This window comes from Desulfotomaculum copahuensis (genome assembly GCF_001655685.1).
Lineage (GTDB): Bacteria > Bacillota > Desulfotomaculia > Desulfotomaculales > Desulfovirgulaceae > Desulfotomaculum_G > Desulfotomaculum_G copahuensis.
On record NZ_LYVF01000165.1, the window covers coordinates 57,672 to 113,513 of the forward strand.

56 protein-coding genes, 1 pseudogene and 2 riboswitches (1 of these 59 cut by a window edge) are annotated in these 55,842 nt (G+C 58.2%); of the genes and pseudogenes, 36 read left to right on the top strand and 21 right to left on the bottom strand.

What is annotated here, in order from left to right; all coding sequences use genetic code 11:
- From plsX to A6M21_RS11195, 10 genes are all read left to right on the top strand, one after another.
- Positions 1 to 270, top strand: partial view of a phosphate acyltransferase PlsX gene (plsX, locus tag A6M21_RS11150; protein WP_066668793.1) — the 3' portion only. Its footprint begins 744 nt before the window's first position; 270 of the gene's 1,014 nt are visible here — the last part of the coding sequence; the start codon falls outside the window, past its left edge; its stop codon occupies positions 268 to 270.
- Entirely contained in the window at positions 263 to 1,270 is a 1,008-nt protein-coding gene (locus tag A6M21_RS11155) for a beta-ketoacyl-ACP synthase III (protein ID WP_066668795.1), read from the top strand. Before plsX ends, A6M21_RS11155 begins: the two co-directional genes overlap by 8 nt.
- 22 nt (positions 1,271 to 1,292) lie before the next feature.
- Positions 1,293 to 2,243, top strand: coding sequence for an enoyl-[acyl-carrier-protein] reductase FabK (fabK, locus tag A6M21_RS11160; RefSeq protein ID WP_078060597.1), 951 nt, complete (start codon positions 1,293 to 1,295; stop codon positions 2,241 to 2,243).
- Complete coding sequence (gene fabD, locus A6M21_RS11165) at positions 2,240 to 3,181, top strand: ACP S-malonyltransferase (RefSeq protein WP_066668797.1); 942 nt, start codon at positions 2,240 to 2,242, stop codon at positions 3,179 to 3,181. Before fabK ends, fabD begins: the two co-directional genes overlap by 4 nt.
- A gap of 1 nt (position 3,182) precedes the next feature.
- A complete protein-coding gene (fabG, locus tag A6M21_RS11170; protein ID WP_066668799.1) occupies positions 3,183 to 3,926 on the top strand; it encodes a 3-oxoacyl-[acyl-carrier-protein] reductase in 744 nt (247 codons plus the stop codon).
- Between the two features lie 36 nt (positions 3,927 to 3,962).
- The gene (gene acpP / locus A6M21_RS11175; protein WP_066668801.1) at positions 3,963 to 4,193 is read left to right on the top strand and encodes an acyl carrier protein; all 231 of its coding nucleotides are present in this window, start codon (positions 3,963 to 3,965) and stop codon (positions 4,191 to 4,193) included.
- A 71-nt stretch (positions 4,194 to 4,264) separates the two neighbouring features.
- Positions 4,265 to 5,506 carry a beta-ketoacyl-ACP synthase II gene (fabF, locus tag A6M21_RS11180; protein ID WP_066668803.1) on the top strand — a complete coding sequence of 414 codons (1,242 nt, stop codon included), beginning with the start codon at positions 4,265 to 4,267 and terminating at the stop codon, positions 5,504 to 5,506.
- A 38-nt stretch (positions 5,507 to 5,544) separates the two neighbouring features.
- Positions 5,545 to 6,252: a ribonuclease III gene (rnc, locus tag A6M21_RS11185; RefSeq protein WP_066668805.1), complete on the top strand. Its 708-nt coding sequence runs from the start codon at positions 5,545 to 5,547 to the stop codon at positions 6,250 to 6,252.
- A 17-nt stretch (positions 6,253 to 6,269) separates the two neighbouring features.
- On the top strand, positions 6,270 to 7,199 hold the full coding sequence (gene ftsY, locus A6M21_RS11190) for a signal recognition particle-docking protein FtsY (RefSeq protein WP_066668806.1): 930 nt from the start codon (positions 6,270 to 6,272) through the stop codon (positions 7,197 to 7,199).
- A gap of 212 nt (positions 7,200 to 7,411) precedes the next feature.
- A complete protein-coding gene (locus A6M21_RS11195) occupies positions 7,412 to 8,539 on the top strand; it encodes a GerAB/ArcD/ProY family transporter (protein WP_066668808.1) in 1,128 nt (375 codons plus the stop codon).
- 101 nt (positions 8,540 to 8,640) lie between these two features.
- On the opposite strand, the gene A6M21_RS11200 is transcribed toward A6M21_RS11195, so the two are convergent.
- Positions 8,641 to 9,759 (bottom strand): NAD(P)/FAD-dependent oxidoreductase, encoded by a 1,119-nt coding sequence (locus A6M21_RS11200; protein WP_066668810.1) that lies wholly within the window; start codon positions 9,757 to 9,759, stop codon positions 8,641 to 8,643.
- Positions 9,756 to 11,267: an NAD(P)/FAD-dependent oxidoreductase gene (locus A6M21_RS19280; RefSeq protein WP_066668811.1), complete on the bottom strand. Its 1,512-nt coding sequence runs from the start codon at positions 11,265 to 11,267 to the stop codon at positions 9,756 to 9,758. Before A6M21_RS19280 ends, A6M21_RS11200 begins: the two co-directional genes overlap by 4 nt.
- Positions 11,268 to 11,411: 144 nt before the next feature.
- On the opposite strand from A6M21_RS19280, the gene A6M21_RS11210 reads away from it, so the two are divergent.
- The 3 genes from A6M21_RS11210 to A6M21_RS11220 all read left to right on the top strand — a co-directional run bounded on the left by A6M21_RS11210 (position 11,412) and on the right by A6M21_RS11220 (position 13,386).
- Positions 11,412 to 11,888, top strand: a complete 477-nt coding sequence (locus A6M21_RS11210) for a hypothetical protein (RefSeq protein ID WP_066668813.1) — start codon at positions 11,412 to 11,414, stop codon at positions 11,886 to 11,888.
- Between the two features lie 332 nt (positions 11,889 to 12,220).
- Positions 12,221 to 12,724, top strand: a complete 504-nt coding sequence (locus A6M21_RS11215) for a DUF3231 family protein (RefSeq protein ID WP_066668814.1) — start codon at positions 12,221 to 12,223, stop codon at positions 12,722 to 12,724.
- Positions 12,725 to 12,924: 200 nt separating this feature from the next.
- Positions 12,925 to 13,386, top strand: a complete 462-nt coding sequence (locus A6M21_RS11220) for a hypothetical protein (RefSeq protein WP_066668815.1) — start codon at positions 12,925 to 12,927, stop codon at positions 13,384 to 13,386.
- 223 nt (positions 13,387 to 13,609) lie between these two features.
- Here A6M21_RS11220 and A6M21_RS11225 read toward each other — a convergent pair whose 3' ends face one another.
- The 3 genes from A6M21_RS11225 to A6M21_RS11235 form a co-directional block, all read right to left on the bottom strand.
- Positions 13,610 to 13,852 (bottom strand): hypothetical protein, encoded by a 243-nt coding sequence (locus A6M21_RS11225; RefSeq protein WP_066668817.1) that lies wholly within the window; start codon positions 13,850 to 13,852, stop codon positions 13,610 to 13,612.
- Between the two features lie 35 nt (positions 13,853 to 13,887).
- The gene (locus A6M21_RS11230) at positions 13,888 to 14,094 is read right to left on the bottom strand and encodes a hypothetical protein (protein WP_066668820.1); all 207 of its coding nucleotides are present in this window, start codon (positions 14,092 to 14,094) and stop codon (positions 13,888 to 13,890) included.
- An 84-nt stretch (positions 14,095 to 14,178) separates the two neighbouring features.
- Positions 14,179 to 14,472 (bottom strand): ArsR/SmtB family transcription factor, encoded by a 294-nt coding sequence (locus tag A6M21_RS11235; RefSeq protein WP_066668910.1) that lies wholly within the window; start codon positions 14,470 to 14,472, stop codon positions 14,179 to 14,181.
- A gap of 188 nt (positions 14,473 to 14,660) precedes the next feature.
- Here A6M21_RS11235 and mtnP point away from each other — a divergent pair, with 188 nt between their 5' ends.
- From mtnP to A6M21_RS11265, 6 genes are all read left to right on the top strand, one after another.
- The gene (gene mtnP, locus A6M21_RS11240) at positions 14,661 to 15,446 is read left to right on the top strand and encodes an S-methyl-5'-thioadenosine phosphorylase (protein ID WP_066668821.1); all 786 of its coding nucleotides are present in this window, start codon (positions 14,661 to 14,663) and stop codon (positions 15,444 to 15,446) included.
- A 267-nt stretch (positions 15,447 to 15,713) separates the two neighbouring features.
- Positions 15,714 to 16,739 carry an S-methyl-5-thioribose-1-phosphate isomerase gene (gene mtnA / locus A6M21_RS11245; protein ID WP_066668825.1) on the top strand — a complete coding sequence of 342 codons (1,026 nt, stop codon included), beginning with the start codon at positions 15,714 to 15,716 and terminating at the stop codon, positions 16,737 to 16,739.
- A gap of 30 nt (positions 16,740 to 16,769) precedes the next feature.
- Complete coding sequence (locus A6M21_RS11250; protein WP_066668830.1) at positions 16,770 to 18,023, top strand: adenosylhomocysteinase; 1,254 nt, start codon at positions 16,770 to 16,772, stop codon at positions 18,021 to 18,023.
- A 330-nt stretch (positions 18,024 to 18,353) separates the two neighbouring features.
- Positions 18,354 to 19,049, top strand: a complete 696-nt coding sequence (locus tag A6M21_RS11255) for a class II aldolase/adducin family protein (RefSeq protein ID WP_066668831.1) — start codon at positions 18,354 to 18,356, stop codon at positions 19,047 to 19,049.
- A gap of 105 nt (positions 19,050 to 19,154) precedes the next feature.
- Positions 19,155 to 20,447, top strand: coding sequence for an amidohydrolase (locus A6M21_RS11260; RefSeq protein WP_066668832.1), 1,293 nt, complete (start codon positions 19,155 to 19,157; stop codon positions 20,445 to 20,447).
- 22 nt (positions 20,448 to 20,469) lie between these two features.
- Positions 20,470 to 21,645, top strand: coding sequence for a class I SAM-dependent rRNA methyltransferase (locus A6M21_RS11265; protein ID WP_066668833.1), 1,176 nt, complete (start codon positions 20,470 to 20,472; stop codon positions 21,643 to 21,645).
- Positions 21,646 to 21,792: 147 nt separating this feature from the next.
- Here the strand turns inward: A6M21_RS11265 and A6M21_RS11270 are convergent, their stop codons facing one another.
- Positions 21,793 to 22,461, bottom strand: coding sequence for a LysM peptidoglycan-binding domain-containing protein (locus A6M21_RS11270; protein ID WP_066668834.1), 669 nt, complete (start codon positions 22,459 to 22,461; stop codon positions 21,793 to 21,795).
- 457 nt (positions 22,462 to 22,918) lie between these two features.
- Here A6M21_RS11270 and pabB point away from each other — a divergent pair, with 457 nt between their 5' ends.
- The 4 genes from pabB (at position 22,919) to A6M21_RS11300 (ending at position 26,795) form a co-directional block, all read left to right on the top strand.
- Positions 22,919 to 24,364 carry an aminodeoxychorismate synthase component I gene (gene pabB, locus A6M21_RS11280; RefSeq protein ID WP_066668837.1) on the top strand — a complete coding sequence of 482 codons (1,446 nt, stop codon included), beginning with the start codon at positions 22,919 to 22,921 and terminating at the stop codon, positions 24,362 to 24,364.
- Positions 24,365 to 24,375: 11 nt separating this feature from the next.
- A complete protein-coding gene (locus A6M21_RS11285; protein ID WP_161486050.1) occupies positions 24,376 to 25,173 on the top strand; it encodes an aminotransferase class IV in 798 nt (265 codons plus the stop codon).
- A 282-nt stretch (positions 25,174 to 25,455) separates the two neighbouring features.
- Positions 25,456 to 25,809: a hypothetical protein gene (locus A6M21_RS11295; RefSeq protein ID WP_161486051.1), complete on the top strand. Its 354-nt coding sequence runs from the start codon at positions 25,456 to 25,458 to the stop codon at positions 25,807 to 25,809.
- Between the two features lie 275 nt (positions 25,810 to 26,084).
- On the top strand, positions 26,085 to 26,795 hold the full coding sequence (locus A6M21_RS11300; protein ID WP_066668842.1) for a type 1 glutamine amidotransferase: 711 nt from the start codon (positions 26,085 to 26,087) through the stop codon (positions 26,793 to 26,795).
- Between the two features lie 92 nt (positions 26,796 to 26,887).
- Here A6M21_RS11300 and A6M21_RS19285 read toward each other — a convergent pair whose 3' ends face one another.
- The 3 genes and pseudogenes from A6M21_RS19285 to A6M21_RS11310 form a co-directional block, all read right to left on the bottom strand.
- On the bottom strand, positions 26,888 to 27,547 hold the full coding sequence (locus A6M21_RS19285) for an ATP-binding protein (protein WP_345788099.1): 660 nt from the start codon (positions 27,545 to 27,547) through the stop codon (positions 26,888 to 26,890).
- Positions 27,548 to 27,559: 12 nt separating this feature from the next.
- A pseudogene (locus A6M21_RS19290) lies at positions 27,560 to 27,901 on the bottom strand (PAS domain S-box protein); the annotation flags it as partial.
- Positions 27,902 to 27,919: 18 nt separating this feature from the next.
- Positions 27,920 to 28,762: a PAS domain-containing protein gene (locus tag A6M21_RS11310; protein ID WP_066668844.1), complete on the bottom strand. Its 843-nt coding sequence runs from the start codon at positions 28,760 to 28,762 to the stop codon at positions 27,920 to 27,922.
- A gap of 181 nt (positions 28,763 to 28,943) precedes the next feature.
- Between A6M21_RS11310 and A6M21_RS11315 the strand changes: the two genes are divergently transcribed.
- Both A6M21_RS11315 and A6M21_RS11320 read left to right on the top strand, forming a co-directional pair.
- The gene (locus tag A6M21_RS11315; protein ID WP_066668846.1) at positions 28,944 to 29,501 is read left to right on the top strand and encodes an O-acetyl-ADP-ribose deacetylase; all 558 of its coding nucleotides are present in this window, start codon (positions 28,944 to 28,946) and stop codon (positions 29,499 to 29,501) included.
- A gap of 80 nt (positions 29,502 to 29,581) precedes the next feature.
- Complete coding sequence (locus A6M21_RS11320) at positions 29,582 to 29,791, top strand: hypothetical protein (RefSeq protein ID WP_151191909.1); 210 nt, start codon at positions 29,582 to 29,584, stop codon at positions 29,789 to 29,791.
- A 226-nt stretch (positions 29,792 to 30,017) separates the two neighbouring features.
- On the opposite strand, the gene A6M21_RS11325 is transcribed toward A6M21_RS11320, so the two are convergent.
- The 11 genes from A6M21_RS11325 to A6M21_RS11380 all read right to left on the bottom strand — a co-directional run bounded on the left by A6M21_RS11325 (position 30,018) and on the right by A6M21_RS11380 (position 41,784).
- Entirely contained in the window at positions 30,018 to 31,814 is a 1,797-nt protein-coding gene (locus A6M21_RS11325; RefSeq protein WP_066668850.1) for a carbon starvation CstA family protein, read from the bottom strand.
- Positions 31,815 to 32,109: 295 nt separating this feature from the next.
- The gene (locus A6M21_RS11330) at positions 32,110 to 32,877 is read right to left on the bottom strand and encodes a LytR/AlgR family response regulator transcription factor (protein ID WP_066668852.1); all 768 of its coding nucleotides are present in this window, start codon (positions 32,875 to 32,877) and stop codon (positions 32,110 to 32,112) included.
- Positions 32,852 to 34,579, bottom strand: coding sequence for a sensor histidine kinase (locus tag A6M21_RS11335; protein WP_066668855.1), 1,728 nt, complete (start codon positions 34,577 to 34,579; stop codon positions 32,852 to 32,854). The genes A6M21_RS11330 and A6M21_RS11335 overlap by 26 nt, the downstream gene beginning before the upstream one ends.
- A gap of 410 nt (positions 34,580 to 34,989) precedes the next feature.
- Positions 34,990 to 36,438 (bottom strand): 4-hydroxyphenylacetate 3-hydroxylase N-terminal domain-containing protein, encoded by a 1,449-nt coding sequence (locus A6M21_RS11345; protein ID WP_242868833.1) that lies wholly within the window; start codon positions 36,436 to 36,438, stop codon positions 34,990 to 34,992.
- Between the two features lie 410 nt (positions 36,439 to 36,848).
- Positions 36,849 to 37,457: a dephospho-CoA kinase gene (gene coaE, locus A6M21_RS11350; protein ID WP_066668859.1), complete on the bottom strand. Its 609-nt coding sequence runs from the start codon at positions 37,455 to 37,457 to the stop codon at positions 36,849 to 36,851.
- A gap of 28 nt (positions 37,458 to 37,485) precedes the next feature.
- Positions 37,486 to 38,310: a DUF169 domain-containing protein gene (locus A6M21_RS11355; protein WP_066668860.1), complete on the bottom strand. Its 825-nt coding sequence runs from the start codon at positions 38,308 to 38,310 to the stop codon at positions 37,486 to 37,488.
- A gap of 374 nt (positions 38,311 to 38,684) precedes the next feature.
- Positions 38,685 to 39,314 carry a PHP domain-containing protein gene (locus A6M21_RS11360; protein ID WP_066668861.1) on the bottom strand — a complete coding sequence of 210 codons (630 nt, stop codon included), beginning with the start codon at positions 39,312 to 39,314 and terminating at the stop codon, positions 38,685 to 38,687.
- A gap of 5 nt (positions 39,315 to 39,319) precedes the next feature.
- Positions 39,320 to 39,775, bottom strand: a complete 456-nt coding sequence (locus A6M21_RS11365) for a DUF2889 domain-containing protein (protein WP_066668863.1) — start codon at positions 39,773 to 39,775, stop codon at positions 39,320 to 39,322.
- Between the two features lie 157 nt (positions 39,776 to 39,932).
- Positions 39,933 to 40,430, bottom strand: a complete 498-nt coding sequence (locus tag A6M21_RS11370; protein WP_066668865.1) for a DUF2889 domain-containing protein — start codon at positions 40,428 to 40,430, stop codon at positions 39,933 to 39,935.
- A 90-nt stretch (positions 40,431 to 40,520) separates the two neighbouring features.
- Positions 40,521 to 41,117, bottom strand: coding sequence for a TetR/AcrR family transcriptional regulator (locus A6M21_RS11375; protein ID WP_066668870.1), 597 nt, complete (start codon positions 41,115 to 41,117; stop codon positions 40,521 to 40,523).
- A gap of 325 nt (positions 41,118 to 41,442) precedes the next feature.
- Positions 41,443 to 41,784: a CGGC domain-containing protein gene (locus tag A6M21_RS11380; protein WP_066668872.1), complete on the bottom strand. Its 342-nt coding sequence runs from the start codon at positions 41,782 to 41,784 to the stop codon at positions 41,443 to 41,445.
- A 245-nt stretch (positions 41,785 to 42,029) separates the two neighbouring features.
- A riboswitch (cobalamin riboswitch) is annotated at positions 42,030 to 42,216 on the top strand.
- 163 nt (positions 42,217 to 42,379) lie between these two features.
- A riboswitch (cobalamin riboswitch) is annotated at positions 42,380 to 42,570 on the top strand.
- A gap of 361 nt (positions 42,571 to 42,931) precedes the next feature.
- Between A6M21_RS11380 and A6M21_RS11385 the strand changes: the two genes are divergently transcribed.
- From A6M21_RS11385 to A6M21_RS11435, 11 genes are all read left to right on the top strand, one after another.
- Positions 42,932 to 45,808, top strand: coding sequence for an S-layer homology domain-containing protein (locus A6M21_RS11385; RefSeq protein ID WP_066668873.1), 2,877 nt, complete (start codon positions 42,932 to 42,934; stop codon positions 45,806 to 45,808).
- A 224-nt stretch (positions 45,809 to 46,032) separates the two neighbouring features.
- Complete coding sequence (locus A6M21_RS11390; RefSeq protein WP_066668874.1) at positions 46,033 to 46,755, top strand: DUF4430 domain-containing protein; 723 nt, start codon at positions 46,033 to 46,035, stop codon at positions 46,753 to 46,755.
- Between the two features lie 36 nt (positions 46,756 to 46,791).
- A complete protein-coding gene (locus A6M21_RS11395) occupies positions 46,792 to 47,721 on the top strand; it encodes an energy-coupling factor transporter transmembrane component T family protein (RefSeq protein WP_066668876.1) in 930 nt (309 codons plus the stop codon).
- Positions 47,694 to 49,496: an ABC transporter ATP-binding protein gene (locus A6M21_RS11400; protein WP_066668878.1), complete on the top strand. Its 1,803-nt coding sequence runs from the start codon at positions 47,694 to 47,696 to the stop codon at positions 49,494 to 49,496. Before A6M21_RS11395 ends, A6M21_RS11400 begins: the two co-directional genes overlap by 28 nt.
- The gene (locus A6M21_RS11405; protein WP_066668880.1) at positions 49,493 to 50,203 is read left to right on the top strand and encodes an ECF transporter S component; all 711 of its coding nucleotides are present in this window, start codon (positions 49,493 to 49,495) and stop codon (positions 50,201 to 50,203) included. Before A6M21_RS11400 ends, A6M21_RS11405 begins: the two co-directional genes overlap by 4 nt.
- Positions 50,204 to 50,742: 539 nt before the next feature.
- Positions 50,743 to 51,195, top strand: coding sequence for a DUF3842 family protein (locus A6M21_RS11410; protein WP_066668882.1), 453 nt, complete (start codon positions 50,743 to 50,745; stop codon positions 51,193 to 51,195).
- A 94-nt stretch (positions 51,196 to 51,289) separates the two neighbouring features.
- Complete coding sequence (locus A6M21_RS11415) at positions 51,290 to 51,553, top strand: ATP-binding protein (protein WP_151191910.1); 264 nt, start codon at positions 51,290 to 51,292, stop codon at positions 51,551 to 51,553.
- 47 nt (positions 51,554 to 51,600) lie between these two features.
- A complete protein-coding gene (tsaA, locus tag A6M21_RS11420; RefSeq protein WP_066668885.1) occupies positions 51,601 to 52,041 on the top strand; it encodes a tRNA (N6-threonylcarbamoyladenosine(37)-N6)-methyltransferase TrmO in 441 nt (146 codons plus the stop codon).
- An 84-nt stretch (positions 52,042 to 52,125) separates the two neighbouring features.
- Positions 52,126 to 53,244: an iron ABC transporter substrate-binding protein gene (locus tag A6M21_RS11425; RefSeq protein WP_242868831.1), complete on the top strand. Its 1,119-nt coding sequence runs from the start codon at positions 52,126 to 52,128 to the stop codon at positions 53,242 to 53,244.
- A gap of 22 nt (positions 53,245 to 53,266) precedes the next feature.
- Positions 53,267 to 54,340 (top strand): FecCD family ABC transporter permease, encoded by a 1,074-nt coding sequence (locus tag A6M21_RS11430; RefSeq protein WP_066668886.1) that lies wholly within the window; start codon positions 53,267 to 53,269, stop codon positions 54,338 to 54,340.
- Positions 54,337 to 55,095 carry an ABC transporter ATP-binding protein gene (locus tag A6M21_RS11435; protein ID WP_066668887.1) on the top strand — a complete coding sequence of 253 codons (759 nt, stop codon included), beginning with the start codon at positions 54,337 to 54,339 and terminating at the stop codon, positions 55,093 to 55,095. The genes A6M21_RS11430 and A6M21_RS11435 overlap by 4 nt, the downstream gene beginning before the upstream one ends.
- 185 nt (positions 55,096 to 55,280) lie before the next feature.
- On the opposite strand, the gene A6M21_RS11440 is transcribed toward A6M21_RS11435, so the two are convergent.
- The coding region (locus A6M21_RS11440; protein WP_151191911.1) for a DUF3231 family protein at positions 55,281 to 55,842 on the bottom strand (562 nt) is incomplete at its 5' end.

Consider the following 55,842-nt stretch of genomic DNA (forward strand, 5'->3'; position numbering starts at 1 on the left):
ACCAAAAGCTGGCTGGCCAAGATGGGTACGGCGATGACCATTCCGGCGCTGAAGGATTTCCGGCGCCGGCTGGATTATGCCGAATACGGCGGCGCCCCCCTGCTGGGGGTGAACGGCGTGGTGATCATCTGCCACGGCAGTTCCACCGCCCGGGCGATCAAGAACGCCGTCCGGCGCGCCCGGGAGTCCCTGGAAAACCGGCTGGTGGAAGCCATTCATTCCAATATCAAAGCCGGCGACGGCGGGGAGGCGGGGTGTGCCGATGCCTGAGCAGCGGGCGGCAATCACCGGTTTGGGCACTTATGTGCCGGAAAAGATTTTGACCAACGCGGAACTGGAAAAGATGGTCGATACCAGTGACGAGTGGATTACCACGCGCACCGGCATCCGGGAGCGGCGCATCGCCGCGCCGGGCGAGGCCACCTCCGATCTGGCCCGGGAGGCGGCGCGGCGGGCGCTGGCCGATGCCGGGGTGGAGGCGCGCGAAATCGATTTGATTATCGTGGCTACCAATACGCCGGATATGCTTTTCCCGGCCACGGCCTGCCTCCTGCAGGAAAGCCTGGGGGCGGAGCGTGCCGGCGCTTTCGACCTGCTCGCCGGGTGCACGGGATTTATTTACGCCCTGGTCACGGGCGGCCAGTTTATTGCCGCCGGAGGGGCGCAGACAGTGCTGGCGGTGGGGGCGGAAACACTGTCCCGTATTGTCAACTGGCGCGACCGCAACACCTGTGTTTTGTTCGGGGACGGCGCCGGGGCGGCGGTGCTGCGTGCGGCGCCGGCCGGCTACGGCCTGCTTGCTTCCCGCCTGGGCGCCCACGGCGCCGGCGGCCCGCTGTTATGCCTGCCGGCCGGTGGTTCCCGCCGGCCGGCCTGCCGGGAAACGGTGGAACAGGACCTGCACTTCGTACATATGAACGGGCGGGAAGTATTCAAGTTTGCCGTCAAGACCATGGAGGAAGGTACGCGCGGGGTGATGGAGGACGCCGGCCTGTCCGTTGCCGATATAGATTTTCTGATCCCGCACCAGGCCAATATCCGCATCATCGACGCCGCGGTCAAACGGTTGGGACTGGCGCCGGAGCGTGTACTGGTGAATGTAGACCGTTACGGCAACACTTCCACCGCCTCCATCCCCCTGGCCCTGCAGGAGGCACGGCAGGCCGGGCGGATCAAGGACGGGGACAATGTTGTGCTAGTCGGCTTCGGCGCCGGGTTGACCTGGGCGGCGGCCGCCGTCAGATGGTTTGACGCCCGCCGGCCGGAATAAAGCGGAAGGGAGACGGATCACCATTATCCGCACGAAACTTTGTGATTTGCTGGGCATTGCTTATCCGGTCATGCAGGGTGGGATGGCCTGGGTTTCCACGGCCGAACTGGCCGCCGCCGTCAGCGAAGGCGGCGGGCTGGGCATCATCGGCTCCGGCCAGGCGCCGGCGGACTGGGTGCGCGAGCAGGTGCGCCGGACCAGGGAGTTGACCGGCAAGCCCTTCGGGGTCAATGTAATGCTGCTCTCTCCTTTTGTGGATGCAGTGATGCAGGTGATTGTCGACGAGCGGGTGCCCGTGGTGACCACCGGTGCGGGTAACCCGGGCAAATATGTGCCGGCGCTGCAGGCGGCGGGCACCCGGGTGATTCCGGTGGTGGCCTCGGTGGCCCTGGCCAAACGCCTGGTACGCGGCGGGGTGGACGCGCTGATTGCCGAAGGGATGGAAAGCGGTGGCCATGTGGGTGAACTGGGCACCATGGCCCTGGTGCCGCAGATCGTGGATGCGGTGGATGTGCCCGTCATTGCCGCCGGCGGCATCTACGACGGCCGCGGCCTGGCCGCCGCCCTGGCCCTGGGGGCGGTGGGGGTGCAGATGGGCACCCGGTTCATGTGCGCCGCCGAATGCACCATTCACCCCCGGGTGAAGGAAATGGTGCTCAAGGCCAGAGACCGCGACACGGTGGTCACCGGCCGCTCCACCGGTCACCCGGTGCGGGTGCTCAAAAACAAGTTGAGCCGGCAGTTTGAGGATTTGGAGGCCCGCTGCGCCCCGGCGGCGGAACTGGAGAAACTGGGCACCGGCCGCCTGCGGGCGGCCATGGCGGACGGCGATGTGGAATACGGCTCGGTGATGGCCGGGCAGGTCGCCGCGCTGGTGCGTGAAATCCAGCCGGCGCGTGAAATCATCCGGGACGTGGTGGAAGGGGCGGCCGCGGTGCTGCAAAATTTGAGCCGTTGGGCGGTGCCGGAATGAGCAAGACAGCATTTCTTTTTCCCGGTCAGGGAGCCCAGTATGCCGGCATGGGCCGGGAACTGACGGAGGCGTACCCGGCCGCGCGGCGTGTTTTTCAGGAGGCGGACGAAGCCCTGGGCTTCGCCTTGAGCCGGTTGTGCTTCGAGGGTCCGGCGGAGGAATTGCAGTTGACGGTCAACGCCCAGCCGGCCATTCTGACCACCGCTGTCGCCTGCCTGGCGGTGTTGCGGGAAAAAGGCGTGCCGGCCGGAGCGGCCGCCGGTCATAGCCTGGGGGAATACGGCGCCCTGGTGGCCGCCGGTACTTTGAGTTTTGCCGATGCCGTGCGGGTGGTGCGTCAGCGCGGCCGGTTCATGCAGGAGGCGGTGCCTCCCGGGGCGGGCGGTATGACCGCCGTGCTCGGGCTGGATGCGCCGGCGGTGGAGGAGATCTGCCGGCGGGCGGGCGGCGCCGGGGTGGTGGAGGCGGTGAACCTGAACTGTCCCGGCCAGGTGGTCATCGCCGGCGACACGGCCGCCCTGGAGCGTGCCGCCGCCCTGGCCAAAAAGGCGGGCGCCAGACGGCTGGTGCCGCTGGCCGTAAGCGCGCCCTTCCATTCCAGCCTGATGCGTCCGGCCGGGGAGAAGCTGGCGGCCGTACTGGCGGATGTGCCCGTGGCCGGCCTGCAGTTTCCCGTGGTGGCCAATGTCACCGCCGACTATGTCCGTGCGCCTGAAGAGGTGCGGCAGCTGCTGGTCCGTCAGGTTTACAGCCCGGTGCGCTGGGAGGAAAGCATGCGCCGGCTGCTGGCGGACGGGGTGGAATTATTTGTGGAAATGGGACCGGGTACGGTTTTAACCGGATTGTTGCGTAAAATCGACCGCCGGGCGGCCTGCCTGCCGGCGGGGGAGCCGGGCGGGCTGGAAAAAGTGCTTGCGTACCACGGGGAGGTTGGCTAAAATGATACTTGACGGCAAGGCGGCCATTGTAACCGGGGCCTCCCGGGGCATCGGGCGGGCTGTCGCCCTGGCCCTGGCGGAAGCCGGCGCCGATGTGCTGGTCAATTATGCCGGCCGGCCGGACGCAGCCGCGGAAGTGGTGCAAATGATCAAGGAAACCGGCCGCCGCGCCCATGCCTGGCAGGCTGATGTGGCGCTGGCGGCGGATGCGGCCGGATTGGTCAATACCGCCCTGGAACAGTTTGGCCGGGTGGATATTCTGGTCAACAACGCCGGCGTGACCAGGGATAACCTGGTTATGCGCCTGACGGAAGAGGACTGGGAACGGGTGCTGGCGGTGAACCTGAAGGGCGCCTTCAATTGCATCCGGGCGGTTAGCCGGCCCATGCTCAAAGCCCGCCGGGGGCGGATCATCAGCATCAGCTCGGTGGTGGGACTGACGGGAAACGCCGGGCAGGCCAATTATGCCGCCAGCAAGGCCGGGTTGATCGGCCTGACCAAATCGGTGGCCAAAGAACTGGGTTCCCGGAATATTACCGTCAACGCCGTGGCGCCCGGTTTTATTCAAACCGGCATGACCGCCTCCCTGCCGGCGGCGGTGCGGGAAAAAATGCTTGCCGGGGTGGCCCTGGGCCGCTTCGGGGAACCGGCCGATGTGGCCGCGGTAGTGGTTTTTCTGGCCAGCGACGCCGCCGGTTATATCACCGGGCAGACGCTGGTGGTTGACGGCGGCATGGTGATGTAAAGATTTGGAGAGATTTGGTGGAAGGAGGTGAACAGGTTGTCGGTTTTTGACAAGGTCAAGTCCATCATTGTCGAGCAGCTGGGGGTGGAGGAAGCTGATGTGAACATGGAAGCTTCCTTTATTGAGGACCTGGGTGCCGACTCACTGGATATTGTGGAACTGGTCATGGCCCTGGAGGAAGAATTTGATCTGGTCATCCCCGATGAGGATGCCGAGAAGATCCGCACTGTGGGCGAGGCGGTGAAGTATATTCAGGACCACCAATAAGGATTCGTAAAGTCCCGCGAACCGGCGGGACTTTTTTGAAATAGGCAGATTGCGCCAAGGAGGTATAGGGTGTGGTGAACAGGGTTTTGGTAACCGGCCTGGGGGTGGTTTCGCCGCTGGGTACGGGTGTGGAGCCGTTCTGGGCCAACCTGACGGCCGGGGTTTCCGGCGCCGGGCCGATCACCAGGTTTGACGCCACGGCCTTCAGCACCCGCTTTGCCGCTGAAGTGAAGGATTTTGACCCGCTCCGGTATATAGATAAAAAAGAGGCCCGGCACATGGACCGTTTTACCCAGTTTGCCCTGGTGGCGGCCAACATGGCTCTGGCGGACGCCGGCCTGGACCTGGAAAAAACGGACCGCGACCGGGTGGGGGTGATCCTCGGTTCCGGCATCGGCGGGATTGAAACCCTGGAGGAGCAGCACAAGGTGCTGCTGAACAAAGGTCCCGGGCGGATCAGCCCCTTTTTCATCCCGATGATGATTGCCAATATGGGTGCCGGCCAGATTGCCATCGCCCACCGCCTGCGGGGCTGCAACGTGACCACCACCAGCGCCTGCGCGTCCAGCAACAACGCGGTGGGCGACGCCTGCCGCATTCTGCAGCGGGGACAGGCCGACGTGATGATCACCGGCGGCAGCGAGGCACCGATCACACCGATGGCGGTGGCCGGTTTCTGCGCCATGAAGGCTCTGTCCACCCGTAATGATCAGCCGCAGCAGGCGAGCCGGCCCTTTGACGCCGGACGGGACGGGTTTGTGATTGGCGAGGGGGCGGGCATACTGATCCTGGAGACCGAGGCGCACGCCCTGGCCCGGGGAGCGCGGATTTACGCTGAAGTGACCGGTTACGGCACCAGCTGCGACGCCTATCACATCACGGCCTCGGATCCGGAGGGCGGCGGCGCGGCGCTGGCCATGTCCCTGGCCCTTTTGGACGCCGGCTTGTCACCGGCGGACATCGACTACATCAATGCCCACGGTACCTCCACTCCCCTGGGCGATCGCTCGGAGACCACGGCCATCAAGCACGTCTTTGGAACGGCCGCCGCCCGGCTGGCCGTCAGTTCGACCAAGTCGATGACCGGCCATTTGCTGGGGGCGGCCGGCGGTGTCGAGTCCGTGGCCTGCGTGCTGGCCATTGACCGGGGGGTGATTCCGCCCACGATCAACTATGAGCAGCCGGATCCGGAATGCGATCTGGATTACGTGCCCAATTGTGCCCGGGTGGCTCCGGTGCGGGCGGCTTTGAACAATTCCTTCGGCTTCGGGGGGCATAACGCCACGCTGGTATTCAAAAAATATGAGCGTTGAAAAACGGCCGGCCATAAAATTGACCCGGGTGATGGATAATGTTACAAATTGAGCAAAATATCAAACTGCTGGAAGAACAGCTGGGCATTCACTGGCATGACCGGGAACTCCTGCTTCTGGCGCTGACCCACAGCTCCTACGCCTATGAAAGCCGCAGCCGGGGGCATGAAAACAATCAGCGTCTGGAATTCCTGGGTGACGCGGTGCTGGAACTGGTGGTCAGCGAGCACCTTTACCGCACCTACCCGGCTCATGCCGAGGGCGAACTGACCAAGCTGCGCGCGGCGGTGGTATGCGAGCCCTCCCTGGCCCGGGTGGCCCGGGAGCTGGACCTGGGCGCCTGCCTGTTCATGGGGCGGGGCGAGGAGCGCTCCGGCGGCCGCAACCGGCCCTCTATTCTGGCCGACGCCTTCGAGTCCCTGCTCGGGGCGGTTTACCTGGATCAGGGATTGACGGCCGCCCGGCAACTGGCCCTGACCCATCTGGGACCGCTGATCACCGATGTGCTGGAAGGGCGGATGGAGCGCGACTACAAGACGGAACTGCAGGAGATTTTACAGCAGGAAAACGGTGGCGCGCTTAACTACGCCATCCTGCACGAGGAAGGTCCCGATCACGACAAGACTTTTACGGCGGCGGTTTTTTGCGGCGGCCGGGAAATGGGCCGCGGCCGGGGGCGGTCCAAAAAGGAAGCGGAACAGCAGGCCGCCCGCCGGGCGCTGGCCGTTCTGGGGTATGCCGGTTAGCAACGGAGGAGAAGGACATGGGCATCTTTGACCGTTTGAAGCAAAGCCTGACCCGTACCAGGCAGGGGTTGGTGGAAAAAATCGAAACCCTGGTCAGCGGGCATAAATCAATAGATGATGATCTTTACGAGGAACTGGAGGAAGCCCTGATCCAGGCTGATGTGGGCATGGATACGGCCGTGGATCTGATTGCCGACCTGCGCCGGGAGGTGAAGGCGCGGGGAGTGCGGGAACCGGAACAGCTCACCTCCCTTTTGCAGGAGTTGATCGGGGACATTCTGGGTCAGGAAACGGTTCCTTTGAATACCGGCGGTCCGCCGGCGGTGATCATGGTGGTGGGGGTGAACGGCGTGGGCAAGACCACCACCATCGGTAAGCTGGCCCGCTATTGCCAGTCCCGCGGTCAGCGGGTGCTGCTGGCCGCCGGGGACACTTTCCGGGCCGCGGCCATCGACCAGCTGGAAATCTGGGGTCAGCGCACGGGAATCACCGTGATCAAGCACCGGGAGGGCGCCGATCCGGCGGCGGTGGCCTACGACGCCCTGCAGGCGGCCCGTTCGCGCGGTGCGGACGTATTGATTATTGATACCGCCGGCCGGCTGCACACCAAGAGCAATTTGATGGAGGAACTGAAAAAGGTGGGCCGGGTGCTCGGCCGGGAACTGCCCGGCGCGCCGCACGAGGTGCTGCTGGTGCTGGACGCCACCACCGGCCAGAACGCGATCAGTCAGGCCAAACTGTTCGGCCAGGCCACCGGGGTGACCGGCATCGTGCTGACCAAGCTGGACGGCACCGCCAGGGGCGGCGTGATCATCGGCATCCGCCGGGAGCTGGACATACCGGTGAAATTCATCGGCATCGGCGAGAGCGTGGACGACCTGCGGCCCTTTCACGCCGGGGAGTTTGTGGCGGCGCTGTTTGACCGCCGGGACAAGGAAACTGTTTGAAAAAAGGGGCGTCACAAGGCGCCCCGGTTTTTCTTTTCCGGTTGTTCCATTTTGAACCTGGAAAGGTGCCTGCTTTTGTCCGCAGGCACACCATAACGGCGGGCGGTATATTTTTTAAAAGTTTACCCGGTAATGATCCGGTTTGGCGCATGTAAGCCATTTTCCCGGCGCACAATAACTGGAAACAATACAAGCAACCGGGAGGTGCGCCGGTGGACAAGAACGCCGGGGACGATGCCTACAGGCTGGAAAAGGGACGGATCAATTCCCGGCAGCTGGCTTTTTTAATCATCACCACCGTTATTTCCACCGCCGACATTTACCAGCCGGCGCTGGTGGCCCGGGCGGCCGGCCGGGACGCCTGGATTGCGGTGATCATGGCCACCGCGGCCGGGATTGGAATCTGGTTTTTGTGCGCCGCACTGGCCCGTCGTTTCCCCCGTGAGACAGTGATCCAGTACAGCCGCCGGGTGCTGGGACCGTGGGCGGGCGGGGCGGCCGGGCTGGCCTTCATCATTTTCTTTTTCTTTACCAGCGCCAGTACGACCCGCATGCTGTCCGACATCATGAACTCCGCTTACATGCCCGCCACGCCGCTGGCTGTTTTTTCACTGAGCCTACTGGTGGTGGGCGCCTATACCGTGCTGGCTGGGGTGGAGGTTTTGGGGCGGGTCAACGAATTGCTGCTCCCCCTGGGCATGGCCACCCTGCTTTTTGTCGGCGCCGCCTCCCTGCCCGGCGCCGATTTCAACCGCTTCCTGCCCGTACTGGAAAACGGTCCGGGGCCGGTAGGCTGGGCGGCGGTTATGCTGGCCGGTTATTTGGGCGAGGCGGTGATCATTCTGATGCTGTTCCCCTATATTGTCGATCAAGAAAAGACCACGGCCGCCGGCGCCCGGGCGGTGGCGGCCGTGGGCGCCGCGCTGCAGGTGGGCGTGCTGGCCATCGCCCTGTTCGGTCCGGGGGTAACGGCCGATCTGACCTTTCCGGCGCTGGAAATGGTGCGCCGGATCAAGCTGGGGGATTTGATCACCAACCTGGACATACTGATGATGATGGTCTGGGTGGGCGGGGTTTACCTGAAATTGTCCACTATTTATTATGTCACCGTGCTCGGTCTGGCCCAGTGGCTGGGACTGCGGGACTACCGGCCGCTGGTGGCGCCGCTGGGCGTGTGCATGGCCGCCTTTTCCGTATTCGCTTACCACGGCATTGATGACTATACCGCCATGCTGACGGATGTTTTTCCCGGCTATACTTTCGTCTATGAATTGGTGCTGCCCCTTTTGCTGCTCCTGGCGGCCGCCTGGCGCGGATTGGGAAAAAAAGAGAGCAACTGAACGGTGCCCGGCGTGCCGGTAAAAACGAGACCGTTACCCGGTCTCGCCGGGCGGATGACTGTGTGTTTCAACTTGGGGAACCGCGATGTGGCGCTGCAATGCTAGTTATTACGGCTGTTACAGGTGGCATGGTTGTCCCGCCAGGCTTTTATTTTTTGCTGCAGCGCCTGCAGGTGATCCAGCGCCTGGCCGGTCAAGGGGAGTAAATCCAGGTTGGTGTTATAGATCAACTGTTTGATGCCCGGCAGGGTCAGGGCGGCCACCAGCCGGTCATAGTCCTCGTTGGTAAATGCGTTCATGGTCTGGCGGATGGCCAGCGCTTCAATGATCTCTTGATGCAGGTCGTGCACCAGTTCCTCGTAAGAGCGCCCTTCGGCAATCGCCCGCCCGGCGTAAACCCCGCTGCGCAGGGCGGCCAGCATGCCGAAGCCCAGGAAGGGCTCGATGAAACCGCCGGCGTTGCCGGCCAGTAAAACATTGCCCACCTGGTGGGGATAGACAAAGCCGCTGTTGTGCTCGAGAGAAAAGTGCTGCACCATGTGATAAGAGAATTTTTCGATCTCCCAGAACAGCTGCCATCTATGCTCGATTTCATCCCGGGTGGCGTCGTTTAAGATCAGCACCAGGGAAGCCCGCCGGTTGCTGGCCGGGGTCAGGTAGGCGTAGGTGTGGCGGGCGTATTTGGTATTCAGCCACATAATCAAGGTATGTGGATCAAAGTTGCCGAGTACAATCGCCCCGCGCACCCAGGTCTGCAGCAGGTTCTGCCAGCAGCCCAGGGTGCGTGCCGTCGCCGGCTGGCCGTCGGCCACCACCACGTAGTCATAGTGCCGGGCCAGCGCCCGCCAGTCGGCGTGGCGGTTGTAGAAGACCGGTGTGCGCAGGTGGGCGGAAAACACGCTTTCTACCGCGTTTTCATCCTGCCCGCGCTGGAAAAAGTAGCCCAGCCGGCCGGTGATGCTGCGGCTGACATTGGGTGTGTGCATGTCGATGCGCTTGATGGTGTTCAAAGGCACAACGGGCAGGTGGAACTGCCGGCGCAGGTGGAGCACCTGGTCGGGCAGCGGCCGGCTCATCAGCTGTAAAAATCCGGCCACGTGGGGAAACAGTTCTCCTGATTTGGTCCGCGCCTCGAAAACGGCCGGGGCGATGCCGTGGCGCTCCAGGGTCAGCGCGCAAGCCAGCCCGGCCGGGCCGGCGCCGATGATGGCTACTTTCATTCCGCCGCCCCTCCCGGTGTATTGTCCGGCGCCGGGATCAGCCGGCCGGATATGGCGTCCAGGGGGAGCGGTTTTTTGTCTACAATCAACCCGGCCGGGTGTTTGAATGGGGACATTGCCGGCGGGCGGAGGCGGTTGTTCCCAGTGTTCCCGGTGCCGATTAGTTTCAACGGACGGTCGGGACGCCGGATGCCCGTCCTGCCGCCCGCTGCCGCCGCCGGCGGGGGGAGTGTTTCCGGCCGCGGCGCGCCGGCTGCGGTCGCCGTCGGCCGGTTGTTTGTCACGGCCGGTGGCGGGCGGTGCGACTGAGTGTGGAAGACATCTTTTATGGCAGCTGAATCAGGCGTGGCGCCCGCCGCCGCTCCGGGGACGCCTGTTTCCCGGCGCGTGCCGGCCGCGCCGGCCGGCAAACCACCGGAATGGTACTTGTACTGGAACGATTCTTTCATACCGGGCAGCTCTTTTAAAAAGTTGTGTGCATGCCGGATGACGTCAAAACGGGAATTATAAACCAGCTGTTTGATTCCGGGCAGTCCGAACAGGCCGACCAGACGGTCCAGTCCCCGGTTGTCCAGGCGCTCCAGGGCCAGGCGGATGTCGTCCATCCGGTCGATGTGCCGGGCCAGCGGGCGCACCAGCGCCTCGTAATCAAGACCGTAAACAATCGCCCGGGCGGCCAGCACGCCGCTGATCAGGCCGGGGAACAGGCCCAGGCCGAGCAGGTTGCTGACAAAGCTGCCGCTGTTTCCGATTAGAAACAAATTGCCCTGCCGGTGGCGGGTGACCCGGCCGCAGTGAAATTCCATGTCAAACGTTTCCACCACCGGGTAATGCAGCTTTTCCGATTCCAAAAAAAGCTCCCAGTGATCGTCCATATCGCTTTTGCCGATGCCCCCCACGCACAGGTGCAGGGAGGCGCGCTCCCGGTCGAATGGGGCCAGGAAGCCGTAGCAGTGACCGGAGTAACGGGTGTCGTAATACATATGCACAGCGGCGGGGTCGAACCGGCCGAGCACCGTCGCCCCTTTGATGATCGTGTTGGTGTATTCCTGCCAGCAGCCCAGTGACCGGGCCACGGTGCTGTCCCCGGTGGCCACCGCCACGGCGTCGAAATGCCGGGCCAGGGTGAGGGCGTCGGCGGCGGTTTCAAAGATGACCGGTAACTGCAGGTGGGCGGCCAACTGCCGTTCCAGTGAGTCCGGCTGCCGGCCGCGGGCCAGCAGGTAGCCCAGTTTCCGTCCGTGGACCACTGTGCGCCGGCTGCAGCTGTGCATGTGGATGGCGCGCAGTACGGCCAGCGGACGCACGGACAGGCGGCATTTTTCGGCCAGGTAGGCCAGTTGATCCGGCACCGGCCGGTAGGCCAGGTGCAGCAGCAGGGCCACCGTTTCGGTCGGCGCGCCCACCCGGTGCTGGCGTTCGTATATCACCGGCCTGACGCCCAGCCGTTCCAGTTCCAGAGCGCAGGCCAGCCCGGCCGGACCGGCGCCGATCACGGCTACTTTCATGCCACCAGTCTCCTTTGTCGCGGAGTAATACTCATATTCTTGCAGAGCAGGGGAAATATTATGAGTGGTTGCGGGAAAATGCTTTTCACGGCTAAAGCGTACATTTTTAAGGCGTTTTCTTGAACAAAGCCGGGGAGGTGCTTTATGCCCTGGGTAATCGCTTTTGCCATCGGCTGGCTGTTATTCTTTGCCTTTCTGGACCGGCGGCGGATCTGGGCCGCCCTGGCCGGCGGGCTGGTTGCGGTGGCCCTGCAGCTGGTGGTGGACGGCATTTCCCTGCACCTGGATCTTTACCGGGTGCACCATCCCGTGCTTACCCTGCTGGGCTCGTCAGTATTTTTCACCTTTGGCCCCACCATTACCGTGGGCGCCCTGTTCGGCCAGTGTCTGCCCGTCAACCGCTGGTGGCAGGGGATCAACATCCTGGTTTTTGCCGGCTTGTTTCTGATGGAAGAGCATATGCTCATGCTGACCGGCAGCCTGGGTTATACCCGCTGGTGCCACGGCGCCAGTTTTTATGTCAACGTGCTGGTGTTCACTTTTATCACCTGGGTGGTGGACAGCCTGCGCACGCTGGCGCCGGAGCTTTTCAGGCGGTCCGTGAGCAAGGAGACAGGGTGAATCCGGGGGGATGTCAGTGAACCTGTTTACTTTTACTGTTTTTTCCACCGGCCTGGCCCTGGCGGTGGCCCTGTGGTTGATCGTGTTAAAAAAAGTAGACCGTTAGGTGAGGCCGGGGCGCGCCGGCGCCGGAATAACGGCGCGGGCCATATATGCCCGCTATATACGCGGCAAAACTGGAAGCAGGTATGCCGGATAGTTACCATGACGGGTTTGGGGTAAAAACAAAGGTGGGCGGCGGTTAATCTGCTTGGATCGCCGGGCCGGTTGTGTAACCGGGCCGTTTGGCGGGGATATTCACTCTTGAATATACTGATGAAAGGGAGTTTGTTATGAGCCTGCTGGAAAAAATCATCACCCGGAAGGATGATCAGTCCAGCCTGGACGCCGGGGAAGCCCACCAGCTTTGGGCTGTTTTGAGGCTCAGGTACGACACGGTGGAATTGATTGATTTGTTTTTAAACCACGCCGGGGATAGTGACTTGAAAGTGCTGCTCCAGCGCGGTTTGAATAAAGTGGTTATGCCCCAGATCAACAAGCTGGAGGAATCAATGAATCATTACAAAATACCGTTGCCAGCCCGGCCGCCCAAAAGCATCAATACACCCACCAACCAGGAAGTGATCCGTGACGAGATGATTTTCCGCGTCACTCTGGCCGGCAGTCAAACGGCTTTACATGTGCACATCAAAACCATTCTAATTGCGACCAATGACGCGTTGCGCAATATGTTTATGGGTTTTATGACGGATGAACTGCATCTGTATGATGATATGGTTAAGTATGGCAAGGTAAAGAACTGGCTGGGCAGCGCGCCGGAATACAAGATGGCCTGAGGGCCGGCGGGCTTAAAGTCAAACAAAAAGAGTACCGGGTATAGATCAAAACCATGTATCCGCCTTGCGGGCTGTCGTTTTGCAGAACTTATAGACTGCAGAGATATGGCAGGTTCACAATCAATGCCGGTACGGCGGCGTTTTGCAGTTGTGTGTAAGGTCCCCGGTTAACGGGGTAATTTTTTTCAGGAGGAACAAATATGGGCTGGATCATTTTCTGCGCCTTATCCTGGGGGATTGCCCTGGCGGCCGTGCCGCGGCGGCACTGGCGCACACTCTGGCCGGCCGGCCTGATCGCCCTGGCCACTATTTACGCCATCGACAGCACATTGATTTCCCTGGGCGCCTATGTTTATTCCCCCCACGGACCGGCCGCGGCAGGCATTCCGGTTCTCTATCTGCTTTCCGGCTTTGCCAACGGGATCACCTTGACCAGTTTCAATCCCCGCCGGCACATTTACCGTCTGCCCTATGTCATGCTGGTGGCCGGCGTATTTTTACTGGCTGAATGGGTGATGATCCGCGTGGGGTATTTTTGCTATTTGCGCTGGTCTTACTGGCGCAGTTTCTTGCTGGATCTGGCCGGTTTCGCCTTCGTGCTCTGGCTGGCGGAAGCGCTGGGCGTGCAGCGGGGGGGTGCGCCCTTTCCGGAACGGATCTGATCCGGGCCGGCAGTTAAACGGCAAGGGTGAGTATGCGGTTGCCGGCGGGGAAAACGCGTCAGATGGCTGAAATGGTAACGGACGGGGAAGAAAAACGGGCCGTCATTGGCGGGCCATTGGCGATTGCGTATTTGGTATCATTGCAGATGATTGCATTTCCTGGTTGGCCGGAAATTCCGGTGTATCACCGTTGGGGCGCGGACGCTGCTATCCCCGGCGGCGTTCACAGCCGGAAGCGGGGATTGGCTTCTATGCCGGGCAGGATCTTGTTGATCGGGAAGGGCCTGGTTTCCAGCGTTAAAATTTCCATGCGCAGGCGCAAAATGTGCTGCGCCTCCTCGTCCCGCAGGCGCATGAAAAGCTGGTGCGCCACCGGGTTGGTGATCCGGATCATCTGCTCGTTATAAAATACCTGGCTGTGCATCTTGTCATGCAGCACGTCATAAAGCAGTTCCAGTTTGTTCATGCTGGCCGCCTTTCGCGGGCCGGTTATACCGGCTTTTAGTGGATGTTCATATTTTTCATTTCCGTCTGGATCATGGCCATGTGCCGCCGGCAGGAGACGGCGTAGGTGGCGAACATTTCCCGCAGCGTCTTGTCCCTGACCGACCGGGCCAAAAAGGCGTACTTGGCCTGGCGGTAGGATTCGTGCTCCAGCGCCATTTTGAAGGCATTGTTGATGATTTCTTTTTCGGACAGGTTTAGCAATGCGCTGCGCCTCTTTACCGGTTTCCGGTCATTTATTTTTTTTATTGTTGCCCGCCCGGCCGGGCGCTTATGCCCGGTCTTGCCTTACATTTCTTCCAGCAGCATCCGCACCAGCCGCTTGACCAGATCGCTGGTCACAGTGTAGGAAATTTCCGTGCCTTTGCGCCGGCCCTGAATGATGCCCCGTGCCTTCAAAATGCCCAGATGCTGGGAAACCGTAGATTGGGGCAGTTCCAGGCATTCCCGGATGGTGGTCACGTTGCGTTCGTTTTGAATCAGTCCGTCCACAATGCACAACCTGGTGGGATGGGCCAGGGCTTTTAAAAGTTCGGCCATTTCCTCGTATTTGGCAATGTTCTCTTTTTGCACTTCCAGCATTTTAAATAATCTCCCCCCGGCGTATAATCTGGATATATTGATTTTATAATAACTGTCCGGCAGTGTCAATGTAGGTGTTAAATTTTACTGTTTTGACAGGAAACCGTCCGGCAAGGGCGAATAGTAGCAGGTGTTGCAAACAATGCTAAAAGAGTCGGGCAAATCTATCATCAACGGAGGTTTTGATCATGCCGGTGCGTATTGCTTTAATCGGCGGCACGGGAGTTTACGATCCGAACATTTTAAGCGATATCCGGGAAGAAAAAATAGCCACCCCGTTCGGGACGGCGAAGGTGAAAACCGGTGTCTACCGGGGGCGGGAGGTGGCCTTTATGGCCCGGCACGGGGAGGATCACTCGGTGCCCCCGCATCTGGTCAATTACCGGGCCAACATCTGGGGGCTGCGGAAACTGGGCGTAAAAAACATCTTCGCCACTGCGGCGGTGGGATCGTTGAACCCACAGATGGGGCCGCGGGAGTTTGTTTTTGCGGATCAGTTTCTGGACTTCACCAGGTCCCGGCCGCAGACTTTTGTGGAAAAAGGGGTGGTGCACCTGGACATGACCGACCCCTACTGCCCGGAACTGCGCCGGTTGCTGTCCCGGGCGGCCGCGGAACTGGACTTGAAGCATCATGTGGCGGGCACCTATGTCTGCACCGAAGGGCCGCGCTTTGAAACACCGGCTGAAATCCGCATGTTCCGCCAGTTGGGGGGCGACCTGGTGGGCATGACCAGCGTGCCCGAAGTGGTGCTGGCCCGGGAGGCGGGCATGTGCTACGCTGCCATCGCCATGGTGACCAACTTTGCCGCCGGCATTTCCCCCACCCGCCTGTCCCATCAGGAAGTGGTGGATGTAATGGCGGCAAACGTGGACAACCTGCGCCGGTTGGCCATGCGCACGATTGAAATGCTGGATCCGGAGCGCGGCTGCCTGTGCCAGGAAATGCTCTTTGACCCGTCGGCGGTGCAGTGAGAGCTGTATTCCGTGAGTACGCCACCGTACCTCCGCGCTGAACGCAATGGACGGCATGGCGGCGTGCAAAAAGGATTTTCCAGTGCCGTAGCGAACAAAATTTCCGGTTGAATGGAACGGCGGGGCGGCAATGAGTATGTTTCGTGGTGCAAATTAACGGTCATGATTTATTGAACAAAAATATGCAAATGAAAAAGCTGACGGCTGCTTTTCCGGCCTGGCCGCCGCCTTGAAGAGCGCCATTTTCACTAAAGGGGATGATACAACTTGGATACCATGCGCTGGGAGGATGACGCGCTGGTTTTGCTGGATCAGACCAAACTGCCCGCGGTGGTGGAATACATCAGCTGCCGGGATTGCGATAGCGTGGCCGGGGCCATCCGCAGCCTGCAGGTGCGGGGGGCGCCGGCCATCGGGGCGGCCGCCGCCTACGGCCTGGTGTTGGGGGTGCGGCAGGCGCAACCGGAGAACCGGACGGAGTTTCTGGCCGCTGCGGAGGAGACGGCCCGCTTCCTGGCCGCCACCCGGCCCACGGCGGTCAACTTGGCCTGGGCGTTGAACCGTCTGCTGACGCGCCTGCGGGCGTCGGATGCCGCGGACCCGCAGGAGTTGACAGCACTGCTGCTTGCGGAGGCACATGCGATCTGCGGGGAGGATGTGGCGGCCAACAAGCGGATGGGCAATTTCGGCCGGGAACTGGTGCCGCCCGGGGCGCGCATTCTCACCCACTGCAACGCCGGCGCGCTGGCCACGGCCGGTTACGGCACCGCGCTGGGGGTGATCCGGGCGGCGCAGGAAGCGGGGAAGCATGTCAGCGTCTATGCGGATGAAACCCGGCCCCTGCTGCAGGGGGCGCGTCTGACCGCCTGGGAGATGGTGCAGGAGGGCATCCCGGTCACAGTGATTACCGATAACATGGCCGGTTACCTGATGGCCCGGGGCATGGTGGATCTGGTTATCGTGGGCGCCGACCGCATTGCCGCCAACGGGGACGTGGCCAACAAAATCGGCACCTACGGCGTGGCCGTGCTGGCCAAAGAGCACGGACTGCCCTTTTATGTGGCCGCACCGGTGTCTACGATCGACTTGAGCCTGGACAGCGGGGCTGACATCCCCATCGAAGAGCGCGCGCCTGAAGAAGTGACCCATTTGGCCGGACGTCCGGTGGCCGCGCCGGGGGTGCGAGTGTGGAACCCGGCTTTCGACGTCACCCCGGCCCGCCTGGTTACGGCCATCATCACCGACCGGGGGGTGGCCCGTCCGCCCTACCGGGAAAGCCTGAAACGGTTGTAAATGTCAAATCCATCGACAGGAGAATAGCCAATGGAAAATTTTATTGTCCGTGACATTAATCTGGCCCCGGCGGGCCGGTTGAAAATCGACTGGGTGCAGGCGCACATGCCCGTACTCAACGTGATCCGCGCCGGCTTTGAACGCACCCGTCCCTTTGCCGGCGTGCGCGTGGCCATGAGCATTCACCTGGAGGCCAAAACGGCCTACCTGGCCGAGGTGCTCAAAGCCGGCGGGGCGGCGGTGGCCATCAGCGGCTCCAATCCCCTGTCCACACAGGACGATGTGGCCGCCGCCCTGGCCGCGGCCGGAATCAATGTCTACGCCTGGCACGGCGCCACGGCGGAAGAGTATGAGCAGCATTTGTTGAAAGTGCTGGATACCGGCCCGCGCATTGTCATTGACGACGGCGGCGACCTGGTGCACCTGCTGCACACCGTGCGCATCGGTTTGGCCGCCAATGTGCTGGGCGGATGCGAGGAAACCACCACCGGCGTGCTGCGCCTACGGGCGATGGAGCGGGCCGGCCGGCTGCTCTTTCCCATGGTGGCGGTGAACGACGCCCGCTGCAAGTACCTCTTCGACAACCGCTACGGCACCGGCGAGTCGGTGTGGGCGGGGATTTTGCGCACCACCAATTTGCTCACAGCTGGCAAAACGGTGGTCGTACTCGGCTATGGCTGGTGCGGCCGGGGCGTGGCTATGCGCGCACGCGGCCTGGGGGCGCAGGTGGTGGTTTGCGAGACCGACCCGGTCAAGGCGGTGGAGGCGCACATGGACGGCTACCGTGTGCTCTCCAGCGAACAGGCCGCCGCGGTGGGGGACATCTTCATTACCGTCACCGGCTGCCGGGACATCCTGCGCGAAAGGCATTTCCGGCGTATGAAGGACGGCGCCCTGCTGGCCAACGCCGGCCATTTCGACGTGGAGATCAATATTCCCGAGCTGGCCTTGGCCAGCGTTTCCCGGCGCACGGTGCGTCAGAATATCGAAGAATTCACCCTGCCCGACGGGCGGCGCCTGTACCTGCTGGGCGAGGGCCGGTTGGTCAATCTGGCCGCCGGCGATGGCCACCCGGCGGAAATCATGGACATGTCCTTCGCCCTGCAGGCGCTTTCGGCGCAGTATCTGCTGGAGCACGGGAAACAGCTGGAGCGCCGGGTTTACCTGGTCCCCGCGGAACTGGACCGGCGGGTGGCGGAACTGAAGCTGCAGTCCCTGGGCATTGAAATCGACCGGCTGACCCCGGAACAGGTTTCTTATGTCAACGACTGGCGCTGCGAGTAGCATATTTTGGGGCCGCCGGACGGGCCGGTGACCGCACGCGGCCGGCAACTATTAAAGGTGGTGGCCGTGCCGGAGTAGCGGCTGGCGTAGGTCCGGAAACGAAACACGACGGTGTTTTCAGTAATCGAACCGGCAGCGCGAATCGCGCGTCTGAAAATATCGCCGGATCCCCGCCGTGTCGCTTTAGAAGCCGCATTGGTAGTCAAAAGTAATCGCGCGCAATATGGCTGCGTTAAAAAGATCATGGACGTTGATAACGGCACCGGAATGTAAAATAGTGCTTTTTCCGGCCCGGTACCGGTCAAAATTTTATAGCAGGAGTTATTTTTTATGACAGTAGCCACGGAAAAATATAAAGAGCAGGTTTATAAAACGGGCGCACGCATGGCCGCCAGCGGCCTGGTCACCGGCACCTGGGGCAACCTTTCCGCCCGGGTGACCGGGGAGAACCTGGTGGTGATCACCCCCAGCGGATTGCCCTACGCCGGCCTGCAGGCCAGGGACATGGTGGTCATGAATCTGGAAGGCCGGGTGGTGGAAGGGGAGAAGCGCCCGTCCACCGAATACCAGCTGCATCTGGCCATTTACCGGGCACGGGCGGATGTGAACGCCGTCATGCACACACACAGCGTTTTTGCCAGCGCCCTGGCTGTGGCCCGCCGGGCCATCCCGCCCATCCTGGAGGACCTGGCCCAGGTGGTGGGCGGCAGTGTGGCCGTGGCCGCCTATGCCCGGGCGGGCACGGCGGAACTGGCGGCGTCCGCCGTGGAGGCGCTGGGTGGACACGGGGCGGTGCTGCTGGCCAACCACGGTGTGGTGGGCGTGGGGCGCAACCTGGAGGAGGTGCTGACAGTCTGCCAGATTGTGGAGAAGGCGGCCAAGGTTTTTGTCTGGGCCGATCTGGTCGGCCAACCGGCCGTCCTGCCCGAGGCAGAGGTGGCCGCCCTGCGCGACTGCTACCTGACCAGCTACGGCCAGCCCGGCGGCCGGTGTGCGGGGGGCATCCCCCGGCCGGGTGAAAAGTAGATGTCTGAACAAAATCGCTTCCAGGTGCCAATACGCGGTACGTTGATTGCCGCATACCGGCAGGATGGCCGCCACCGGATGGATTGCGCCTGACAGGAGGAGCTTATGGGCCTTTTAATTCGCGGTGCCGCCGTGCTGACCATGGCGGACCGCAACCGGATCATTGATAACGGGGAAATTGCAGCCGAAGGGCAGTACATCAGCCACACCGGTCCGGCGGGCAGCGCGCCGGACCGGGACTATGACCGGGTCATTGACGGGCACGGCATGCTGGCCCTGCCCGGCCTGGTAAACTGCCACACGCACGCCGCGATGACCCTCTTCCGCAGTTACGCCGACGATCTGCCGCTGATGCAGTGGCTGGAGAAAAAAATCTGGCCGCTGGAGGAAAAACTGGAGCCAGAAGACGTATATTGGGGCACCCTTTTGTGTTGCCTGGAGATGATCCGCTCGGGTACCACCACCTTTGCCGATATGTATTTTCACATGAACCAGGCGGCGCGGGCGGTGGAAAAGGCGGGCCTGCGGGCCGTCCTGTCCCGGGGCTTGATCGGCGCCGCCCCGGGGGCGGACAAGGCACTGGACTACAGCCGGCGGTTCGTCCGCGACTGGCAGGGGGCGGCCGGCGGGCGCATCACCACCATGCTCGGGCCGCACGCCCCCTACACCTGTCCGCCGGATTTCATGCGCCGGGTGATTGAGCTGGCCGGGGAATTGAATGTAGGCATCCACATCCACCTGGCCGAAACACGCACGGAAATAGAAGATACCGGCAGGCAGTACGGCAAAACACCCGTTGCCCTGATGGACGGACTGGGCCTGTTTGAGCTGCCCGTGCTGGCCGCCCACTGTGTGCACCTGACGGCGGAGGACATCCGCATCCTGGCGGAAAAGCAGGCGGGCGTCGCCCACAACCCGGAAAGCAATATGAAACTGGCCAGCGGCATCGCCCCCGTCACCGCCCTGTTGGCCGCCGGGGCCGTGGTCGGCTTGGGCACCGACGGGGCGGCCAGCAACAACAACCTGGACTTGTTGGAGGAAATGCGCAGTGCCGCTTTGCTGCAAAAAGTGGCCACCATGGATCCCATGGCCCTGCCCGCCTTCACCGCTCTGTCCATGGCCACTGTCAATGGCGCCCGGGCGCTCGGGCTGCCGGACGTGGGGCTGCTCAAGCCGGGCTGCAAGGCCGACATCATTCTGGTCAACCTGCAGCGCCCGCATCTTTGCCCGCGGCACGATCCGGTGGCGCACCTGGTTTACGCCGCCCATTCCGCCGATGTGGACACGGTGATTGTGGACGGCCGGATCTTGATGGAAAAACGGCAGGTTTTGACCATTGACGAGGAAGAAGTGCTTTTCGAAGTGCAGAAACGGGCGGACAGGCTGACGGGCAAATAATCGATCAGGTGGTGGAGCAAAATTGGCCGTAGTCAAACTGACCCATGCCCGGCAGCACCGGGTGCTGCTGGGGCACCCCTGGGTATACCGCACCGAAGTGCAGGATGTGCACGGTCATTACCGCCCGGGCGACGTGGTGGAGGTGGTGGACCACCGGGGGCGCTTTGTCGGGCGCGGCTACATCAATCCGGCGTCACAGATCATGGTGCGCCTGTTGACCCGCAACCAGCAGGAAACCGTCGACCGGGAGTTTTTCCGCCGGCGCATCCGGGCCGCCCTGGACTACCGCCGGCGGGTGGTGCGCGACACGGACGCCTGCCGGCTGATTTACGCCGAGGCCGACTTTCTGCCCGCACTGATCGTGGATCAATTCGGCGGCTTTCTCTCTTTGCAGACACTGGCCCTGGGCATTGACGTGCATAAAGAGACGATTACCGGCCTGCTGGATGAAATACTGTCCCCGACCGGTATCTACGAGCGCAACGATGTAAGCGTGCGCGAGCTGGAAGGACTGCCTTTGCAGACCGGATTTATCAAGGGTCCTTTTGATCCGCTGGTGGAGATTACGGAAAACGGTCTGAAATTCCTGGTCGACCTGGCCGGCGGTCAGAAAACCGGCTACTTCCTGGATCAGCGGGAAAATCGCCTGGCCCTGCGCGGGCTGGCGGAAGGGGCGCGGGTGCTGGACTGCTTCTGCCACACAGGCACATTTTCCGTTTACGCCGCACATTTCGGCGCCTGTTCGGTGCTGGGCATCGACGTGTCCGGCGAGGCGCTGGACGTGGCCCGGAAAAACGCGGCTGGAAACGGTCTGGATAAAATCTGCACTTTCCGTGCGGGCAACGCCTTTGACGAACTGCGGGCGATGGACCGGTCCGGGGAGCGTTTCGACCTGATCATCCTGGACCCGCCGGCCTTTACCAAGTCCAGGGAGGCCCTGGAAGGCGCGGTGCGCGGTTACAAGGAAATCAACCTGCGGGCGATGAAGTTGCTGCCTCCGGGGGGATTTCTGGTCACCTGCTCCTGTTCCTATCACATGCAGGAAGAGCTTTTCCTGAATGTGCTCATGGAGGCCGCCCGGGATACGGGGCGGCAATTGCGCCTGGCCGAGCTGCGCCGTCAGGCCAAAGACCACCCCATGCTGCTGGCCTCACCGGAAACACATTACCTGAAATGTGTCATTTTGCAGGTGTGGTGAACCGCCGGTCCGTCCCCGGGAAGGTGCGCCTTCTTACCGGCCTTTTCACGCCAAGTGAAACCAATTCCTTCACCCTGAAGTAAAAAATATACTGCCGGAGCAATTGATCCGGCAGGCGGATGAACCGTGAAAAAATCACGCATTGTCCTAGCCCATGGCCGGGCCGGTGGGCATTGCCGTAGCGGTGGGCATCACCGGGGCGGGGCAGCAGTGGGCCAGGCTTCCCCGCAGCACATACAGGTTGTTGGAGGGATGCGGTCCGTGCTTTTCCGGTTCCGGGTTGACCAGTATCTCGTCGGTGCGCTGCAGGCCCTGGATGTTCTTGTGGTTGATCCAGAAGCCGAACAATTTGGCCGGCGCCAGGTCGAAGTAATCCCGTACAGTGAGGGGATTCATACTGCTGACCATCCAGGCGGTGTAAACGTCATAAGCGCCGTACTGTTTCGGATGAGGCATTTCCATAGTGGCTACCATTACATGTCCGTGTTCCGCCATTCTGACCAGTGCCGAACCGGGACCGGGATCGGGCAAACTTTCCGTCTGGTGGAGCACCAGTGTGCACCAGACGCCGTGATGGATGTAGACCGGCGCCAGAGTGGGCACGGGCGCGGGCGGCGAAGTCGGTTGGGTGGTGGTGCCCGCGGGGTGGTGCGGGTGGTGCGGATAATAGGTTGTCGATACTTCCAGCACTTCCCCCACCTGCAGTTGACTCGGGTGGATCACCTGGGGATTGGCCGTGATCAGCACATGAAGCGGGACGTTGAACTTCAGGGCGATGGAATGCATAGTGTCGCCGGGCTGTACGACGTATTTCATGAGTAACACCTCTCCCGTGGTTTAGTATATTCTATGCCCCGGAAATAAAAATGCCATCGGCGGCCAGGCCCTTGTTACCGGATTTTTCTACCGCCGTCTTTTTTTTCTTCCGGCCGGAAACACCACCCGTCCGGGAAAGCCCCGGATTTACCGGCAGCCTGACGTAAATGGCGGCGTTTGAAGGCCGGCAAAAGTAAAGATGAGCTGTATTGGCGGAAGAACGCATATTTTTCAGGGTTGCTTTATTGACGGATTCAGACATTTCATGGTAAGCTTATGAAAATAAAGCGGAGCTGAGTTGGAGCGTGACGAGCAGAGACAGGCCGTAGACGACGCGGAGTTTTCGGGGTGCGAACCAGCCGGGGGCTGGTTTTTTTGTTTTTCCCGTCCGGCAGCCGGCGCCGTTTGTCATTATGCAGTGCGGGGACGGGTAAGATGAAAGAGGTGAAAATTGACAATGGAATTGCCTTTAATCAAACCGGCGGCACTTGAAAAAAAGGTACCGGAACTGTTTGAACGCCTGCTGGGCCGGCCATACCCCTTTTTATTCGACAGCAGCCTGCTGGTGAAGGGATTGGGCCGTTACGCGATTATGAGCAGCGACCCGTTTCTGGTCATGCGTTCCCGGGGGACGCGGATCCGGCTGGAATGGGGGGAACGGACTGAAACAATCACCGGTCATCCCCTGGATGTCTTGAAAGAGCTGCTCGGGCGGTACCGTTTGGCGCCGGCCGCCTGCCCCCTGCCGTTTGCCGGGGGTGCGGCGGGATATTTCAGCTATGACCTGGGCCGGATGCTGGAGCGGTTGCCGTCTTGGGCCGAGGATGATTTGCACACCCCCGATCTGTGTCTGGGGTTCTATGACCGGGCGGTGGTGGTGGATGCGGTGGACGGGAGTGTCCGGCTGGTATCCACCGGCTTTCCGGAGACGGAAGCAGGCGCGGCGCGGCGGCGGGCGTCGGAAAGGCTGGAAGAATTGCAGGCATTGCTGGTGGAAAACCGCGGAAGAGAAACTGTGCCCGCAGGCGGCATCACCGTCCGCAGCCATGCTTTAAGTTCCCACTTCGACCGGGAAAGCTATTGCCGGGCGGTGCAGCGGGTGCGGGAATACATTGCCGCCGGGGACATCTTCCAGGTCAATCTCTCCCAGCGCTTTTCCCTGCCCCGGATTGTCGAACCATGGCTTCTTTACCGCCGGTTGCGGGAGATCAGCCCGGCGCCCATGGCCGCCTTCCTGGATTGCGGTGATATCCAGGTGGTCAGTTCGAGCATGGAACGCTTTCTGCAAGTAACCGGCGGCCGGGCGGAGACCCGGCCGATCAAGGGCACCCGCCCGCGCGGCCGGGATGCGCGGGAGGACGCCCGGCTGCGGGATGAACTCTGGCACAGTGAGAAGGATCGGGCCGAACTGGTGATGATTGTGGATATGGAGCGCAATGATCTGGGGCGGGTGTGCCGGACCGGCTCGGTACACGTGCCCGAACTCTACCGGCTGGAGGAATACGCCACGGTTTTTCATCTGGTTGCCACCGTGACGGGCGAACTGCCGGCGGAAAAGGATGCCGTGGACCTGTTGCGGGCCGCCTTTCCCGGCGGCTCAATCAGCGGTGCGCCCAAAATCCGGGCAATGGAAATTATTGAAGAACTGGAGCCGGTCCGCCGCGGGATCTATACCGGTTCGATCGGTTATATCGGCTTTGACGGCAACGCGGATCTAAACATTGTCATCCGCACGCTGATCTTCAAAAACGGGCAAATCCACTTCCAGGTGGGCGGGGGGATCACCATTGATTCCGACCCTTACCGGGAATACCTGGAGACGCTGGACAAGGCCAGGGCCATGATCAAAGCGCTGGGCCTGGCGGAAAGGGGCGAAATTTCTTGTACGGCACGGTTTGTTTGAATGGGCGGTTTGTGTCTGCGGAACAGGCCTTTATCCCTGCCGCGGACCGGGGTTTTTTATTCGGCTACGGCCTTTTTGAAACCGTATTGATTAACAATGCCCGGCCGGTATTCTGGCCGCTGCACCGCCGGCGCCTGGCCGGCGGGTGCGCGGAGTTGGATTTGACCCTGCCGGTTGCGGAAAACGAACTGGATCACCTGGTGCAGGAAACCATTGACCGCAACGGCGCGGCAACCGGCGCGCTGCGCTTGAGCCTGTCCGCCGGACCCGCCGGCGGCGCCGGCACGCTGCTGCTCACCATCCGTCCCTTGCCCTACGGGCCGGCGGAATACCGGCGTGGCTTCAAAGCCTGTTTCGCCGCCGCCAGCCGTAATGAAAAGTCGCCCCTGGTCCGGTTGAAAACATTAAACTACCTGGAAAACCTGCTTGCCCGCTCCCGGGCCCGCCGCCGGGGAATGGACGAGGCTTTGTTCCTGAACACGGCCGGCGGCCTGGCCGAAGGTTCGGCCAGCAATCTATTCCTGGTCAAAAACGGCTGTTTGATTACGCCGGATATCCATCAAGGACTGCTGCCCGGGATTACGCGCCGGGCGGTGCTGGAGTTGTGCCGGGAGTTGGGCCTGCCGGCGGCGGAACGGCCCGTCCATCCGGCCGAACTGGCGGAAGCCGGGGAGTGTTTCCTGACCAATTCCCTGCTCGGTGTAATGCCCCTGGTAGCGGTGGAGGGGCGGTTAATCAACCGGGGCCGGCCGGGGAGTTGGACGGAAAAAATCGCGGCTGCCTTGAATGAACAAAGGGAAATTGAATGACAATTGAAACAAATTGAGAAAAATTTCACTTGACAAACCGGGCTTTGGCGCATAACATGTTGGTAATTGATAAAAGGCCGGCAAAATCAGATCAAAACTGGACAGGCAGCCGTATTTTCGACAGCCGCGGAGGGCGTGAATCCGTTTGGGGGCGGGTTTTCGCCCGCCGGTTTTGCCGGGTTGCCTCCGCATCGAAAGAGATACAGGGAGAAAGGGAGATGGTTTTTACCGGATGAGCCCCGTGCTCGCTACCGTCGCGGCGTCCGGTGGAGAAAAAAGAGGGTGGCCGGATTGAACCAGGAGCTGTTTGCAGCCATAGCGGGCACCATCGGTTTACTGCTGGTGTGGCACAATCTGACCGTCAACCTCATGTACGCCGTTCATTACCGCCGGAAAAACAGGGAAAGGTTCCGGCAGCATGTGGTCAACATTGTATTTTACATCACGGCCGTGTCCGGCGGTATTGCCTTGCACGCAACTCCCGGGCGGTATTATTACCCCGTGCTGGCGCTGGTTGTTCTGGCCGGTTTGGCCCTGTCGCCGTTTCGCAACCGGAAAGAGGAATATGCCGTCAGCCTGGGCAACCTGCTCAACTTTTACAACCCCCATACGGCAAAGAAGGACCGCCGGGATTAGCGCGGTATTATCCCCGGATTGATTGCCCGGGGGTTTTTTATTGGCTGCCGGCTCTCATGCGCGGGATTCAGCGCTGCCTTTGATTGGCAAAACAACTGCCCGTGCACTCCCGGCAATGCCTTTGGGCAAACTTCACTTCATTATCCGCATATAGCGCACTGTTTTTGCATTGCATGTCCTGGCCGGCAGGTGATGGAAAATTTTTGACCGGCATGGTAAAATAGTACCGTCAGCTGCTTGTGTATATAATGAACAACATCGATGGAGGGATTTTATTGCGCGCTCTGGTCGTCCAAAATGTCGGTCTGGAAGGTCCCGGCAGCCTGCAGCCGGCCATGCTCGACGCCGGTTGGGAGCTGACGGTCCGGGTGATGGACAGCCCCGGGACGGCGCTGCCGGCAAACATGGCCGGTTACCGGGCGCTGATAGTGCTTGGCGGACCGATGAACGTCTATGAGGAAGACGCTTACCCCTATCTGCGCCAGGTGGATGAATTAATCCGGGACGCCGCCGGGCGGCGGATACCCGTGCTGGGCGTCTGTCTGGGCGCCCAGTTGATTGCCAGGGCGCTGGGGGCGCCGGTGACCCGCAATCCGGTAAAAGAAATCGGCTGGTACCCGTTGCAATTGACGGCGGAGGGCGCTGCCTCGCCGCTTTTTGCCGGCCTGCCGGCGGAATTTTACGTTTTCCAGTGGCATGGCGACACCTTTACCCTGCCGGCCGGGGCGAAGTTGCTGGCCACCGGCCGGCAGTGCGTCAATCAGGCTTTCAGCTGGGACGGGCGGGTTTTTGCCCTGCAGTTTCATCTGGAAGTAACCCCGCAGATCATCGAAAGCTGGACTGAAGCCTACGCCGGCGAACTGGCGGCGTTCGGCGGCAGGGAGGCGCCGGCCAAACTGCTGGCAGAAACGGCCGCCCGGGCGGCGGAATACGGCCGGGTGGCCGGCCGGTTTATGCGCAACTGGCTGCATTTGTTACGCAGGTAGCCGGGATTGAACATTTCCGGCGCAAGCCGGGAAGCTTTGCGGCGCCTGTTTTACATGTTGTTGAATGCCGCCGGCCTGTTTACCGTGCATGCTTAGTGAAGTGTGAATTTAACCAGAAAAGTTGTTCCCGCCGGACCGGTTTCAATATCTATTTTGGCCTTGTGCCGGGCGGCGATGCTGTAGCATACGGCCAACCCCATCCCCGTTCCGTTTTCTTTGGTGGTGAAGAACGGGGTGCCGATCCTTTCCAGCACGCCGGGCGGCAGGCCGTTGCCCTGATCCTGAACGGCCAGGACCGCTTCCGTATCCTCCCGGTAGGTTTTGATCGTCAGGCGGCCGCCCGGCGGCATGGCCTCCAGTCCGTTGCGCACCAGATTGAGGATCACCTGCCGGATTTCCTTTTCATCCAGGAGCAGGGCGGGAATGTCGCTCAATTCCAGGTGAACGGACTTGTCCATTTTGGCCGAGTCCGACTGGAGCAGGGGCAACATGGCCGTCAGGATATGGTTGAGATTTTCTTCTTTTAATTCTATAGTTTTGTTCTTGGCCAGAGAAAGGAATTCGGTGATAATCGCACTGGCCCGGTCAAGTTCGTCAATCATCAGGTCGAAGTATTCCCGGAAGGATGAGAGTTCCTTTTTGTCTTCCAGTAATTGCAGGAAACCCCGGACGGTTGTGATCGGATTCCTGACTTCATGGCCCAGCGCGGCGGCCATTTCCCCGACCAGGTTCAGCCTGTCCAGACGGGCCATTTCTTTTTCGAATTGTTTGCGCTCTGTAATATCACTTGCCGCGATCAATACGCATTTTTCATTATTCAGCTGAATTACATCTATACATGTCAAACCGGTGCGTAATTCACCCGATTTGGTGCGGAAATTAACCTCAATGCTGTTAACAACCCCATTATCACTGATGCATTTTCTTAGTTTGTAAAACTCTTTTGAGTCTTCCCAAATGTTAAGCTCCAAGGGCCTGCGATTGATTATATCCGAACGGGAGTAACCCGTGCGGCGCAGGAAACTTTCATTAACCATGATTATCTTTTCGCTGTCCAATGAAATGACCAGCATCATCGCCGGGCTGTTATTGAATGCCTTGGAAAAACGCTCTTCCGATAAACGCTACGCTTCTTCCATTTGTTTGCGTTCGGTTATATCGATAGCCACTCCAACCAGTCCGGCAGTGGTGCCGTTGCCGTCCAGGTAGGTAGCCTTGTTTAATATCACATTGCGCCTTGAACCGTCGGCATAGGGGAAAAGAGTCTCATAAATCTGAATTCCCGGCGCATTGAATAATACTGCATCCATTTGATGAAATTTAACGGCCAGGTCTTGAGGATATACCTCAAAGACCGTCTTGCCGATAATATTTTCTTTGGTCAACCCGGTGAACTCTTCAAAGGCCTTATTGCATCCCAAAAATAAACCATTAATATCCTTGTAATAAAGAGGATTGGGAATGGTGTCAACCAATCGTTGCATAAAAAATAATTGCTCTTGCAGCTTATGATCCACGTATTCGATTTCACCGATGTAACTTGATATGTCCAGAGCACAGCCGCAGGCGCAAACAAAATTGTTTTGATCATCATAAATGAAGCCGCCGGTAAGCAGAACGTTCTTTAAATTGCCGTCCCGGGTGAGCAGGGTTGTTTCGTTCAAACTGTAAATGCCGTCACGGAAATTGTTGTCCGCATGATGGTAATGGGTAATCTTGCTTATCTTGCCGGGTTTGATTTGCAGCCGGCTTAAATAATCCGCCCGGGACAGGCCGAGCATCTGTTCATCGTCATATCCGTCGATAATTTTGGATTGTTTGTTCCGGTAGATTGCCTTTTCCGTTTCATCATAGGCAATGGTGCAGACGGGAAGTTGTTCTAGTACATTTTTATAAAACCGGGTCTGTTTTCGCAGATCATTCAACTCACAGATGAGTTGTTCCTTTGATTTGTCGTCATCTTTCACCTCATCTTACCCCTTTGCAAAAATTTTTGCGATAGCTGATCCGGGCAAACTTCTTACCGTGAAATTTACGCCGGAGAATAAGCATTCGACGCCGTTTTCAGAAAAACCTTCCGGTGGGAAGAATTGTTCCCAGCACACCAAGGAACATCCATTATTGTGAAAAAGCCAGGGGGGTATTTTTATGGAAGCACAGGTGGGACAGGCCCGGTTGTGCCTGATCACGGGGGATATCACGGAACAGGATACGGAGGCTGTTGTCAATGCGGCCAATTCCAGCCTGATGGGCGGCGGCGGGGTGGACGGCGCCATTCACCGCGCCGGCGGACCGCGGATTCTGGAGGAGTGCCGGCGGATTGTGGCCCGGCAGGGCAGGCTGCCGGCCGGGCGAGCGGTGATTACAAGCGGGGGCGATTTGAAGGCGCGGTATGTCATTCACACCGTCGGACCGGTCTGGTCCGGCGGCGGCCGGGGCGAGGACGGTTTGCTGCGCAGCGCTTACCGCAGTTGCCTCGTGCTGGCAGTTGAGCACGGCGTCAAATCCATCTCTTTTCCTTCCATCAGCACGGGAGCGTACCGCTTTCCCCTGGCCCGGGCGGCTGGTATCGCGCTTTATACGACGCGGCAATTTTTGCTGGAACATAGCCTCATGGAAGAGATCCGGTTTGTGCTTTTCCGGCCAAGTGATCTGGAAGTTTATGAACGTGCCTGGCGGGAGTTGGCCGGCCGGCAGGGCATTTAAAAAATGTGCCGGCAAAAAACAGCTGACAAAGCAGACGAGAAGCTGTATAATTGGGACAAGCCTGGAAAGGGGTGATGCCGGTGGCACCGTTGTTGCGTAATTTTCTCATCTTGCTGGGGATAATTTACCTGTTCAGTATTCTGATCTCGGTGATCATGCCGGTAGTGGTAATGGTAGTTTTGGTCGGGTTGATTGCAGTCTGGCTTAACATCACCTTGGGGCGGCGTAAAAGAAATATCGGCCGGACGTGGTATATGCGGCCCGGTCGCGGTGGCCAGCGCTACTGGTAACCAAGATCTTTTGTACGCAACCCGCAAATGAAGGTGGCGATCGCTCTTCCGGCACGACCACCACTTTCAAAAACGGCCATTTTAAAATTAAAAACGGGGCGTCCCACTTCAAGGGGCACCCCGTTTTTTCCATCCTGATTATACACCGCTTTGCCATTCTTCAATCCCGGCCGGATACCGGACCAGTTCTTTTTGAGACGACGTGCCTGTCAGACATGAAATTTTTTTACGCGTGGGTGGAGGCGGCCGGTGTCAGCTTGCCCGTTGCTTTTGTTTTCCACAGATTCAGCCAGATGCGGATGCAGTCGCCGATAATCATCACCACCATGACCATCATAATGGCGGACAGGGTGGAGAGCAGGTAGTTGTGCTGGGGCAGGTAGTTGTTGACAATGTTCTGGTAGCCGGCGGCCAGGGTGGTGACGGCCAGGAAAGCCATCGGGATGATGGTGGTCCAGGTGTACCGGCCCTTGCCCATGCGGATGAGCATGGTGGTGCCGATGGCCAGCGCCGTGGAACCCAGCAACTGGTTGGCCACCCCGAACAGCGGCCAGATGGTGGAAATACTGCCGCCGTAAACCAGGTAGCCCCAGGCCAGGCACATCAAGCCGCCGGTCAGGATGACGCCCGGCCACCAGTTGTGGTTGCGCAGCGGCTTGTAGGCCACGCCGCCCATTTCCTGCAGCAGGTAGCGGCCCACCCGGGTACCGGCGTCAATGGTGGTCAGGATGAACAGCGCCTCAAACATGATCGCAAAGTGGTACCAGTAGCTCATCAGGTATTTCAGGCCGGGAATGTTGGAGAAAATGTAGGCCATGCCCACGGCCAGGGAAACTGCGCCGCCGGGACGGCCGGCGATATTTTCCCCCACCATTTGGGAGAGAACCGGCAGATCCTGGACATGCATACCCAGTTTGGCGAATACCGCCGGCGCCGAGTTGATGGCGAAGTAGTCCGCCGGAATCAGGCTGGTGGCGGCGATCAACGCCATCAGGGCGACAAAGGATTCCACCAGCATGGCACCGAAACCGATTGCTTTGATGTCCCGTTCGTTGTTAATCATTTTCGGCGTGGTCCCGCTGCCGATGATGGCGTGGAAACCGGACAGCGCCCCGCAGGCGATGGTGATGAACATGAACGGCCACACCTTGCCCGGGATGATCGGCCCGCCGCCGGCGGCAAATTTCGTTACCGCGGGCATTTGCAGCACCGGGTGGACGATTACGATGCCCACGGCCAGGGCCAGGATGGTGCCGATTTTCATGTAGGTGCTCAGGTAGTCGCGCGGTGTGAGCAGCAGCCAGACCGGCAGGGCGGCGGCTACAAAGCCGTAGACAGCCAGGATGACGGAGAGCTGCTCCTTGTTAAAGGTAAGGTAGTGGGCCAGTGCCGAGTGTTCCACCACCGGACCGAGGATTACACCAAGCAGTACCAGGAGCACGCCGATGACGGTGGCTTCCCCGATTTTCCCGGGCCGCAGCCAGCGCAGGTAGACGCCGATGAACAAAGCGATCGGGATGGTCACGCCCACCGTAAAGGTGCCCCAGGGGCTTTGGAAAAGGGCGTTGACCACCGGCAGGGCCAGGCCGGCCATGGTGATGATCAGGATGAATAATACGGCGATGGAAGCCATCCAACCGGAAAAGCCGTCCAGTTCCTTTTTGGCGATTTCGGCCAGGGAAACGCCGTCATGCCGTACCGAAGCAAACAGCACCACCATATCGTGTACTGCGCCGGCAAAGACGGCGCCCAGTAAAATCCACAGGGTGCCGGGCAGATAACCGAATTGGGCGGCCAGTACCGGGCCGATCAAGGGACCTGCCCCGGCGATGGCTGCAAAGTGGTGTCCGAACAGAAGCCATTTGTTGGTGGGCACATAATCACGGCCGTCATTGTGAGTTTGGGCCGGGGTGGGACGCAGTGCATCCAGGGTGAGTACTTTGGCCGCCATAAAAGCGCCGTAATAACGGTAGGCCAGGATTAAAAGCAAGGCTCCGACAATAACCAGTGTCAAAGCATTCACGGTGAGTCCCCCCTTGTTAACTGCATTGCATTGCGCGTTTGACCGGCCGGTTTCTATTAAAATTATAAGCTGCGTCTGGGGGTACGGTAAGACAAACTTGATGAACGGAAGAAAACAGGGGATGAGAAGAAATATGGCCGGATCAGGAGAAAAGACGCGCATGACGGATCGCGCAAGCGGGCGACGGCGGGGTTTGCCGGACGCTGTTGCGGTGATCGGCCGGTATGCATCCGGGATGGATCCCCGCCCGGCAATTAGGGGGGACAGTGCAATATGAGCAGGCTGGATGTGTTGCTCAGGTGAGTCCCAGGGAGTTTTTCAACTCCCGGACCTGGTTTTTGCTCACCGGGATCTGGGTGTGTTCCCGGTCGCTCATCACCAGCCAGTAGGTGCCTTTGAACCAGGGCAGGACCCCGTCCACCCGGTTCAGGTTGACCAGGTAGCTTTTGTGCACACGCAGGAAACCCTCCCGGCCCAGACGCTCTTCCAGTTCGGTCATGGTGCCGGTATACTCGTAAATGCCGCTGTCGGCAAAAATTTGCGCACCGCCGGCCCTGGCCCGGCCGAAAATCACTTCATTGACATCCAGCAGCCGGATCCGGCCGCTTTTTTCCACCGCCAGCTTGTGCACCCGCGGTTTTTTTTCTTCCAGCAGACCGGCCACCTTTTCCACGGCGGAAGCCCATTCGCCGGCATTTTCTTTTAGAGCGCCGATGCGGGCGATGGTCTTGGCCAGGCGATTTTCTTCAAAAGGCTTGAGCAGGTAATCGACAGCGCCCAGTTCAAAGGCCCGGACGGCATATTCGTTGTACGCGGTGGCAAAAACCACCAGCGGCGGGCGGGGAAGGGCGAGCATCTGCCGTGCCGCTTCAAATCCGGACATCCCGCGCATTTCAATATCCATGAACACCACGTCGGGAGCCAGTTTTTTGACCAGGGCCAGGGAGGCGGCGGCATCTTCCGCCTCGCCGGTGATCCGGCATTCCGGGTGGTTGGACAGCAAAAACTTCAGCTCTTCCCGGGCCAGGGGTTCGTCGTCAACCACAACGGCGGTGAAGGGCATTTGCACCCACCCCCTCCGTGGCCGCATCTTTGGGGAAGCGCATGACCACCGCCGTGCCCCGGTCGGGGCTGCTGGTGATCTGTACCGCGTAATCCCGGCCGTAGATGCTTTTCAACCGCTCATTGACCAGTGACAGTCCGAGGCCGTGTCCGTGACCATAGCCGGGTTCGAGAATCCGGTTCAACTCCGGGCCGGGTATGCCCACCCCGTTGTCGCGAATGGTTACCTTGATTTCCCGGGGTTGCTCCTCGACCACAATTTCCACCTGTCCGCCGTTGGGTCTTGGCTGGAGCCCGTGTTTGATTGCATTTTCCACCACCGGTTGCAGGGTGAAGGGCGGAACCGGGCAGGTCAGGGAAGCCGGATCAATACGTCTGACCACTTTCAGTTTATCGCCGAAGCGGACACCCTCAATGGCCAGGTAGGCGTCCATGTGGGCCAGTTCTTCTTCCAGGGTGATCGGGCCATCGTCCTGTTTCAAGCTGTAGCGTAAAAAGTCAGCCAGACGGATCAGCAATTCGCGGGCTGTATCCGGGCGCAGGCGGACCAGGGAAACGATGGCGTTTAAAGCGTTAAACAAGAAGTGCGGGTGCACTTGAGCCTGCAGCGCCTTCAATTCCGCCCGGGAACGCAGTTGTGCCTGGTGTTCCAATTCTGCCAGTTCCAGCTGGGTGGAAAAGAGATGGGCCAGCCCCCGGGCCAGTTCCATGTCCACCGCGTTGATGCTGTTTTCCCGGTCATGGTAAAGTTTTAATGTACCGATCACATTTTCCCGGCGTTTTAAGGGTACGATTACGGCCGAGGCCAGCCGGCACTGTGCATGGTGACAGCCGATTTCAGCCCGGGTTTGGGCCAGCTGCAGCTGGCCGGTATCCATTGCCCGGCGGGTGGCCTCGGTGAGAATGGGGTTGCCCGGATGGTGATGATCCGCTCCCATGCCCAGGTGGGCCAGGATTTGGGTCTGATCGGTAATGGCCACCGCCGCCACTTTAACTGCATTGTAAATGATGCGCGCCGTTTCCGCCGCCGATTCCTGGTTCAGCCCCCGGCGCAGGAAAGGCAGGGTGCGGGTGGCGATGCGCAGCGCCTGCTGCGCCTGACCGGCGGCAATGCGCTCCTGCTGCTCGGCGGCAGTTTTGACAATCACCATGAAGATGGCGATGCCGATGGAGTTGACAGTAATCATGGGCAGGGCGATAATTTTCACCAGCGCCCAGGCCTCGCTGAAAGGCCGGGCGGTGAGCAGGATGATGGCCATCTGCAGCATCTCCCCGGCCAGTCCGGTGGCCAGGGCCACCGGCCAGGATACGGTGCCGCGGCGGTAACGGTGCTGGACCAGCCCGCCCAGAGTGCCTTCAGCCACTGCCGCCAGGGCGCAGGAAAAGGCGGTGAAGCCGCCCAGCAGGTAGCGGTGCACGCCGGCCACCAGACCGGCCGCAAAACCGATCAGGGGACCGCCCAGCAAACCGGCCACCATCACGCCGATCACCCGGGAGTTGGCCAGGGCCCCGTGAATGGAAATGCCCGCGTAGGTGCCGGCGATGCCCAAACCGCCGCAGGCCAGGACCAGCAGCAGCCTGTCCCGGCCGGTGAGCTGCCGGGATAAAATGCGCTGGAAGGCTGCGGTGCGCGACAGGATAAAGGCCGCCGTGGCCACCATGCTCATACGTTCGGCCAGGGTCAGGGCCAGCGACCAGGTCATGGCGATACCTCCGTTAGAAAAAGATTTCCCGGTGGCGCAAAGGTGCTTCCACCCGGAGCGTTCAGACACGGGCATAACAGAAACAGTTTTCATATTAAGTATAACAAAGAAAAACAAATCCGTCATTAGTGACCGTCGTCCAGTTTGCCGCAGTACGGCCGGGCCGGAAAAAATGCCCGCCGGTCCGTAAGGACGGGGGCATGAAGATTGTTCGGCGGATACGGAATATCGCCGGGCGCAATCAGAACAAGGCGTTTGGTTAACCGGAAGCGATCCGGTATGATGCCGGAGTCCGGCCGGGTATGGGCGCCGTTCTTTTTGCCGTTGACTGCTGTTTCAACCATTTCGGCATGCCGGCCAGGTCCCGGTGAAATGTAAAGCGGTCAGACAGTCATTCAGTTTCCGTTCACTTATTCCTTAATCCCGGCCAGATCCCGGGCCAGTTTCTTTTTCGATTCCAGGTCGGTGAGGGCGTAGAGAGCCATTTTTTGCGCCTGGGGCGAACCGGCGCCGTGCCATGTGCCGGCGCCGTGCAGGCCGGCGCACCAGTTCTGGATGAACTTGGCCAGGCGCAGCCGTACTTCCGCCGGCGCCGCCGCGCGCATGAACTTGCGCACATATTCGCCTGTTTCCGGGTTTTCCAACTCCAACTCGGAGGGCATGGTTACAGCCATGCCGCCGCCGATGTCCCCGGCCCACTTCATGATCTCCCAGAAACCGTCGGCCACAGTCAGCTTGGCCACATTGCCGAAGATGTCGTCCGGCATGAAAAAGCCCGAACCGGCCGGTTCCTCCCGGCCCTTCAGCGCCGCCGCCACGGTGCAGGCGCGGGAAGTTTCACTGATCCGGATCATGTCGGTGATCTTTTCCACGATGTGCGGCGCCTTCTGTACCCCCGAATATTCGGCCATTTGCTGGGTGGCGCCGATAATCAGATCGGCGAAACCCACCTTGCAGGCGCCGCCGCAGTTCATGCGGTGGGTTTTGGCAAAACGGGCGATCAGCCGGCCGCTGTACTTGACCTCGCCGCACATGAAGACATGCTCCCACGGAATGAAAACGTTATCGAAGACCATGATGCAGGTTTCCCGCTGGCCATACAGGGGGTTGCCCAGGTATTTGGTGTCGGGCATCAGTTCCCGTTCGGCCGTAAAGGGGGTGTACTGGCTGATGTAGGTCAGCCCCGGCGCCCCGTTGGGTACGGCGAAGGCCACGGCGAATTTTTCTTCGCCCGGGCGCATGCCCATGGTGGGAATAACAATGGTTTCATGTGAACCGATCGCCCCGCTCTGGCTCACCTTGGCCCCGCGCACGACGATGCCGTCGGAGCGCTGTTCGGTCACATGCACATAGACGTCCGGGTCCTCCTGCTGGCCGGGACGTTTGGTCCGGTCCCCCTTGGGGTCGGTTACCCCGCCGCTGCAGGCCAGGTCGTTTTCCTGCAAATATTTCAGATGATTGACGAAACGCTGATGGTAATCCGTACCCAGGTCACGATCCATTTCCCAGGTGATGCCGGCCAGGGCGTTCAGTGTGTCCGCGCCTACGCAGCGGTAGTTGCAGGTGCCCAGCATCTGGCTGGTCAGAGTGGCCATGCCGGCCCGTTTTTCCAGATCGTCCCTGCTTCGGGCGATGTGCAGGCAACGGCTGATCCTTTCTCCGGTGTAAGGGGAGACGGCGGTCATCACTTCCTGGTATTGCGGCTCTTCGGCCAGTTCATAGACCCGGGCGTTGGCCCGCACCACTGTCAGGGTGGTCGGGTCCTCCATCAGCTTGACCTGCCTGCCGCCCAGGAAGATGCGCGGGTTGAGGGATTGCATGCTTTCCAAATACTCAGCGGCTGTTTTCAAATCGAACACCTCCAAGGTTGATAGATAATATAGAAACGTGAACGTAAAGGGACAGGCTACGTTCAACAATTTGTTGACCAATCATCAATTTTCCGGGAAAAAACGAAGCACGGGGCCGGTTTCTCATCCTGATCCCGCCAGACAGGCAGTGATTTCGTTGCATCTTTAAGCAGGGCCGGAGTATACCCGCGAACTGCACGGTAACGTCAAAGTCGCTCTTAGGTCACAGTATATAGGGGGTCTAACTCTTGTCGACTACTGTATATAGTATCAAAAATGAACTTTGACGTGATCTTGCTGCGAACTGCAATGTGTACCGGCATTCAGTGTCGTTCCGGACAACTGATCAAGTGTCTGGATTGCTTTCCGGCGTGCGCTGTTTCGATTGACAGCGCGTTATGCCGGCGTAGGGTGACGGTCTAAGCTTTCCTGCCGGCATCCGCCTGCAACCGGCCGTATATTTCCTTCACCTGCCTTTCCGTTTCTTCCAGGGATCCGTCGTTATAAACCACATAATCGGCAAACTTCAATTTTTCGCTCAGCGGGTCCTGAGCGTCGATTCTTTTTTGTGCCTCCTCCCGGTTGAAGCCGCGCCCGAGCATGCGCTGCATCTGCACTTCCGGGGAGGCGTAGACGACGATCACTTTTTCCACCATCTCCCGGGCCGCTGTTTCGGTCAGCAGGGGAACATCCTTGATGATCAAAGCCCGCGGCTCTTTTTCCAGGATCCCGGCGGTGATTTCCCGGTCGGCCGCAAAAACCGCCGGGTGGACGATCCGGTTGAGACCGGTCAGCCGGTCCGGATGGTTGAAAACAATCCGGCCCAGTTTTTGCCGGTCCACCGTCTGATCGGGGTTTAAAACAGCCGGCCCGAATTGCCGGATGATTTCCCGCCAGGCCGGCCGCCCCGGTTCGATCACCATATGGGCCAGTTCGTCAAAATCGATGATGTGAGCCCCCAGTTTTCGGAACAGGGCGGAAACGGTGCTTTTTCCGGTGGCGATGCCACCGGTCAGGCCGACAATCATTTGCTGCTTCCTTCCTTTACGTTGGTATTTACCACCGGGAGACCTTGCGCGGCGGTACTCCCAGTCCGGTTATTACCTTGCCCGCAGCCAGTTCGTGGTATCCCGGGGGCATGCCGGGCAGGGGGTCGCAGGCCGTTCCGTGATAGGGGACGGGGTACTGCACGCCCCGGGAGTAGAGTGCTTCCAGGTTGCGTTCCATTTTTTCCATATACGCCGGCGGCAGGGCTATGTACAGCTCGTCGTCCTGCACATGGCCGAACCTTCTTTCTCCGAAACAGGGGATGGTCAGCGCCGGTTTGCCCGTCAGATGGCACTGGGCAATGGCGTCGGCGCAGGAGCCTTCACCGGAGCAAAAAAACTGCATGCGCTCATAATCTGCGAACTGCAGTGCATTGATGATCAAGATCATCTGGGCGGCGTTGCCGTAGATAAGCACCATGTCCGGTTCGAACGGGCTGTACACCTGCGGGGCCAGCAGCACGGCCTGATACCTGCCGGCCGGAATGCGGGGAATGGACGCCTCGCATTTTTCCCCGTCCGCTTTGGTCCGGCACCAGACCAGGCTGCGGAAGGTGCCGTCCAGCACCTGTGCCGGCGGCTCCGCCAGGCCGGCCACAGAGGCGCACATGCCGCGGGGGAAATCGCCGGCCGTGGCGCCCACCGTCCAGTCATAGGTGCGTACCATGGTGATCAACTGACAGAGGGTGGTTTTATGGGCCGGGCGGCGCGCCCACTTGTTCCGGTCAAGTTCCTCCTTGTTTTCCAGCAGTTTTAAACCGACCGGAAAGGTTTTCAACCGCAGCAGGGCTTCAATTTTGCGGATTAAAGCGTTCCAATCAGTGTTACCTACCATAGTTGTAACCTCCTTTCTGAACCTGAAAATACATTTTCGCTCCTCTGATGGCGCCGCCGCAGGCGGCGTTAGGGGGTTGCCCGGCGATAAACTTACCGCTTCGCTCTACGGATACTTTAAAGCCGGTTTAAATTATTGCCATAATCGGTATAAATGATCTTGTTTCCGCCACTCCGGACTCCGGTGTAAGCTGATTATGGTAAGAGTTTCTTTTAATGCTTGTTGGCGTTAGCTGACTTGTCGGCAATTGGAACACACTATTTCGGGTTCTTCCGGCGGTTCAGCCGGTTATCCGCTTTGGATAAAGTAAGACGGATCGCCGGTTCCATGGTTGGGCGGCACCTCCCTCAGCCGGCTACCGCTTTGAGCGGAATTTAGCGGTGGAAGTAATCAGACCGGAAACGGCCGCTTTTCAGGGCGGCAATCAATCCTTCCCGGTCGCGTATATCGTCCTCGAAAAAGGTTGCGCAGCGGCCGACTTCCCTGGCGGCATGGGCGTCGCTGCCGCCCGTGCCGGGGAGTCCCGTCTTTTGACTCGCGGCCAGGGCCATTTCGTTTTCATTTCTGGTCGATTTACCGCTGTAGGTTTCAATTGCCTGCACCAGCTGAAAAATTTGTCTTTGACAGGCGGTTTGCACGGTCAGCTGCAGGTCGGAAAAGCCGAAAAGCAAGAAACCGCGGAAAGGGTGGGCGTAAACAAGCACTCCCCCGGCCCCGTCCACCTTTTGGCGCAGTTCAGCGGTGTCCATGACCGCCGGTTGGTCCTCCGGCAGGCCGAAGGCCAGCACGTGTCCGTCTTTTGTTTCCACCTCCATGCCGCAAAAAACGGGAAAGCTATATTTCCGGCGTAAAAATTCCAGTTCGCCGTCCGGCCACAGTCTGCCGTGCTCGGTAAAGCAGATCCCGTCCAGACCGGTGCTTTTGGCCTGCCGGATCGCCTCCTCCGGATCCAGTTTGCTGCAGGAGGAGAGGGGACTGGTGTGTACATGCAGGTCGATAATCATTTGATTCACTCCATTTTTAGCGCCAGGCAGGTGTTTTTCAGCGCCGGGACGAGGGGCAGGCGTTCTTTGGCATAGTCGCCCGGGTCAATGCCTTGCTTTTTCGCTTCCGCCCAGCGCTCGAAAAAAGCGCAGCGCAAAATCGCATCGCAGCATTCCAGTAATAAATTGGCGAAGTGGCGGCATCCCTCCCGTCCGATGCGGCGGTTGACCAGACTGATCAGATTCGCTTCAGTCAAGCATACGCCAATCGCTTCTTGCAAAACCGGGACGGCCCGGGGGCATTCCGGGGTGGTAAACCGGCGCATCTTTCCTGCGGCAGAGGTAATTTTGTATTCCGGCGTTTTCACCGTGACATCAAGTTCCAGACCGTAGATATTGTCCTCCAGGACGCCGTGGGCCAGATAGGTATCCGGAGCGGGCTTTTCCACACCCACCCACTTGGTGCGGCTGAAAGCAAGCATAAGCAAGCCCTTCTTTCGTGGTTTTAATCAGTTATGCCACCAACACAAGTCTTTGGAGCGTTCTAGCCGCCCCACCGGGCGATGTCACTTTCAGCCCGGTCCTCACCACCTGTAGCAATAAACGGGTGGATTTTGCTGTCAACCGGCTTGTTGCGCCTTAGAAATCCTCCACTTCAAGTCCCTCCCGCAGCGGGCTGCCTCCGGCAAAAGCAATGCAGCTGTTCAACAGGCGGGGGTTGCGGCTTAAAAAAACTTTGTAGGCATCAATCATCTCCCGGCCTTGTTTGTCTAAAATTTGTTTCAGCGGATCGAGGGTGAACCGTAAAATGACCTGCTCGCAGCATTCCAGGATGAGATCCGCCAGGCGCGGGCAGCCATTGGTTCCACCGGTTGTCTGATTGACCAGTTTGATAATACCGGGCCCAATGCGCAGGCCGGTGACGTCTGCCAGCGGGGCAACGGTCCGGTGGCAGGCCTCACTGAAACAACGGTCAATAGAAGCGCTGATGGACACGATTTCCAGACCCGGTACGCTGACGGTGATTTCCACCCGGGCGGCGAAAAAATCTTCTTCCACCACGGTGCGCGCCAGTATGTTCCCATCCGGCAGTTCAATGACGCCGGCATGTTTGTTCCGGGCGTAGGACAGATACACGGGGGCAGTCACTCCTTTGCTAAGTTTTCAGTGGTAAGTCATAAGATGATCAAGGGAAGGAATATTCGTTCCATTTTAAAAACGGCCTGATTACGTGCTTTCTTGCATTAAACCGACGGCCAGCGACTCCTGAAATGAAGTAACCATATGGCTTACTTCTTCTATGGATATCTCTTTCAATACCACCCATTTATAGACGGCATATTTGATGATTCCCAGGATGGCGTGGGCAATCGGAACAACCTCAAGTTTACGGAAAATGCCTTTCTTTATACCGTATTCAATGTTTTTAATGGTAAAGTCGAGAAACCGGGCGTCAAATTCACTTAATACATGATCAATGCTCTCGCTGATACCCGGGACCCTGCTGTAAATTTCGGCCAGTTCCTTGTTTTCAGCAAAAACCTCAATTATTACCCGTTTGGTTTCAACTAGACGCAAATACAAATTTTTTTCTTGTGTAAAGTAATCGTTCACTCTGTTTATAATTTGCTCCAAGAAATCGGAAAGCAATGTTTTCAGAACGTCTTCCTTGTTGGAGAAATGCCGGTAGAAAGTGCTGGTGCCAAAACCGGATTGATCAATAATTTCACGGACAGTTGTGTGCAGGTAGCCCTTTTCAGTAAACAACACAAGTGCGCAGGCTAAAATTTTTTGCCTTTTTTCCTGTTTGTTTCCTTCACTCATTCCGATCACACCCTATTAAAAGAAGGAATATTCCTTCCCTTATCATAAATACATCCAGCACGAATGTCAATTAAAAATTTTCTAAAAAGCAAGACCGTTAATGCGTGAATGAATGGGATGAAAGGAGGATAAACCGCTTGGTGCGCAATTGGGACCAAAAGGGGGAGCGGTTCCCTTTGTTTGATACCGCCCCCCTTTTGGTCCCAAGCGGTTGAATAGGTTTGTCCGGTGTATTTTTACTTTTCCCGGCGCGCAACTCGTGCTGCCGGGTTCGCTTATCACGGGCGCTCCGTGTTGGCTTGTCCCGGACCGGTCAGACCGCCGCCTAATATTTATGTGTGCCCGGGATCACCGGAACACCAAAATTACTTTCGATCAGCCTGGCCATATCTTCCGGTGTCGCATAGGGGCAGCCGGGCTTTGATTCGGCCAGGCATTTGCTGAGGTGAATAACGTCCGGTTTTATGCCCGCTAGTTTGCTGGCCATGTTTATGTTCGGGATAATGGTGCGCCCGGGACATTCACAGCGGACAAAAGCAATTACCTGTACGGGCTCGTCGAATTTACCTTCTCCCAGTGCCGCCGCTTTCAAACAACGCCATTCGCCCGGGCAGCCATAACCGGCGTCCATATAGGCACCGCAGCCGACAATAAATACTTTTTTCAAAAGACGCGCCTCCTGTTATTTCGGGATTATGACAATAAAAAGATTTCGGTGCCGGAAAGTTAATTCCTGCTTGTCTTTGCATTAAAAAAAGATCTTCATTCCGCCGGTGGGGCTTTAACGGCATGTACGCTTTAGCAGTTGAAGCGGCGGGATAACCGGAATAATGGTTATTGAGCACGCTTCCGGAAATTTTAAAAAATTTTGACTGGACAAGCGGGGGAAATTATGCTAACATTTGTTTAAATTAAAATTAAAAACGTCCGGGTTTCCCGTCTAATACGGGAGTACAGGGAACCAGGTGCAAGTCCTGGACGGTGGGGCCACTGTAAACGGGTAGCGGCTTCCAAAAGCCACTGGATTTTTTGATCCGGGAAGGCGGAAGCGAAGTGATGATCCGTAAGCCAGGAAACCTGCCCGGACGTTGTAGGCACATTTGACCTCCCAGGAAACAGGGGTTGTGCCGGTGTGGTTTCCCGGTTGCTGAAAGCGGCCGGGAAGAATGACTGGTAAAACAACCCCGGCTGTTGGCGGCCGGGGTTAGATTTTTCCGTGCCTTCCCGCTGGAGCTGCAGTCATGCCGCCGGCAGGACGGTGGATAATTGAATAAGGAACGGGTCTTTTTACCCCGAGGGGGAAAAGTGAAAAGGGAAGCCGGTGCAAATCCGGCGCGGTCCCGCCACTGTAAAGGCGAGGCGCGGCACAAAGAGTCACTGGACAATATGTCCGGGAAGACGTGCCGGGTCGATGAACCTGAGCCAGGAGACCTGCCCGTTCCAGAAACCGGACCAACCTACGTGGATAGGGGGTGGTTGATTTGTCATGGCGTCATCGCGCTGCGGGAAGCTGATCCTCCATCGGAAAGGGTGGGGGATTTTTAATTTCGAGCGACCCGGCCAGGTTTGGTGTGTCGAATACGGGCATCCGGATTGGCAGCAGATTGCAGTGTTGCCCGCACGCCGGATTACCTTTTGCCCGGCTGTTTCGTCAGAAGTGGCTGATTATCTTTAACCCTGGTGTGCATTGGTATTGATTAGCGTCAACCCATCTCCTATTCCAGGAGTATCTATATCCGGCGATTCACTTGCCGGTATCTTTTAAAATTCTAAACGTTTAAGATATTAAATTCAGTAGAAAGGCATGATGACAAGTGGGTGTGAAAAAAAACAAACTGCGCCTGGCCGCTTTAGCCGTGTTCATCTGTTTTCTGGCCGGCCTGCTGGTGCCTTTTGCGGCGCCTGGTGCGGCGGAAGCGAATGGTGTAGGTTCCGGCAGTTATGGCAACCTGATCGCAAAAGCTGTCCAGTTTGATCAACAGACTTATGCGAGCGGCCAAACTCTGGATTCCTACGATGCTTATGTACTTACCTTGGCCGGAGTGGATGTATCTTCCTCTTCCTGGAATTATAAAGGCACATCTTTAAAGCAAGCGGTAATTGACAATGTTTATGCCACGATTAATAAGCCGGATGCTGTGCCGGCAAAAACAATCGCCCAGCAAATACTGGCTGTAAATCAGTGGGGGCTAACCAGTTTAACCAGCCAATTGCTCAAAATTTTGGCCGCCAAACAAAGCAGCAGTGGTTTTGATCAGGGAGATTACAGCTCCTTCAGCAATGTGCCGGCTTATATGCTTTTGGGACAGGCCGGGTTTTTGCGCTCCGGCAGTGAAATAGGTGCGTCCGACGCCAAAGACTATCTATTAGCCACACAAAGTACATCAGGAGCTAATTCCGGGGCCTGGACAAGCAGTTGGGCCGATTTTATGACCACGGCGCAGGCGGTAAGGGCTTTGTCATTCATCCCGGGCACCAAAGACGATCCGGTAATACAAAAAGCGATTGATAACGGGCTAAGCTGGATGCAGAAACAGCAACAGGCCGACGGCAGCGTTTATACCACCAAGCCTTTTGCGGACGATCCCGTGATCGACACCGCTGAGACAATTGTCACCTTGAAAACATTGGGCATGGATCCGGCCGCCTGGACAAGCCAGGATGGTAAAAGTCTGGTGGATTACCTGCTGAACAAAGCCCTTAATCCGGACGGGAGTTTCGGTACATCCAAAAATGTGATGGATGCCACCTGGGTGCTTTATACCTGCCTGCTTTTGAACGGGACGATAAGCGCTCCCGGCGCGCCGGTGGGGATAACCGTCACACCGGCCACGGCAACGGTTGCCGCCGGCAATACGCAGCAATATAATGCAACAGTGACATATGATAATGGCTCCACCCGGGACGTGACCGCCAGCGCCGTCTGGTCGGCGGCGGACACAAGTGTGGCCAGTGTGAACGGCGGCTTGGTGCAGGCGCTGAAATCCGGTCAAACGGAAATCAGTGCAGCCTACGGCGGCCTGACCGGCACGGCCAGTTTGACCGTTACCGCTTCTTCCTCTCCTGGAACTGGTGGAAGTAATGATAACAATTGTCTTGTCAATATTGCCGTGGTGGGCAAGAACGGCCAGTTGTTATACGGCCCCGGGCCAGTCACTGTAAATAAAAGCAATCAATGGGGCCTAACGGTTTTGGGGGCGCTGGAAGCCACCGGCGTGCCTTATGTGATGAGCAGCAAGTGGCCTGGTTTTGTAGACAGTATCGCCGGGCAGGCCAACAGCGGTATGGGCGGCTGGATGTTCAAGGTTAACGGGACAATAGCGACGGTGTCGGCCAAAGACAGCCCGGTCAATTCCGACGACCAGATCATCTGGTGGTACAGCACGGATATGAATTCCTCCGGCCCTAACTGGAGCGACTTGACAAATGAAAGCACTGTTACCCCCCCTGTCGGCGCACCCCCCGGCGGCACCGCTCCGGCCAGCACTCCGGTGGCTTCCACCGGACAAGGGCAGAATCAAAATCTTACCGTGCAACTTCAGGCTTCACCGGATGCACTTACTGATCTGGATAAAATTAACCAGTTGCTGGGTCTTAGAGAGGGTACGGCCGATCTGGGTGACCTGGGGCGGGCAGGTAGGGCGGTAATCGTGTCCGGCAGTGCACAACCGGTGGATCCGGCGGCATTTATGGCATTGAAAAAGGAGCTGGCCCTAAATTCAGTAGATATTTCGCAAAAGGTGACGGCCGGTCAGGAAGCCGTTGTGGCCGATCCCCATGGTGAGGTTGGTTTAATCATTCCAGCCGGAGCAGTGGGCAGTGAATTTTCAATCACCGTCAAAAAGCTGGCCGCTGCTACAACCAACGTAGGTAATAACGACCAAATGGCAGCCATCCCGGCTGGTTACCACCTGGTTTCCGCCATTTACGACTTCGGTCCCGGCGGCACCACCTTCCAGACGCCGGTGACATTAAGCCTGCGGGTGGCTGTGCCGCCATTGGTCAGACCGGATAACCTGGCCCTGGCCGTCTATGATCAGTCCACCGGTAAATGGGTGGTTATTCCAGCAGTGTTGGACGTAAATAAAGGGCTGATCCTGGCTCGGCTCCAGCATTTGAGCGATTATGCCGTACTGGCCAGGGAACCGGTGCAAAGCTTTACTGATCTTACCGCGCCTTCCTTTGACTGGGCGAAAAACAGCATTGAGAAACTGGCCGGCGCCGGCATTGTAGCCGGTGTGGGTGAAAACCGTTTTGCGCCAGCCCGGCCGGTGACCAGGGCGGAATTCGCCGCCATGCTTGTGCAGGCGCTGCACCTGCCGGTAAGAACCGGTACCGCCGTTTCCTTTAAAGATGTACGTGCCGACGACTGGTATGCCGGTGCGGTGGCGGCTGCCTATCAAGCCGGTCTGATCAAAGGTTATCGCGACGGTACATTCCGTCCCAATAACACCATCAACCGGGAAGAATTGGCTGCCATGCTGGTACGGGCGATGAAACTGACCGGCACTGAACAAAAATTGACCTTTAGCGACGAAAGCAAAATCGATGCCTGGGCTAAAAACAGTGTGGCGGCCGCTGTAGCCGGCGGACTGCTGAAAGGTTTTCCGGACGGCACCTTCCGGCCGCAGGCCGCCGCCGGCCGGGCCGAGTGTGCGGTGATGGTTTACCGCATGTTAAATGGCGATTAATTTCCATCCCTCTCCCAACCCGTTCCCGGGGGCAGGTTATTGCCTGCCCCTAACGGGATTTTTATCATGAGGGACAGGTGGCAGCATTGCCGTTTTAGCCGCTGTGCCGGCGGTGGGCCGGTCGACTGCCGGTGTTTTGCTTTGTCTGCAACCGGCTATGTTCCTGGTTTTGATGGGATGGAGATGGTATTGAAAAATTACTTCCATTGAGGGAGTGATCTTATTTGAACAGAAAGTTGATTTACGGTGTTTTATTACTGGCCGTTTTGGCCTTGATTATCGTGCCGGCCGTTTACTCCCACCACTTAAACGGACGGGACCGGGCGTCCGTATCCGCTTCCAACAGTACAGCGGCCGGTCCGGGAGCGGACGGACTGACCTCAACGCCGGGACCAACGGCCAAAAAAAGCGGGTCATCTGCCGGAGCAGCCGGCTCTTCAGCCAATGTACAAACCCAAAAAGATGCGGCCGCTCAAGGCGCCGGCGGGCAGAAAACTGCACCGGTCGCCACTGCCGGCAAAGGTGGCAGTACCCCGGCAGCGCAAAAAACGGGCATATTGTCAGCCGGTGCATCGACCAATAACGACAACCGGGAAAGCGGATGCCGGGTGGGCGTGGCCGTGGTCGGTGAAAACTGTGAACTGCTCTACGGTCCCGCGGATGTCACCGTAAACCCCAAAAACCGGTGGGGGCTGACAGCGCTGGGCGCTCTGGATGCTACCGGTCTATCCTACAATGTATCCACCCGCTGGTCCGGGTTTATTGAAGCAATCACCGGTCAAAACAACCATGGTCAGGCCGGCTGGATGTACGTGGTCAATGGACAAACCCCGATGGTGGCTGCCGATCAGCATCCGGTGAAGGCCGGGGATAAGGTAATCTGGTGGTACAGTAAAAGTATGGGTTCTACGGCGCCGGCCTGGGACGGGTTGTTGAAGCGCAAGTAGTGATTGATGATCGGGGCATGTAAGGAGTGATGTCCATTGCTGGACTCTTTCTTTTACAAAGAAAAGGGGTTGTTCCTCCAGAACCTGCATCCGCTGGCGGCGCTGGTCTATCTGGGGACTCTTTTGTCTCTTGCCCTTCTCTTCACCAACCCGCTGTATCTGGCCGGGCTCTTATGCCTGGTATTCCTGGCTGTCTGGTCGGTGGACGGCCTGCCGGCCTGGGAGGGCTACCTGAAAATGGGCCTGACCATGATGGTGCTGGTTATGTTGGTTAACCCGCTGATGGTGCGCGCCGGGGAAACGATCATCTGGTACGGCCCGCGGGTGCCTGTTTTGGGGCGGCTGAACATTTCACTGGAGGCGGTTTATTACGGCGCCGCCATGAGCGTCCGGCTGCTTGATGTGATCAGCGTGTTCTGCCTGTATAACCTGATGGTGCATCCGGATAAGGCATTAAACCTGTTTTCCCGCCTGGCCTGGCGGTCCACGATGGTTATTTCTCTGGCCACCCGGATGTTTCCGTCCATGGTCCGGGAACTGGCAAACATCCGGGAAGTGCAGCAAATGCGCGGCGTCAATTTTCAGCAGGGGAAGTTCGGGGAAAAGGTTAAAAAACACGCCTCGTTGATTAACATATTGCTTTTATCTTCCCTGGAGGATTCCCTGGAGATTGCCGAATCAATGCAGGCACGGGCCTTCGGCAGCGGCCCCCGTACCTGTTACAGCCGGAGTTTATTCCGGCCGCGGGACGCGCTGTGCCTGGCCGGAAGCGCGCTGGCCCTGGGAGCGGGTATCTGGGGGCTGCTGCATGGTTTCGGCGTCTACACTTATTACCCGCGGCTGGGTTATCTTCTTCAGGGGCCGGGGACGGTGCTGGTTTTGGCCGCGGTGCTTTTGGGCTTGTCTATTCCGGTGGTATTGAGCTGGGGGTGGCGGCATTGGCCTTATTTAAAATCGAAAATTTGACCTATTATTATCCAGGCGGGGAACAGCCGGCTTTAAAGGGAATAAACCTGAGCATTGAAGAAGGGGAGTTTATCCTGGTGGCCGGCGGTTCCGGATCGGGCAAGTCGTCCCTGGCCCGGGTGCTGGCCGGGCTGCTGCCGGATTTTTACGGCGGGCGCTTCGGCGGCCGGGTTTGTTTCCGCGGCTGCGATCTGCGCGGCATGGACCGGCGCAAACTGGCCCGTGAGGTGGGCATGGTCTTTCAGGATCCAGAAAAACAGCTTGTCATGACCGGTATGGAAGCCGAGATTGCCTTCGGGCTGGAAAACCTGGGAGTGCCCCGGGGGGAAATAATCCGCCGCGTGGCGGAAGTAATCAGTTTCTTGGGACTGGCGGATTTAAGGCATGAGTTCACCGCTACTTTATCGGGCGGGCAAAAGCAGAAACTGGCCCTGGCCGCCGTGCTGGCCATGCAGCCGCAGGTGCTGGTACTGGACGAGCCCACGTCACAGCTGGATCCGGTGGTGGCGGAAGACTTCTTGAACCTGGTCAAAAGGTTGAATGAAGAGATGGGGTTCACTGTTGTCCTGATCGAACAGCGACTGGAAAGGTGCTATCACCTGGCCGACCGGGTGGTGCTCATGGAAGGCGGCCGGGTGACGTCCGACGGCCCGCCGGAACAGGTGGCCCGCCGGGTGGTGCAAAAAGACGCGCTGATTGTTCCCCCGGTGGCCAGGCTATTTGCCGTGCTGGGGGCGCCAGTAATTCCGGTTACCGTTAAGGAAGGGCGAAAATTGCTGCGCACTGTTTTTCCCGGTTCCGGTGCAGTCGTTCGCGTAGAAAACGGGGCGGGAGCATTGCGGTCTGCTTCCGCTGGTGCGGGTTCCAGCGGCGCCGTAAGGAATGAAGATACGACCAACCGGCAGTTTTCGCCTGCCAGGCCGGACATGCGGAAAGAAAGGCGCAAAACAACTCATGACACGCTGTCTGCTCCCCTCTCCCTGTTGGAAGTGAAAAATCTTTGGTTTACTTATCCCAACGGCAGGGAGGTCTTGCGGGAAATCAACTGCCGGGTGTGTGCCGGCGAATGTGTAGCCGTGCTGGGGGAAAATGGTGCCGGCAAGTCCACCCTGCTCAAAAACATGGCCGGTCTGTTGCAGCCGGGGCGGGGCCGGGTGTTGTTCATGGGCAGCGATTGGAGTAAATACAGTGACGGGCCGGGTGCACACGTGGCCTATCTCTCTCAGAACCCCAACGACTATCTTTTTCAGGACAGTGTAGAAGAAGAATTATTGTTCACTTTGAAAAATTTCGGCCTGGCGGATGACGGTATTGTGGACGAACTGCTGGCCAGACTGCACATCAATGATTGCCGGCGGGTAAATCCCCGTGACTTGAGCGGCGGGGAACGGCAGCGGGTGGCCCTGGCCGCGGTACTGGTGACCAGGCCGGAGTTGGTGTTTCTGGACGAACCCACCCGGGGGATGGACTACCGGTTAAAGTCTGAACTGGGCCGTTTTTTAAAAGAGCGTGCCGACGCCGGGGCGGGTGTGGTGCTGGTTACGCACGACGTAGAGTTTGCCGCCGAGTACGCCAAGCGGGTGATCATGATGTTTGACGGGCGCCTGGTGGCCGACGGTCAAAAACACGCTGTGCTTGGTGAATCGGTATTTTATTCCACTCAGGCAGGTAAGCTGTGCCGTGGCTTTGTCAACGGTGTGCTTACTTTCCGGGAGGCACTGGAAAAAATCGGCCCGGCCTATTCCACCCGGCCGTTAAAAGAGGCGCTGTTATGAGAGGGCGTAAATTGATTTTCCCGCTGGCATTGGCGGCGATTTTGGTCTTGCTAATCTTAAGCATACAAGGACGGAATATTGTGGCCCGGCAGGGGTGGGGTATGCTGTCGGTGGAGATAATGGTTATCGCTTTAGCCCTGTGCTACTGGGGATTTGAGCAGGGACGGGTTTCTTCCCGGGAAGTGGCCTTGATTGCCGTGCTGGGCGCTGTGGCGGCCGTAGGACGCGTCCCCTTTGCCGCCTTGCCCAACATTCAGCCGGTTACCTTTATGGTGATCATCTCCGGTTTTGTCTTCGGCTCCCGGGCCGGGTTCATGACCGGTTCCACGGCCGCCCTGGTGTCCAACTTTTTCCTCGGTCAGGGTCCGTGGACGCCCTGGCAGATGTTTGCCTGGGGGCTGGCCGGTGTAACAGCGGGACTGATCCGGATGGTTTTTCCCCGTACCGGGACCGCCGGCATGACGGTTTTCTGTATCATTTGGGGGTATTTATACGGCTGGATTATGAACCTGTGGTTTTGGACGGCATTTGTGCAGCCGCTGAACTGGCAGTCCTTTGCCGCCACCTATGCCGCCAGTTTTTGGTTCGATACATTTCATGCCGCTGGAAACGCCGCCTTTTATCTTTTTTTCGGTGCTAGTTTTAAAAAAATACTCGCTCGTTTCCGTAGAAAGTTGGAGGTAAATTTTATTGAATCAATTGAATAACCGGCTTTCAAGAGCGGCCCGGATTGGTTTGTTCCGTAGCGAAAAAATTTTTTGCACGGGCAGGAATTTGCCCCTTTAGGGCGAATAATTAATATAAGAAGGCTGGTAAGTTGCCTTTGCTATATTACTTGAATAATAATGGGCGGCAGAAGTCGTCATTTCCTGATTCCGGTAGTGGAAAAAATTTTTTATCGTACGGCAACCATGAAGGTGCTCGCTTCTCCAGAAGGAGGGCAGGCTTTCATGGTTTTCTTTTTTGGCCTGCCCAAAGCCGGTGGTTTTAACCGGAGCAGGCCGTGCGGCCAAAAGCCGTGCCAAAATGCCGGTTGGAAGCTCAACCTTGGCAGAGCTTTAACCTCATAACCTGTTTCCGGTTTGGACATACCGGGACAGGTGTACCTCCTTCTTTCGTTCGGCATACGGGGTCTGGTCAACCCCGTATGCCGGGGCACCTTTTTTAGTGTGAGGTATTTTTCTCTTCCAGGGTGCAATGAGCTTTTTGACTTTTTAAAATTTGGCTCTTATTAAGGAGAGAACCAATGCGCATAGCAGTTATCGACGGGCAGGGCGGCGGCATCGGCAAGGTGATGGTGGAAAAACTGCGGCTGTCCCTGGCCCGGGAGGACGTGGAAATTATCGCCCTGGGTACCAACGCCCTGGCTTCCGCCTTGATGCTGAAAGCCGGCGCCAATGAGGCGGCGAGCGGGGAAAACGCCATTATCTACAACGCCGGCCGGGTGGATATTATTATCGGCACCATTGCCGTGCTCATCGCCCACAGTATGCTGGGCGAATTTACCCCGGCCATGGCTGCGGCGGTGGCGGCCAGTCCGGCGAAAAAAGTTTTACTGCACCTCAACCGGGCCAATGTGGAAGTAGTGGGCGTGGTTGACGAACCGCTGCCCCACCTGGTGGATCAGTTGGTGGAACGGGTGCGGGTGCTGGTGGAGGGCAAAAAAAACCACAGGATACCACTATGGGGGGGTCATTAATGCCGGTTTTTCAGCGGGTAACCTATCCTTTTACGGCTATTGCCGGCCAGGAAAAAATCAGTAATCAGCTAACGTCAGCCGGGGATTGGTGCTGATGGTGGTCGATCTTACACATGAGGCGCTCTTGCTGGCCGGGAGAGCCAGGACACTGGCGGCGGAAGCCAAGAAGGAGTTTGCGGCGGTTTTAAACAAAGTGGATGAAAATACGGAATTGTTTTTGCGCCGGGAACTGGCCGCGGCGGGGATTCCGGTACCGGGCGCACTCAACTTTTCCCGGGGGATCAACCGGGCCAATCTAGTGGGCGAACCACTGCCGACGGTGGAAATGCGGGACAAGTTGAAAGAACTTTTCGTATGAATTGAGCAGGTTTATTGGTTGAACACCGTTCGGGAGGGAGAATAAATATGGAGTTAAAACCTGTCGGCACGATTCATTCCCCTTTTAAAGCCTCCGGTGAGGCGCCGCATCAGGGGCGCCATACGCAGGAAATATCTATTCTGGAGGTTTTTGATCAGTTTGCTCCAGGGTTAAAGGATGTTGAAGAGGCCAGTCATTTGATTGTTTTATACTGGTGCGACCGGGCGGACCGGGAAAAGCTACAGGGCCGTACGCCATTCGGTCCGGAAATCCGCGGTGTTTTTGCCTGCCGTTCTCCGGGCCGTCCCAATCCGGTTGCTTTTTGCGTGGCCAAACTACTCAAGCGGGAAGGAAACCGGCTTTATGTCCGTGGTCTGGATGCGTTGGACCAGAGTCCGTTGGTGGACATCAAACCGTATTCCGCCGGCATAGATTCCTATCCCGACGCCGGAATCAATTGGTTTGAAAGGGCCGGCGCAAAGAAGTGAGGTGGGTATACCAGAGAAACAATGTGCGATCAGTTGCCGGTTAATTATATGGGCAAAAAATGGTAGCCAAGGGGGGTAGAGCTTTTGTTCAGGAAGATAACAGCTCTGATTGCCGTCCTGATTCTAACCATGATCGTTTTGGCCGGCTGTGGACAAAAGGATGCGGCGAAAACGGCGCAGCCAATGAGCAAAGTGACCGACCTGGCCGGCCGGGAGGTAAATGTCCCCATTCCGGCCAAACGGATTGTGGCCATCGGCCCCGGCGCCTTGCGCCTGGTTTGCTATGATCAGGCGGCAGACAAAGTGGTGGGGGTGGAAAGCGCTGAAAAACAATGGCCTGCCGCTGCCAGGCCGTATATCCTGGCCTACCCGGAGTTAAAAAATTTACCTGCTATTGGTCAGGGTGGTCCCGACTATGCCCCGGATGCGGAAAAACTGGTCAGTGTAAAACCGGACGTCATTTTTGTTACCTATTTAGTGGACAAATCACGGGCGGAGGAATTGCAGGCCAAAACTGGCATTCCGGTGGTGGTGCTCAGTTACGGCAAACTGGCCACTTTTGATGATGATGTTTACCGGTCGCTGCAATTGATCGGACAGATTACCGGCAACCAAAAACGGGCCGGTGAAGTGGTTGATTATTTAAAGAAATGCCAGCAGGATTTGAATAAGCGGACAAAAGACATTCCGGACAGCCAAAAACCGGCCGTTTACGCCGGCGCCCTGGGGATGAAGGGGACGCATGGCATTGAGAGCACTCAGGCCAAGTACCCGCCTTTTGTAGCTATTAACGCCAGAAATGTGGTGGATGAAACCGGCCGGGCGGGGAGTGTGATGATTGACAAAGAAAAACTGTTGAGCTGGAACCCGGACATCATCTTTATTGATGAAGGCGGTTTGAGCCTGGTGCAAAATGATTACCAAAAAAATCCGCAGTTTTACCAGTCCCTGCGTGCTTTTAAAGAGGGACGGATTTATGCGCAGATTCCCTATAATTTTTACACCACCAACATAGATACTGCCCTGGCCGATACTTATTATGCCGGGAAAATAATTTTCCCCGCTCAATTCAAGGATATCGACCCGGTTCAAAAGGCCAACGATATTTACCGCTTCCTTTTGGGTAAACCGTTGTATCAACAGGTAGCCAAAGGTTACGGCGGCTTTGAAAAGCTTGACCTGGCGGTGCCGCCGCAAAAATAAAAAAGACGGGAGCAGTTAAATTATGCGTCAGGCGACAATGGAAAATGTCCCGGAAAGTTATTTAAAATATACGCGCCGGAAACTGCTAATGATCAGCCTGCTCATTCTTTTGACTGCTGTGGTGGGGGTGTATGCCATCAACGCCGGGTCGGCGGACCTTTCGCCGGCCCAGGTGCTGATGACGCTGTTCGGGGTGGAACAGGGGCGTTTTAACGTAATCATTTGGAACATCAGACTACCCCGGGTGCTGTCGGCGTTGGTGGCCGGTGCCGGTCTTTCCGTGGCCGGTTGTGTGATGCAGAATATTTTGCGCAACCCCCTGGCTTCGCCATTCACTCTGGGCATCTCCCAGGGGGCGGCCTGTGGCGCGGCGGTGGCCATTATTGCTTTGGGTGCGGGCAGTACCGGGAGCACCGGCGCCGATGCGGTGGCCATCAACAACCCTTACCTGGTCACTTTTTCCGCATTTCTGGGGGCAATGGCGGCCACTATGGTGGTGCTTTTCCTGGCCCGCTTCAAAGGGGTGACCCCGGAAGCCATGGTCCTGGCCGGAGTGGCCCTGGGTTCCCTTTTTTCAGCCGTAACCGTTGTATTGCAGTATTTCGCCAGTGACGTGCAAGTGGCTTCTATTGTTTTCTGGACTTTTGGCGATGTTAGCCGGGCTTCCTGGTGTGATCTGGAAATCCTGGCTGTGGTGACTGGTGCCGCGCTGTTTTACTTTATGGCCAACCGCTGGAACTATAACGCTCTGGCCAGCGGGGAGGAAACAGCCAAGGGTCTGGGCGTGGATGTGGAAAAGATCAGGTTGACCGGGATGTTTCTGGCCTCTTTGATTACGGCCGTGGCTGTTTCCTTCCTGGGAATCATCGGTTTTATCGGCCTGGTCGGCCCGCATATGATGCGCCGGATATTGGGCGGCGACCACCGTTTTTTAATCCCGGCTGCCAGCGTGGCGGGCGGTTTGTTGCTGCTGGCCGCCGATACCGTGGCCCGGACGGTTATCGCACCGGTGGTGCTGCCGGTAGGCGCGATTACTTCCTTTATGGGCGCGCCCTTGTTCCTTTACCTTCTGGCCGGGGGGTACGGTAGAAGATGATTTTAACGGTAGATGGGGTGGAATTCAGTTATAATGGACACCCGGTTTTGAGGGGAATCAATTTTGCTGTAGCCAGGGGAGAGGTTGTTTCTATTCTGGGTAACAACGGCGCCGGCAAATCCACGCTGCTTAAATGCCTGAATAAAATATTGAAGCCGCAAAGAGGTTCGGTTTTAATTGAAGATGATGCCCTTTACCGGCTCAACCGGTTGCAGATTGCCCAAAGAGTGGGTTATGTAGCGCAAAAGTATGAAAGCACCCGCTTTACAGTTTTCGATGCCGTGTTATTGGGCCGCAAGCCGCACATAAAATGGGAGGCCACCGCCAAAGATCTGGAAATTGTCCGGCGGGTTTTAAAACAACTGGGTTTGGAAGCGTTCTCCTTACGTTATCTGGACGAATTAAGCGGCGGCGAGCTGCAAAAAGTGGTCATTGCCCGGGCGCTGGCCCAGGAGCCAAGAGTGCTTTTGCTGGATGAACCGACCAGCAACCTGGATTTGAAAAACCAGTTGGAGGTTTTAAAGACGGTCCGCAAGGCCGCGCACGAACAAAATATTGCTGCGGTGGTAGTGATGCACGATCTTAACCTGGCCCTGCGGTTTTCGGATAAATTTTTGCTTTTAAAGAATAAGACCACCTTTGCCTGTGGGGGAATGGAAATCATAACCCCGGAGAACATTGCCGGTGTTTACGGGGTGCCGGTAGCGGTGGAAAAAATGGGTGCTGTTCCGGTGATTGTACCGCTGCCGGTTTAAAGGGTGGTATTGTGCCGGTACCAATATGATGAAATGAAGAAATATGCTTGACATAAATTGGGTCGAATGCTAAGAGCCGGTTCAATAAGGACCGGCTCTTTTTATTCCGGGTATGTTTATCCGGGCGGTCAACGGGATAATACCAGCCGGTTGACACCATTTCCGCCCGGACGCCGCCGGAGTCGTTATGGCATGGCGGGTGAGAGAATTAACCAGCCCCTTTTTTTGGCTAATTCTATTAAACTACGGTAAGCACCATAATCCTCCATATAGATAAGAGTGCAAAGATCCATAATATCGGAGCGGGTGGAATTAACCATGCCGAAGTATTCCTGCAGCAGCGAAAGCCTGATAGTCTCTCTTATTGATATGGCAATTTCATCATCTTGTATAAATTTAGCTGTCCCGGTATCTCTTCCAATTAGAGAAAGGTTTGACCTGCGATGCACATTGGGTTCTTCTATTCCTTCCCTATGTAATAGTTGTTGTATTTTTTCAATATGAGGAATAACAATCTTTTTTATTCCGGTATCGATCAGTGTTCTTAATGAAACATCCTCCGCCTGGGATAAATATATTTCCAGAGTTGCTAAACCGATTAGTTTATTACGGGCAATGTACCATAGAGAAGCAACTTCACCGACTTCCAATCTTTCTCCGGGTATAAAGTTTGCTATTCGTTCGGCAATATTTTTTAAGTTATCTGATAAAGTTATGAGAATCACACCCTGGGGTGGACCCATTTGT

Excerpts from the sequence above, each read along its gene's own strand:
- A6M21_RS11155 (WP_066668795.1), top strand. The coding sequence starts at position 263 with ATGCCTGAGCAGCGGGCGGCAATCACCGGTTTGGGCACTTATGTGCCG.
- fabD (WP_066668797.1), top strand. The coding sequence starts at position 2,240 with ATGAGCAAGACAGCATTTCTTTTTCCCGGTCAGGGAGCCCAGTATGCC.
- fabG (WP_066668799.1), top strand. The coding sequence starts at position 3,183 with ATGATACTTGACGGCAAGGCGGCCATTGTAACCGGGGCCTCCCGGGGC.
- rnc (WP_066668805.1), top strand. The coding sequence starts at position 5,545 with ATGTTACAAATTGAGCAAAATATCAAACTGCTGGAAGAACAGCTGGGC.
- ftsY (WP_066668806.1), top strand. The coding sequence starts at position 6,270 with ATGGGCATCTTTGACCGTTTGAAGCAAAGCCTGACCCGTACCAGGCAG.
- A6M21_RS11200 (WP_066668810.1), bottom strand. The coding sequence starts at position 9,759 with ATGAAAGTAGCCATCATCGGCGCCGGCCCGGCCGGGCTGGCTTGCGCG.
- A6M21_RS19280 (WP_066668811.1), bottom strand. The coding sequence starts at position 11,267 with ATGAAAGTAGCCGTGATCGGCGCCGGTCCGGCCGGGCTGGCCTGCGCT.
- A6M21_RS11210 (WP_066668813.1), top strand. The coding sequence starts at position 11,412 with ATGCCCTGGGTAATCGCTTTTGCCATCGGCTGGCTGTTATTCTTTGCC.
- A6M21_RS11215 (WP_066668814.1), top strand. The coding sequence starts at position 12,221 with ATGAGCCTGCTGGAAAAAATCATCACCCGGAAGGATGATCAGTCCAGC.
- A6M21_RS11220 (WP_066668815.1), top strand. The coding sequence starts at position 12,925 with ATGGGCTGGATCATTTTCTGCGCCTTATCCTGGGGGATTGCCCTGGCG.
- A6M21_RS11225 (WP_066668817.1), bottom strand. The coding sequence starts at position 13,852 with ATGAACAAACTGGAACTGCTTTATGACGTGCTGCATGACAAGATGCAC.
- A6M21_RS11235 (WP_066668910.1), bottom strand. The coding sequence starts at position 14,472 with ATGCTGGAAGTGCAAAAAGAGAACATTGCCAAATACGAGGAAATGGCC.
- mtnP (WP_066668821.1), top strand. The coding sequence starts at position 14,661 with ATGCCGGTGCGTATTGCTTTAATCGGCGGCACGGGAGTTTACGATCCG.
- A6M21_RS11250 (WP_066668830.1), top strand. The coding sequence starts at position 16,770 with ATGGAAAATTTTATTGTCCGTGACATTAATCTGGCCCCGGCGGGCCGG.
- A6M21_RS11255 (WP_066668831.1), top strand. The coding sequence starts at position 18,354 with ATGACAGTAGCCACGGAAAAATATAAAGAGCAGGTTTATAAAACGGGC.
- A6M21_RS11260 (WP_066668832.1), top strand. The coding sequence starts at position 19,155 with ATGGGCCTTTTAATTCGCGGTGCCGCCGTGCTGACCATGGCGGACCGC.
- A6M21_RS11270 (WP_066668834.1), bottom strand. The coding sequence starts at position 22,461 with ATGAAATACGTCGTACAGCCCGGCGACACTATGCATTCCATCGCCCTG.
- pabB (WP_066668837.1), top strand. The coding sequence starts at position 22,919 with ATGGAATTGCCTTTAATCAAACCGGCGGCACTTGAAAAAAAGGTACCG.
- A6M21_RS19285 (WP_345788099.1), bottom strand. The coding sequence starts at position 27,547 with ATGGCCCGTCTGGACAGGCTGAACCTGGTCGGGGAAATGGCCGCCGCG.
- A6M21_RS11315 (WP_066668846.1), top strand. The coding sequence starts at position 28,944 with ATGGAAGCACAGGTGGGACAGGCCCGGTTGTGCCTGATCACGGGGGAT.
- A6M21_RS11330 (WP_066668852.1), bottom strand. The coding sequence starts at position 32,877 with ATGCCCTTCACCGCCGTTGTGGTTGACGACGAACCCCTGGCCCGGGAA.
- A6M21_RS11335 (WP_066668855.1), bottom strand. The coding sequence starts at position 34,579 with ATGACCTGGTCGCTGGCCCTGACCCTGGCCGAACGTATGAGCATGGTG.
- coaE (WP_066668859.1), bottom strand. The coding sequence starts at position 37,457 with ATGATTGTCGGCCTGACCGGTGGCATCGCCACCGGAAAAAGCACCGTT.
- A6M21_RS11355 (WP_066668860.1), bottom strand. The coding sequence starts at position 38,310 with ATGGTAGGTAACACTGATTGGAACGCTTTAATCCGCAAAATTGAAGCC.
- A6M21_RS11360 (WP_066668861.1), bottom strand. The coding sequence starts at position 39,314 with ATGATTATCGACCTGCATGTACACACCAGTCCCCTCTCCTCCTGCAGC.
- A6M21_RS11365 (WP_066668863.1), bottom strand. The coding sequence starts at position 39,775 with ATGCTTGCTTTCAGCCGCACCAAGTGGGTGGGTGTGGAAAAGCCCGCT.
- A6M21_RS11375 (WP_066668870.1), bottom strand. The coding sequence starts at position 41,117 with ATGAGTGAAGGAAACAAACAGGAAAAAAGGCAAAAAATTTTAGCCTGC.
- A6M21_RS11405 (WP_066668880.1), top strand. The coding sequence starts at position 49,493 with ATGAGAGGGCGTAAATTGATTTTCCCGCTGGCATTGGCGGCGATTTTG.
- A6M21_RS11410 (WP_066668882.1), top strand. The coding sequence starts at position 50,743 with ATGCGCATAGCAGTTATCGACGGGCAGGGCGGCGGCATCGGCAAGGTG.
- A6M21_RS11415 (WP_151191910.1), top strand. The coding sequence starts at position 51,290 with ATGGTGGTCGATCTTACACATGAGGCGCTCTTGCTGGCCGGGAGAGCC.
- tsaA (WP_066668885.1), top strand. The coding sequence starts at position 51,601 with ATGGAGTTAAAACCTGTCGGCACGATTCATTCCCCTTTTAAAGCCTCC.
- A6M21_RS11430 (WP_066668886.1), top strand. The coding sequence starts at position 53,267 with ATGCGTCAGGCGACAATGGAAAATGTCCCGGAAAGTTATTTAAAATAT.
- A6M21_RS11435 (WP_066668887.1), top strand. The coding sequence starts at position 54,337 with ATGATTTTAACGGTAGATGGGGTGGAATTCAGTTATAATGGACACCCG.